Below are 56800 nucleotides of genomic sequence, written 5' to 3'. Positions count from 1 at the left end.
CGAAAACCCACCTGACGTTCGGCACCGGCCGGCACTACTGCTCGGCCACCTTTCTCGCGCGCACCCACGCCTCCATCGCACTGTCCGCCGTCCTGGAGCGCATGCCGGAGCTGCGCCTGGCCATTCCCGCGGAAGAAATCAGCTGGCGGTCGGGCTGGATCAAACGCACCCCGGAACGCCTGCCGATCCTGTGGTGACACCGCGCGGCCACGCGCCGGTGACGGGCGTCCACGATCGCGGCTGACGCCCGAGCCGTACGGGGCCGGGCGCGCCCGCGACCTCAGGAGCGGCGCACCGCTGAACCACCAGCCGGGCCCACCACTGGCCACCCGGCCTCCACCGCACCGACATACCGGCGTACGCGCTGGTCAACACCGACGACGACACCCTGTGGGGCGTCTGCGCCGACGTCACCGGCCTGTACGCCGCCCCGCCCCGCCGCAACGGCACGCATCCGCGAGGCGCTTGCGGCCGGAGCACCCAGCTTCGACGCGATCCAGGAGGCCATCGCCGGCTACCTGGAAGCGGAACAGGGGCTCGGCCGGGTGGCGGCGACCGTCGATCCGCCCGCCGTCGCCCTCGCCGTCGTCGGCGCCGCCCATCACCTGCTGATGACCACCTGGCCGGGCGCGCCCGACCCACGGCCTTCCATGACACGCCTGGTGGGAGCGCTGGCGGAGGGGTGAGAGCGCGAAGTCGCGGCACGGCCGCCGGGCCGTGCCGGTCCGCGCGGAACACCCCGCACCTGCCCGGTTAGGCTGGTGATCACCGTCCGAGGAGATGCACCGTGCCCGCCCGCCCCCGCGTTCTGTTCGTGACCGACCTCGCCTACCAGGCCCGGGGACGGCGCTACTGCGACGAGGACATCTTCCTGTCCTCCCGGCTGGGCGACGCCTTCGCCATCGCCTTGTGCCACCCGCTGGACGCCGCCGGGCTGATGGACGCCTTCGACGCGGTCATCGTCCGCAACAGCGGCCCCGTGCTGCACTACCAGAAGGAGTATGACGCCTTCCGGGAGCAGGCTCTGGCACGCGGCACCCGGGTCTACAACCCGTTGTCCGGGCGCGGCGACATGGCCGGCAAGCAGTACCTGCTGGACCTGACCGCCGCCGGGTACCCGGTCATCCCCACCATCGACCGGCCCCAGGACGTGCACCTGCTGCCCCGGGCCGGACAGTACGCGATCAAACCGAAGGCGGGCGCCGACTCCATCGGCCTGACGTTCGCACCGGCAGACCAGTTGGACGGCCTGGCCTACGGCGACGTCCTGGTCCAGCCGCGCGTCGACTTCCGCTACGAGGTGTCCTTCTACTACGTCGACGACGCCTTCCAGTACGCCCTCTACGCCCCCGACCCCGCCCGGCGCTGGGAACTGGAACCGTACGAGCCCACCGAAGCGGACCTCGCCTTCGCCCGGAAGTTCATCAGCTGGAACACCCTCGACCACGGCATCCAGCGCGTGGACGCCTGCCGCACACGAGAGGGCGACCTGCTCCTGGTCGAGCTGGAGGACCTCAACCCCTACCTCTCCCTCGACCTGGTCCCCGAACGGACCCGGGACGCCTTCGCGACCAGCCTCACGGCCTCCCTGAACCGGTTCCTGGACGTCTGAGCCGCCGCCCGCTCAGCCGGGGAAGGCACCGCCCTTGACGCCCGCGATGAATTCCGCGAAGGAGCGGGAGGGGAAGGTGAGGACGGGGCCTTCCGGGGCCTTGCTGTCCCGGACCGGGACGGCCCCGCTCGTTATGACTGAAGCGGGGCACCATTCCAGGCAGTTGCCGCCGTCTTGGCTGCTGTAGCTGGACTTGGCCCAGGGGAGGGCCAGGGGCGGGGTCACGATGCCTCCATAAGCTGTCTGATCATCTCGGCGGATGCGTCACGCGACAGGGCCGAAGCGGTAAGGACATCGTAGGACCGTGACAGGTTCCGTACCTCCGTCGGTTCGTCGATGATCGTTCCTGAACGAACGCCTTCCGTGTAGACCACGGTCTCTCCGTCGGCCGTTGTCAAGATCGAGATGGGCCCGTCCATGAGCCCGTGGGTACCCGCAGACAACGGGAGTACTTGCAGGACGGTCGTCGGCCGGGCGACGTGTTTCAAGAGGGCCGCCAGCTGTCCGCGCATCACCTCTGTGTCGCCGACCTTCCGGCGGATGACCGACTCGCAGATGATGACCGAGAAGTCCGGCGGCGAACTGCCCTTCAGCACATGCTGTCGTGCTATCCGCTTGTTCACCTTGCTGATCAGTTCCGCCTCGCTCGCGCGGCGGTCGCCCTCGCGGAAGAGGGAGCGTGCGTACCCGTGGGTCTGGAGCAGGCCAGGCACGACGGTCGGGGACCACTCCGCGATGGCGATCGCGGAGGGTTCCAGTTCGATTCGTCGGCGCGAGTGCACCGGGAAGTCCAAAGCGGCGAGGTCCGCGTACAACCGCTTGAACAGGCCGTCCGTTGCGAAGACCTCGTCCAGCAGGGGCGGAATGTCCGGTGGGATCGGCCCCTGGCACGTCTCCACACGCGAGATGGTGCTCCGAGAGGTGCGCACCAGTTTCGCCAGGTGCTCCTGTGTCAACGGTGCCGGGTCGTGTAGTTCCCTGGCGCTTCGGCATTCTTCGGCGAACTCCCGGCGTGGATCCTCCGGGTTGTCGGTTTCTTCGTCCACGATTCCCCCGACTCAGGGTCTGGTCATGGTCCTCGGCCGGGCCGTTTCCTGCGGTCAGCGGCACGCGCATATGCAGCGTTGCTCAACGTTCAGGTTGGGCACCCGACCGCTCCCCAGGCTACTGAGTCTTGCGCCACTCTGTAACCAGTTGGCCGCACTGAGTGAATGTGCGGCCCGGGAACAGGTGAGGGATTGCCCATGGGTGTCAGGGGAAGGGGCGGTGCGGCCGTTGAAAGCCCGCCCGTGCCCGCAGAGTTGGAGCCGGTGCCCGTGCCCGGCTGTGACGTATGCGCATCCGCGCACGGGGACCGGGAGCCCGCTCGGGCCGATGGGCGTCCGCTCACCGTACGGAGTTGCAACGGCGTCATTTCCGGTCACCCTCACGGGCGAGGGAGTCGGGCATGACGGTGTCGCCCACGCCCCGGGAGAACGCCGGGGAGTGCGCGGGGTGTGCGGAGTTGGCGCGCGCCCTGCTCGTCGCGCTGAAGGCCGGGGACCGGTCCAGGGCGACAGACTGCCAAGTCCTGATCCGCCGGCACCCCGAGCACGGCGGTCCGCCCGCCGGCGCGGAACTCCGCCCGCAGTAGGGCGCTTCCGTGGACCCACGGTCGCGTATCGCACGACAGCCAGGAGGTATCCGTACGATGACGACAATCCCTCGCAGCCACGCGGGCGACAAGCTCCCCGGCGAGCCGTACCCCGGCCCGCACCAGCCGCCCACGCCTGACGGCGGCCCCGGTGTGCCCAACCCGCCCAAGGGCGCGTAGATGTCCGCCGACTGGGCGGACGCGTTCGCGGCCGTGCCCCGTTCGGCCTTCCTGCCGGAGCTCATGTGGCCGTGGGACATGGCAGCCGGACGGAGCGTGTCCGTGTCCCGTGCGGACGAGCCGGAGCGGTGGCGAATGTATGCCGATGCCGACTGTCCGGTGGTCACGCAGTGGGACGACGGCGATCACGCCGGTACGGAGCCCGGGGAGGTTTCCACCAGTTCCGCTTCCATGCCGTCGGTGGTGTTCGGGATGCTCCGCGATCTGGACGTACGCCCCGGCGACCGGGTGCTGGAGATCGGTACGGCCACGGGATGGAACGCCGCCCTCCTGGCATACCGGGCCGGGGGCGGCCGGGTGGTCACGATGGAGGTGGACGAGGCGGTGGCCGGCCGGGCTCGTACGGCACTGGAGGCGTTCGGGAGCCGCGTTCGCGTCATTCACGGTGACGGATTCCGGGGATTTCCGGAAGAAGCCCCGTACGACCGGATCATCGGTACCTGCGGTCTGCGTCGCTTTCCGTGGGCGTGGGTCGAGCAGTGCCGGCCCGGGGGAATTCTCGTCGCGCCTTGGGGGACGCATTTCAGTAATGCGGATGGCGTGGCCCGCCTGGTGGTGGCGGCGGACGGGCGAAGCGCTTCGGGGCGGTTCACCGGGCCGGTGGAATTCATGAAAATGCGGGCGCAGCGGGTTCCGCCGGTGGTGCACGGCGAGTACGTACGCGGGAGCGTGGCCGAGGGGTGGGAGACGTCGACGGACGTCGCGGAGGCGGAGTTCCTGGGAGGGAGGTTCGGGGCTCAGCGGTTCGCCGTGGGGCTGCGGGTGCCGGACTGCTTGCAGGTCGTGGCGGAGAAGCGGGAGGGTGCCCGGCCGGTGTGGTTCTACGGACTGCGTGACCGGTCGTGGGCGTGTGTGCAGTTCCGGGACGGTGAGGCGGGCCGGGTCTGGCAGTACGGCGCCCGTCGGCTCTGGGACGAGGTGGAGGCCGCGTACCGGTGGTGGGCCGGAAATGACCGGCCCGGTCATGAGCGGTTCGGGCTGACTGTCACGCCGGATGGTGAGCGGGTTTGGCTGGATGAGGATGCGCCGGGGAGGGGAATGGGGAGATCGGAAGATCGGGCGGGCTTTTGGGGATGAGCGGGGAATCGGGTGGCGCCCGGGAACGCCGGGCTCTTCCTATACAGTGATCGACTGCAATCAGTAGTAAGGGGTGGGCCGTTACGGGCCTGCCGCTTGAACGGGGAGGTTTCATGCGTCGTTTCACCACCTTTGCCGTGTCCGCCGCCATCGCGGGCGGTGTCCTGTTCTCGGCCGTTCCGGCGCAGGCCGCCGTGTCGGCCAAGGGGAAGGTCACCTGCCACATCGACCAGATGGATGCGCAGGTCAAGGAGCACAAGTACAAGGCGGCCAAGCTGGACCGCGCCGGCAAGCACCAGGCGGCCAAGAAGGAGCGTGCGAAGGCGCGGGCGATCCAGAAGCGGATCAAGCAGTGCATCGACGCCGAGAAGAACAACCCCGGTCCGATCGGCAAGTGAGGCCGGACACCGGATCACTCCGGGGCGGGCTCGCGGCCTGTCTGTAGGTGAGTGAGCCCCCGCCGGGCGGTTGCCTGCCCGGCGGGGGCTCACTCGTGTGCGTCGCCGGACTCCCCGCCCCGTTCCCGGTGCCAGGTCTCCAGTTCCGCGCGGACCCGGCGGTCCATCGCCATGGAGAGTTCCGCGTCGACGATGCCCTTGGAGATGGGGCGGAGTTTTTCGATGGTCCGGGTGATGCGGGCGGCCTCGGTGGGGTCGAGGGGTTCGCCGGCCGCGGCGCGGTCGAGGACGTCGGTCAGGACGTGGGTGCGGATGACCGAGATGAACAGGTCGGCGAGGGCGTCGGCGTGGGTGCGGACCTCGCGGCCCGCCTGGAGGACGGCGGAGAGCGGGACGCCGTTGGCGACGAGTTCGGTGGAGGCGTCGAGCAGGCGGCGGCTGATGTGGACGAACTCGTCGCCGTCGACCGCCAGGTAGCCGATGTCGAGGGAGGCGGCGAGGTTCTCCGGGGTGACGTCGTCCTTGAAGTGGTCGGCGAGTTCTTCGGGGGTCAGGCGTACGGGGGTCTCCTCGGACCAGGGGGCCACGAGGGTGTCCTCAAGGCCGAGGAGTTCGCCGACGTCGCGGCCGTTGTCGAAGGCGGAGAGCAGTTCGGCGATGCCGCCCAGGGTGTGGCCGCGGTCGAGCAGGCCGGCAATGGTGCGCAGGCGGGCGAGGTGGTGCTCGCTGTACCAGGCGATACGGCCTTCGCGGCGCGGTGGCGGGATGAGTTTGCGCTCGCGGTAGAAGCGGAGGGTGCGGACGGTGATGCCGGCTTCCTCGGCGAGGTCGGCCATGCGGTATTCGCGGGGGGTGGGGGTGCCGGGGTCGGCGGGAGGTCCGGGATCGCCGTGCGTCTTCTCTGCCACGGGTTCACCCTATGTCGCCGTACCGGGGCCCGGCCGAGGTGCAACCAGCGGTAACTTCCCGCCGCGTACCCCCTACCGCTCGGTACGTACGTGTCCTACCCTCCAATCGTGCCAGTGTTTGCTGGCGCGGTTGCACCGAAGGTTCTGACGGTCGAACTCGGGAGGCGGCGGCATGGCCGAGCGCGAACACGAGCACGTACGGGTGGCGGTGATCGGATCGGGGTTCGGTGGTCTGGGGGCGGCCGTACGGCTGCGACGCCAGGGCATCACCGACTTCGTGGTCCTGGAACGGGCCGGCTCGGTGGGCGGCACCTGGCGCGACAACAGCTATCCGGGGTGCGCGTGCGACGTGCCCTCCCACCTGTATTCGTTCTCCTTCGCGCCCAACCCCGAGTGGCCGCGCAACTTCTCCGGGCAGCCGCACATCCGCGCGTACCTGGAGCGGGTCACCGACACCTTCGGGCTGCGGCCGCACATCCGGTTCGACTCGGAGGTGCGCAGCCTGCGGTGGAACGGGGAGGAGCTGCACTGGGAGGTGGAGACGGCGAGCGGGTCGCTGACGGCGGATGTGGTCGTGTCGGCGACCGGACCGTTGTCGGACCCGAAGGTGCCGGACGTTCCGGGACTGAGCTCGTTTCCGGGGAAGGTGTTCCACAGCGCTCGCTGGGACCACGAATTCGACCTGCGCGGCAAGCGCGTCGCGATGATCGGTACGGGGGCCTCGGCGATCCAGATCGTGCCGTCCATCCAGCCGACGGTCGACCGCCTCACCCTCTTCCAGCGCACCCCGGCCTGGGTGCTGCCGCGTGCCGACCGCAGGATCAGTGGCCTGGAGCGCTGGCTGCACGCCAAGGTCCCGGCGACCCGGGCCGCGCGCCGCGGACTCCTGTGGGGCATCCGTGAGTTGCAGGTCAGCGCCTTCACCAAGCGCCCGAACGAGCTGGGCCTGATCGAGGGCCTGGCCAAGGGACACATGAAGCGCGCCGTGAAGGACCCGGCGCTGCGCGCCAAGCTGACACCGGACTACCGCATCGGGTGCAAGCGGATCCTGCTGTCCAACACGTACTACCCGGCGCTCACACAGCCGAACGTGGACGTGGTCGCGAGCGGGCTGAAGGAAGTCCGGGGCAACGTGCTGGTCGCCTCGGACGGTACGCAGACGGAGGCGGACGCCATCGTCTTCGGTACGGGCTTCCACGTCACCGACATGCCGATCGCCCACCGCGTCACCGGCGCCAACGGCACCACCCTGGCGGAGGAGTGGAAGGACGGGATGGAGGCGCTGCGCGGCACCACCGCGGCCGGCTTCCCCAACTTCCTCACCGTCATCGGGCCCAACACGGGCCTCGGGAACAGCTCGATGATCCTGATGATCGAATCGCAGCTGAACTACCTGGTCGATTTCCTGCGGCAGCTGGACGTGCTGGGCGGCAAGATCGCGCTGAATGCCCGGCCCTCCGCGGTGCACGCCTGGACGCGCGGCGTCCAGAAGCGGATGGAGCGGACCGTGTGGAACACCGGCGGCTGCGACAGCTGGTACCTGGACGCCAACGGCCGCAACACCACCGTCTGGCCCGGCACCACGGCCGAGTTCCGGAAGGTGACGCGGGAGGTGGACCTCGCCGAGTACGAGGTGCTGCGCGTCCCGGCGTCCCGTACGGGCGAGCGGGCCGGCCGGACCGCGAAGGCGGTGGCGTGATGACACCGACGCCGATGACCCACGGGCGGTACGCCCCGCCCGCGCCGCGCCGCGAACTGACCGCCACCTCGGTCGACGGCTCCCGGCTGCACGTGGAGATCCACGGGCCGGACACCCCGGGCCTGCCCGCCGTCGTCCTGTCGCACGGCTGGACCTGCTCGACCGCCTTCTGGGCCCCCGTCGTACGGGACCTGGCCGCCGACCACAAAGTGGTGCTCTACGACCAGCGGGGACACGGCCGCACCCCGGCGGTGGGCCCGCGCGGCTACAGCACCACCGCACTCGCCGACGACCTGACGGCCGTCCTCGAAACCGCGCTGGAGCCGGGGGAGCGGGCCGTACTGGCCGGGCACTCCATGGGCGGCATGACGATGATGGCCTCCGCCGAACGCCCGGAGTTCCGCGAGCGGGCCGCCGCCGTCCTGCTGTGCAGCACCGGCAGCGCGAACCTGACGGCGGAGTCCCTGGTGATCCCGCTGCGCTCGCCGGGCGGACGGCGTATCGCGCACCAGGTCGTCCTCGGGTCGCGGGCGCCGCTCGGCCCGGTCACCGCGCTCGCCAAGCGGATCCTGAAGTACGCCACGATGGGCCCGGCCGCCACACCCGAGCAGGTGGAGGCGTGCGCGCGCATCGTGCACGCCTGCCAGGTGGGGGTGCGGTCGAAGTGGGGCAGGGTCCTCGCGGGACTCGAACTGACCGGCGGCGCGGCGCGGCTGGAGGTGCCGACCGCCGTCATCGCGGGCACCGCCGACCGGCTCACCCCGATCGTGCTCTCGCGGCGGCTGGCCTCCGTACTGCCCCAGTTCCTGGGCCTGACCGAACTGCCCGGAGCCGGGCACATGACGCCCATCGAGGAGCCGGACGCGGTCATCGGCCGCATCCGGGAGCTGGTCCGCGATCACCTGCCGGCCCGCGACGTCCGTGCCGAGACGGCCACCGAAGCGAAGGAGAAGACCGCATGAGCGCACGCAGGAGCCTGGACGGGCAGGTCGCCGTCGTCACCGGCGCGGCCCGCGGGGTCGGGGAACTCCTCGCCCGCAAGCTGTCCGCGCGCGGCGCCACGCTCGCGCTGGTCGGCCTCGAACCGGAGGAACTGGCGCGCGTCGCCGCCTCGTTGCACGGCGAGGCGGCGCACTGGCACGCCGACGTCACCGACCACGAGGCGATGGCCGAGGTGGCGCGCGAGGTCAAGGCGCGCTTCGGCAAGGTGGACATCGTGGTCGCCAACGCCGGGGTGGCCACCGGCGGCCCGTTCGTGGAGTCCGACCCGGTGGCCTGGCGGCGGGTCATCGAGGTCAACCTCATCGGCGGTGCCGTCACGGGGCGGGCGTTCCTGCCGGTCCTGATGGAGTCGCGCGGCTACTTCCTCCAGATAGCCTCGCTCGCCGCGATCACCCCGGCGCCGATGATGACCGCGTACTGCGCCTCCAAGTCCGGCGTCGAGGCGTTCGCGCACAGCCTGCGGGCCGAGGTCGGCCACAAGGGCGTACGGGTCGGCGTCGGTTACCTGAGCTGGACCGACACGGACATGGTGCGCGGCGCGGACTCGGACGAGGTGATGCGCGAGCTGCGCCGGCGGCTGCCGTGGCCGTCGAACAAGACGTATCCGCTGAGCCCGGCCGTGGACCGGATCGTGGCGGGCATCGAGCGCCGCTCGGCGCATGTGTACGCGCAGTGGTGGCTGCGCGGGATGCAGTCGGTGCGCGGCTGTCTGCCGTCCGTCATCGGGTCGGTGGGGCAGCGCGAGATGCGACGCTTCGGGGACCGGCTGGAAGGGCTGCGGGTGGGGCTGGTCGGAGCGGGCGGGGAGGCGGACGAGAAGGTGCGCGCGAACCGCTGAGAAGGGCTCCTGGCGACGCCAATTGATCGAAATGCGAGGTATGTCGGTGCGTGCGAGGCCGGTCGGGGCCCCGGAACACCTTCAAGGGCTGACCGCGCGTACCGCGCACCCCACGCGCGAGGGGTGCACCCGTACCAGCGGGTGCACCCCTCGACGCATGCCCGCACCGCGCTACTTGACGACCTTCAGCGACGCCGGCCACCCGTACCGCCGCGCCTCCGCGAACAGGTGCTTGATGTCCGCCGGGGCCAGCTTCACGCAGCCCAGCGAGCGGTAATCGACCTCGCCGTCCCAGCGGTACGGGTTGTCGCGGCCCGGCAGCGCGGCGGCCTGGGTGCCGTCCGGCCGCATCTCGCTGTGCAGGAACAGGGCGGTGCGCTGGGTGCGGCCGTCGCGGCACACCTTGTCCGCGATCCGGATCGCGTAGCCGTTGATGCCGTCGCGCCCGCCCCTCTTGCGCGTGGTGTGCGAGAGCACCTGGTACGTGCCGTCCGGCAGCCAGCCCTTGTTCTTCGCGCATTCGTCGAGGCCCGCCGTGCCGCCCTGACCGGACCCGGCGCGGTAGTCGGCCAGTACCCGGCCCGTGCCGGACTGCACGAGGCGCAGGCGCGACGCGGCCGGGTCGCGCTGGTTCTTGTCGAACCGCAGATACGTCCCGCCGGCTCGCGCCGAGGAGTCCGAGGAGTCGGTGGGGGCGGACGGGTCGGAGGGGGCGGCGGAGCCGGCGGGGACGGGTGGTTCGCCGGCGTGGGCGGGTGGCGTCGCCGTGGCGAGCCCGGCCGTCAACGCCGCGGTGACGGCCAGTGACGCTGTGCATATGCGTGTTCCCATGCGGGTGCTCCTGTCGGTGCGGTCCGGCTCCTGTCTCCGGCCGGTCCCCGGGCCGGCCGTCAGCCGCTGCGCGGCGGCAGTTCGGGGCGCCGCCGGTCCGGTACGTCGGACAGGTCGGGCGGCGTCGCGGCGGGGTGGCGTTCCAGCAGGTCCAGCGCGGTACGGACGGCGACACCGAGCTGCGGGTGGCGGCCCTCCGCCCAGTCCAGCGGCGAGCGCGGTGCCTCGATGTCCGGCTCCACGCCGTGGTTCTCCACGCCCCAGCCGTACGCCTCGAACCAGGCGGCGTTCATCGGCACCGTGATGTACGTCCCGTCACCCAGCCGGTGCCGCCCGGTCATGCCGACCACGCCGCCCCAGGTACGCAGGCCCACGACCGGGCCGATGCCCTGGAGTTTGAACGCCGCGGTGATCATGTCGCCGTCGGAGGAGGTCATCTCGTCGGCGACGGCGACGACCGGCCCGCGCGGCGCGTTGCTGGCGTAACTGACCGGCTGGGCGTCGCGGGTCAGGTCCCAGCCGACGATGGTGCGGGTCAGCTTCTCGACGACCAGCTCGGAGATGTTGCCGCCCGCGTTGCCCCGTACGTCCACGATCAGCGCGGGCCGCGAGACCTCCATGCGCAGGTCACGGTTGAACTGCGCCCAGCCGGAACCGCCCATGTCGGGGATGTGCAGATAGCCGCACCTGCCGTCGCTCAGCTCGCGCACCACCTCGCGGCGTTTGGCCACCCAGTCCTGGTAGCGCAGCGGCCGCTCGTCGATCAGCGGGACCACTGCGACTCGCCTCGACGGGCCGCCGCCCTCCGGGGCGAAGGTCAGCTCGACGGTGGTGCCGCCGGCCGCGGCAAGCAGCGGGGAGGGGCCCGCGACGGGGTCGACCCGGCGGCCGTCCACGTGGGTCAGCGCGGCGCCCTCGCGGATGCCCGTACCGGCCAGCGGCGAGCGGGCCCGGGAGTCGGAGGAGTCGCCGGGCAGGATGCGCCCCACCACCCAGTACCCGTCACGGAAGACGAAGTTGGCGCCGAGCAGGCCGATGGCGCGCTGGTAGTGCGGCGGGCCCTCGTTGCGCTTGCCGGCCGTCACGTACGCGTGCGAGGTGCCCAGCTCGCCCAGCACCTCGCGCATCAGGTCGGCGAACTCGTCGGGCGAGGCGACCCGTTCGACCAGCGGCCGGTACTGCTCCAGCACCCCGTCCCAGTCGACGCCGCTCAGACCCGGGTCCCAGAAGTACGCGCGGATGATCCGGCCCGCCTCGTCGTACGCCTGGCGCCACTCGGCGGGCGGGTCCACGTCGTGCAGGATGCGCCGCGGGTCCAGGTGGACGGTCGAGTCGGCGTCCGGCGGCTCGGTCGCGGGCACCGCCCGCAGGTCGCCCTCGTCGTTGACGACCAGCCGGGTGCCGTCGCCGCTGAGCGCGTACGAGTCGATGGCGCCGGTCAGTTCGGTGCGCTTGGCCTTGACCAGGTCGAAGTGTTCCAGCGTGGGCTGGCCGGAGGTGTTGTCGGGGTTGGCGAACGTCTCGCCGAGCGCGCCGGAGATCGGCCAGCGCAGCCAGACCAGCCCGCCGCCCGCGACCGGCCGCAGCGCCGAGTACTTCGACGCCGAGACCGGGAACGGCGTCACCCGGCTCGCCAGGCCCTCCACCTCCACCAGCGCGGTGCCCTCGGCCGTCACCGGGGCCTCCGCCGGGTCCAGGCCGCCCGCCGCGGGCCGCCCGTCGGCGGAGAGCTGGAAGGGGGAGGGCGTCGCGGAGGACAGCGGTACGAGGTAGGGGCGGCAGCCGAGCGGGAAGGACAGGTCGCCGGTGTGCACGTCGTAGACCGGGTCGAAGCCGCGCCAGGACAGGAACGCGAGGTAGCGGCCGTCGCGGGTGAAGACCGGCTGTTCGTCCTCGAAGCGGCCGTTGGTGACGTCCACGACGGTGCTGGCGGCGGGGGCCTCACCCTCCCCGCCGCCGTCGCCGCCGGTGAGCCGGGCCATCTTGATGCTGCGCAGCGCCCGGCCGATGCCGGGGTGGGACCAGGTCAGCCAGCCCGAGTCGGGGGAGAACGCCAGGTCGCGGACCGGGCCGTTCTCCGACCTGATCAGCTCGGTGACCCGGCCCTCGCCGTCGCCGTCGGCCGAGACGCCGACGAGCAGCAGCCGCCCGTCGTGCGTGGCCACCGCCAGCCGTTCGCCGTCCGGCGCGGCGACCAGTTCGTGGACGCGGCCGAGCCGGCCGGCCGCCAGGCGGCGCGGCTCGCGCGGGATGCCGGCCTTGGGCAGGTCGGCGATCTCGATGGCGTCGTCGCCCTCGGCGGAGGTGACGTAGGCGATGCGGCCGGTGGAGCCGAGCATCTCGGGCAGCCGGACGCGGACCCCCGGCTCGTCGTGGATGGTGCGGGCCGGGCCGTCGCGGTGGGTGAGCCAGTACAGGCTGCCGCGGACGCCGACGGCGCTGGCCCGCCCGGTGGTGTCCACGGCGAGGGAGGTGATGTGCGACCCGGCCGGGATCTGGTACGTACGGCGTCCGGCGCGCGGGCCGCCGAGCCGCACCTGGAGGCGGCGCGGTTCGCCGCGCGGGCCGAGGTCGTCCACCAGCCACAGGTCGCCGCCGCACTGGTAGACGATGCGCTGTCCGTCGGTGGCGGCGTGCCGGGCGTAGAAGTCGGCGTGGTCGGTGTGGCGCCGCAGGTCCGTGCTGTCCGGCTTGCAGGAATAGACGTTGGCGATCCCCTCGTGGTCGGAGAGGAACGCGATCCGGTCGCCGACGAACATCACCGCGTCCAGATGGCCGCGCAGGTCCGGCACGAGCCGGGTGCCGTGCAGCCACATCCGGCCCATCGCGCCGCCGCGGTAGCGCTTCCAGGAGGCGGGCTCGTGCGGCGGCTTGCCGGTCAGCAGCAGCGTCTTGCGGTCCACCGTGTCGTCGTGGCCGCCCCCGCCGCCCTGGGCCCCGTCGTCGCCGACGTGCCCGTACGGATGGCCGTCGCCCGCCAGCCGGTGCCCGTCCGCGTCGAAGTCGGCGACCGCGATGTCGGAGACCGGCCCCCAGGGCAGCCGTCCGCCGGGGCTGCCGTCGGTGGGGACGCTGTAGGCCCAGGAGTAGTACGAGAAGGGCTGGCCGTGCGAGGAGACGGCCAGGATGTGACCGTCCGGGGTCCAGCCGCAGACCCGGGCGTCGGTGCTCCCCCAATAGGTGAGACGGCGGGCCGGGCCGCCCTCGACCGGGGCCAGGTGGATCTCCGGGTCGAGGCTGCGCCAGGTGGTGAAGGCGATGTGTCTGCCGTCCGGGGAGAATCGCGGGTGGCTGATGCGGGTGCGGTCGACCGTCAGCCGCCAGGCCCGCGGCGTACTGCCGCCGTCGGTGGTCAGCGGGGCCACCCAGAGGTCGTCCTCGGCGGCGAAACACAGCATCTCGCCGTGGAGATGCGGGAACCGGAGATACGCGCCGTCACTCACGCCCCCATGCTTTCGGCGCGGGCGGAGCGTGGCAACTCGGCCGTGGCGCGTGTTCCCGTGACACACGCCACCATCGAAACGTTTCCGTTTCGCTGTGGCCGGGGGTACGGTCGAGCCGTACCGAAGCTGTACGAAACCGTTTCGTTCTCATGAGGATTCCCCGAGGAGGTGCGCCGCGATGGGCCGCAGCCGGCTGACCCCCGAGCGCGAGGCCGAGCTGTACGCGGCCGTGCTCGACCTGCTCCGCGAGGTCGGCTACGACGCCCTGACCATGGACGCCGTCGCCACCCGCACCCGCGCCAGCAAGGCCACCCTCTACCGCCAGTGGCAGGGCAAGCCCGAACTGGTCGCCAAGGCGCTCCACCACCACAAGCCCGTCCAGCTCGCCGACATCGACACCGGCAGCCTCCGCGGCGACCTGCACGCCATGGTCTCCCGCGCGGACGACTGCGAGATGGAACGCGACTCCGCACTGCTGCGGGGCCTCGTACGGGCCGCACACGACAACCCCGACCTCCACCAGGCGCTGCGCGACCTGTTCGTCGACCCGGACATCTCGGGGATGGACGCGATGCTCGCCCGCGCCGTCGAGCGCGGCGAGATCCCCGCCGGCCGCCCCGCGCTCGCCTACGTACCGCACATGCTGATCGGCGCCTTCGTCGCCCAGCAGCTCATCGAGGACCGGCCCCCGGACCGCGCCTTCCTCGTCGATTACGTCGACGCCGTGGTCCTCCCCGCCCTAGGCGTCTGACCGGGACCGGCCGCCCCCCCCCAGGCCGGACCTCGTCGTCCCCACCCTCCCCCCCCCATAACTCCCCCCAACGGCAGCACTCGACGCGCCGCTCTCGTCGTCGGGCCGGCTCCGTACGCCCTTGTACGTCCCACATTCCGACGGGAGCGCCCCTTCTCGTGGCAACATTCCTCTACAAACTCGGACGGTTCGCCTTCCGGCGACGCCGCTTCGTCGCCCTCATATGGGTGGCGCTGCTGGCCGTCGCCGGAGTCGGCGCCGCCACCGCGTCCTCGCCCGCCTCCGACTCCTTCTCCGTACCGGGCACGGAGTCGCAGAAGACCTTCGACCTGCTGGGTGAGCGCTTCCCCGGCACCAAGGCGGACGGCGCCACCGCGCGCGTGGTCTTCAAGGCGCCCGACGGGCAGCAGATGACCGCGCCCGCACAGAAGCAGGCCGTCGAGAAGGTCGTCGGCGAGCTGAAGACCTCGTCGCCGCAGGTCGCCTCGGTCTCCGACCCGTACCTGGCCAAGGGCGTGGCCAAGGACGGCACCACGGCCTACGCGCAGGTCACCTACAAGGTCTCCGGCTTCGAGCTGAAGGACGACGCGCGCGACGCGCTCAAGGAAGCGGCCCAGCACGGCCGGGACGCCGGGCTGACCGTCGAGATCGGCGGCAACGCGCTCCAGGCGATGCCGGAGACCGGCGCCACCGAGATCATCGGCATCGTCATCTCCGCCGTCGTCCTCGTCATCACCTTCGGCGCCCTCATAGCCGCCGGCCTGCCGCTGCTGACCGCGCTGATCGGCGTGGGCATCGGCGTCTCGTCCATCACCGCGCTCGGCAGCGTCCTGGACCTGTCCAGTACGACGTCCACCCTCGCCATGATGATCGGCCTCGCCGTCGGCATCGACTACGCGCTGTTCATCGTCTCCCGCTACCGCTCCGAACTGGCCGGGGGCCGCGAGCGGGAAGAGGCCGCCGGGCGCGCGGCCGGCACCGCCGGGTCCGCGGTGGTCTTCGCCGGACTGACCGTCGTCATCGCCCTGGTGGGTCTGTCGGTGGTCAACATCCCGATGCTCACCAAGATGGGCATCGCGGCGGCCGGTACGGTCGTCATCGCCGTCCTCGTCGCCCTGACCCTGATCCCCGCGCTGCTGGGCTTCGCGGGCAAGCGGGTGCTGAGCCGCAAGGCCCGCAAGGGCGCCGTCGCCGCGAGCGAGGCCGAGGGCGGCAAGCCGAACATGGGCACCCGCTGGGCGCGGTTCGTGCTACGGCGGCCGGTCACCGTGCTGCTGGCGGGTGTCATCGGCCTGGGTGTCATCGCCGTACCCGCCGCCTCGCTGGAGATGGGCCTGCCGGACGACGGCGCGCAGCCCACCAGCACCACCCAGCGCAAGGCGTACGACCTGCTCTCCGACGGCTTCGGGCCGGGCTTCAACGGGCCGCTGATGCTCGTCGTGGACGGGCAGGGCAGCAAGGACCCGAAGGCGGCGGCAGCACAGGTCGCCGGTACGGTCGCCGAGCTCGACGGCGTCGCGGCCGTCACCCCGCCCACCTTCAACCAGGCCGGGGACACCGCGATGCTCAGCGTCGTGCCGAAGTCCAAGCCGAGCAGCACCGAGACCGAGGACCTGGTCCACGAGATCCGCGGCAAGGCGGGCGACGCGGCGCGGGACGCCGGCGCGCGGGCGCTGGTCACCGGCACCACCGCGATGAACATCGACGTCTCAGAGAAGCTCAACGACGCCCTGCTGCCCTACCTGGCGCTCGTGGTCGGCCTGGCCTTCCTGCTGCTGATGGTCGTCTTCCGCTCGGTCCTGGTACCCCTGAAGGCCGCCCTGGGCTTCCTGCTCTCGGTCGTCGCGGCGCTCGGCGCGGTGGTCGCGGTCTTCCAGTGGGGCTGGCTGGCGGACCTGTTCGGCGTCGAGCAGACCGGCCCGGTCATGAGCATGATGCCGATCTTCATGGTGGGCGTGGTCTTCGGACTCGCCATGGACTACGAGGTCTTCCTCGTCACGCGGATGCGCGAGGCGTTCGTCCACGGGGAGCGCCCGGGCCAGGCGGTCGTCACCGGCTTCCGGCACGGCGCGCGGGTGGTCACGGCCGCCGCGGTCATCATGATCTCGGTCTTCGCCGGGTTCATCGGCTCCTCCGAATCCATGATCAAGATGATCGGCTTCGGCCTCGCCGTCGCCGTCTTCTTCGACGCGTTCGTGGTCCGCATGGCCCTGGTCCCCGCCGTCCTCGCCCTCCTCGGCCGCGCCGCGTGGTGGCTGCCCACGTGGCTCCAGCGGGCCCTGCCCAACGTGGACGTCGAAGGCGAACAGCTCCAGAAGCACCTCGCGCCCGAACCGGCCGCACAGCCGGAACTCACCAAGGTGTGACCAGCCCCGGGGCGGCCGCGTGAGCGGTGCGTCCGCCCCGGCCCGCGCCGCCCCGTGGGGACGGGGCGCGGCGCGGACAGAGGCCCGGCGGCAGGCTCCCGTACGAGAACGGGGCCTGCCGCCGGGCCTCTGCCGTGGGGCCGGGACCGGACCGGGGCGGGACCGGGGCGGGGTCAGCCGGCGCGCCCGGCGAGCGGCGGCGCGGCGTACACCGCTTCGACCAGCGCGAGGTTGCGGTGGTCGCCGCCCGACGTGCCACCCCCGAACTTGTTCATCGTGTACGCGTACGACAGCCGGTTCTCCGGGTCGGCGAAGGCCAGGGAGCCGCCCGCGCCACCGTGGCCGAAGGCGGCCGGGTTGGTGCCGAAGTACCCGGACGAGTTGAGCATGTACCCGGTGGCCCAGGTGAACGGCAGGTCGTTCGCCAGAATGCCGCCGAGCACCAGGTCGGTCTCGCCGGGGCGGCTCTGCGGCTCCCGCATCGCGGCGAGGGTGCCGGGGCCGACCAGTTCGCCGCCGGCCAGGGCGCGGTAGACCGCCGCCAGGCCGCGGGCGGTGGCGTTGCCGTTGCCGGCGGGGATCTCGGCGGAACGGCAGGCGGCGCTGTTCACGTCGCCCAGCGGCAGATGGTTCATGGCGAGGGCGAACGCGGCCATCGGGTAGGCGTCCAGGGACCGCACCGGCCCTTCGGGCAGTTCCGGGAAGGCGTCGCCGAGAAAACCGCCGCCGCCCGGACCGATCAACTGGGCACAGCGGGCGTGCTCTTCGGCGGGCGTGCCGATGTACAGGTCGGCGCCGAGCGGCCCGGTGATCTCCGTACGCAGGAAGGTGCCGAGCGAGACGCCGGAGACGCGGCGTACGACCTCGCCGACCAGGAAGCCGAAGCTGACGGCGTGGTAGCCCTGCGCGCTGCCCGGCTCCCACCACGGTTCGGTGGCCGCCAGCACCGCGCAGGTCTTCTCCCAGTCGTACACGTCCTCGGGTGTCAGGCGCTCGCGCGGCCCGACCAGGCCCGCGCGGTGGGACAGCAGCCAGCGCACCGGCACGTCCGCCTTGCCGGCCTGCGCGAACTCGGGCCAGTACCGGGCGACGGGTGCGTCGAGGCCCAACTCGCCGCGGTCGGCGAGCAGGTGGGCGCACAGGGCGGTCATGCCCTTGCTGGTGGAGTACACGTTGACCAGGGTGTCGCGCTCCCACGGGCGGGTGGTGGCGGCGTCGGCGTGCCCGCCCCACAGATCGACGACGAACTCGCCGTCGAGGGTCACCGCGAACGCCGCGCCGACCTCACCGCGCTCGGTGAAGTTGCGCTCGAACTCGGCCCGTACGTTCTCGAACCCGGGGGCGCAGGTGCCCTGAACGGTTGCTGTCACGGTCGCCGGAACCTCCCGAGAGGGCAGGTGGTTGCCCCAGTAACCTAACTCCGGTCCGTGGCAGCGGTCCAGAGGGCCTGACGCCCGTGCACGCCGCCTCACACCGCCGTGCGCTCCCGGTGTGAGGAGTCCTCGTCCAGCAGCCGCGCCGCCATGTTGTCCAGCGCCCGCGCCAGCTTGGCGCGGTCCTCCGGGTCCTCGGCGGTCCAGCCCTCCAGCCGCTCGTCCAGCCAGTCGCGCCAGGCGACGATCAGCCGGTCGATCTCGGCGCGGCCCGCCTCGGTCAGGACCAGCCGCCCGCCGTCGTGCCGCGCGTACCCGGCCGACACCGCCCGGGTGAAGACCGGCTCCAGCACCTCGTCCGGCATCCGGTGCGCCTGCGCGACGGCGGGCAGCGACGTCTCGCCGTGGATGCGCGTACGCCAGTGGATCTGGCCCAGCGCCCACGCCTGGCCGGGCGTGAGCGGACTGCCGGACGCGGCCAGCACCTCCAGGCTCACCGGGCCCTCCGCCTTGCGCATCGCGCGCGCCACCGCACGCTCCAACTGCTGGTCGGAATCGGTGGAGTCGGGCGCGGCGAAGCCCTCGCCCAGGTCCCCCGCGGCCGCCCGCGCGCTGTCGCGCAGCGGCACCTCCTTGAGGAACCACGCCACCACGAACCCGGCCAGCGCGACCGGCACCACCCACTGGAAGACGTGGTTGACGGTGTCCGCGTACGCGTCGATCACCGGCCTGGCCTGCGCCACGGGCAGTTGGTGCAGGGCCTGCGGGCTCGCGGCGGCCTGCGGCGGCACGCCCGGCGCCTCGGCCAGCGCCGACTTGAGGTTGGGGTCCAGCCGGTTGCTGTAGAGCGTGCCGAAGACGGCCGTGCCGAAGGACGAGCCGAGGGTACGGAAGAAGGTCACGCCGGAGGTCGCCGAGCCCAGCTCGTGGTAATTCACCGTGTTCTGCACGGCGATGGTCAGCACCTGCATGGCCAGCCCGATGCCGAGGCCGAGCACGAACATGTACAGCGACTCCAGCCACACGCCGGTGTCCGCGCCCATGGTCGACATCAGGTACAGGCCGAGCGCCATCACGCCCGTACCGATGATGGGGAAGACCCGGTAGCGGCCGGTGCGGCTGACGACGACACCGGAGAGCATCGAGGTGCCCAGCAGCCCCACGACCATCGGCAGCGTCCGTACGCCCGACATGGTCGCCGAGACCCCGTCCACGAACTGGAGGTAGGTCGGCAGGTACGTCATCGCGCCGAGCATCGCGAAGCCGACGATGAAGCTGAGCACCGAGCAGACGGTGAAGACCGGATTGCGGAACAGGTGCATGGGGAGCATGGGCTCCTTGGCCCGCAGCTCCACGAAGACGAAGGCCGCCAGCAGCACCGCCGAGCCGACGAACAGGCCGATGGTGACGGGTGAGCTCCAGGCGTACTCGTTGCCGCCCCACTCCAGGCCCAGGACCAGGCCGGAGGCGCCCAGCGCGACCAGCACGATGCCGATGTAGTCGATCACCGGGCGCACCGCGGCCCGCACCACCGGGACCGTACGCGCCGCCATGACGACCATGACGATCGCGATGGGGATGTTGACGTAGAAGCACCAGCGCCAGGACGCGTGGTCGGTGAACAGGCCCCCCAGGGTGGGCCCGACGACCGTGGTCACGCCGAACACCGCGCCCAGCGCGCCCTGGTACTTGCCGCGCTCGCGCAGCGGGATGACGTCCGCGATCAGCGCCATCGCCGTCACCATCAGCCCGCCGCCGCCGATGCCCTGCACGGCGCGGGCCGCGACCAGCATCAGCATCGAGGCCGAGGCGCCGGCCAGGACCGAGCCGGCGACGAAGACCACCGCGCTGACCTGAAAGATGATCTTCCGGCCGAAGAGGTCGCCGAACTTGCCGACCAGCACCGTCGAGACGGTCTCCGCCAGCAGGTACGCCGTCACCACCCACGCCATGTGCCCGCCGCCGCCCAGGTCCGCCACGATCGTGGGCAGCGCGGTGGACACGATCGTCTGGTCCAGGGCGGCCAGCAGCATGCCGAGCACGATCGTGGTGAAGACGAGATTGGTACGGCGGCGGCTGAGCGCGGGCGGAGCGCTCCGCGCCTCGGGGGAGGGGGCTTGCGCGGCGGCCGTGGTCATGCCCCCAAGCCTTCGCGCCCATGCCCGGGTTCGCCACCTTTTGCTGCTGTGGGGGTGACGCGCCGTTGCGGTTTCGCGTCCCTGGCGCTCTTGCGACCCGTTTGCAGTACCGCCACGATGAAGACATTGCGCGGCTGAGCGGAGACCCTCATGCACGTACCCGACGGATTCATCGACGCCCCCGTCTCGGCCGCCACCGGCGTCCTCGCCGCAGCCGCCGTGGCCGTCAGCCTGCGCGGCGCCCGCCGCGAACTGGGCGGCGCCGGGCCCGACACGTTCGGCGCCGAACGCACCGCACCCCTCGCCGGCCTGGTCGCCGCGTTCATCTTCGCCGTCCAGATGCTCAACTTCCCCGTCGCCGCCGGGACCAGCGGCCACCTGCTGGGCGGCGCGCTGGCCGCCATCCTCGTCGGCCCGTACACCGGCGTGCTCTGCGTCTCCGTCGTGCTGCTCATGCAGGCCGTGCTCTTCGCGGACGGCGGGCTGACCGCACTCGGCGTCAACATCACCGACATGGCGGTGGTGACCACCGTCGTCGCGTACGGGATCTTCCGCGGGCTGGTCACGGTCCTGCCCCGCGGCCGCCGCACGGTCATGGCCGCCTCCTTCACCGCCGCCGTGGTCTCCGTACCGGCCGCCGCCGTCGCCTTCACCGGCCTGTACGCGCTGGGCGGCACCACCGACGTACCGATCGGCACCGTCCTCGCGGCGATGACCGGCGTCCACGTCCTCATCGGCATCGGCGAGGCCGCCATCACCGCACTGACCGTCGGTGCGGTCCTCGCCGTGCGCCCCGACCTCGTCCACGGGGCGCGCGGGCTGGCCAAGCCGCTCCAGCTGCGGACTTCCCCCTTGGCCGGACCCGCGGCGGACGCGGAGGAGCGGGCGCCCGCCGGGGAGCCGGAACCGGCGGGAGCGCCGGAGCCGGGCGGAGCGCAGCGGCCCGCCGTCCGGCGCTCCACCCGGCGCGTCTGGCCGGCCGGCGTCGCCGTCGCGCTCGTCTGCGCGGGCGGCGTCAGCTACTACGCCTCCACCAGCCCGGACGGCCTGGAGAAGGTCGCCCGGGACCATGGCATCGACGCCAAGGCCGAGGAACACGCCGCGAAGGACTCACCGCTGGCCGACTACAGCGTCAAGGACATCGCCGACCCCCGGATCAGCGGCGGGCTCGCCGGGGTGATCGGAGTGGGCGCGACGCTCGCCGTCGGCACCGGCGTCTTCGTCGTCGTACGGCGCCGCCGCGGCGCGGCCCGGGACGCGGCGGCAGCCGGCACCGCCGGGACCGCCGGGACCGGCCGGACTGCCGGGGACGCCCCGGCGCCGCCGCGGCACACGCCGGAATCGACCTGACATGGGCGCCGGGCACGCCCACAAGCTCTACCGGCACGGGCACTCGCCGGTGCACGCCCTGCCCCCGCACTGCAAGATCGCGGCCGTGCTCTGCTTCGTCCTGGCCGTCGTCGCCACCCCGCGCACCGCCGTCTGGACCTTCGCCCTGTACGCGCTGCTGCTCGCCGCGGTGGCCGCGGCGGCCCGGGTGCCCGCCGGGTTCCTGCTCAAGCGGCTGCTCATCGAGGTGCCGTTCGTGGCCTTCGCCGTCCTGATGCCGTTCGTCGCCACCGGACCGCGTGTCCACATCCTGGGGACGGCGCTGAGCGAGCCCGGCCTCTGGGGCGCCTGGAACATCCTCGCCAAGGGCACGCTGGGCGTCGCCGCCTCCGTCCTGCTCGCCGCCACCACCGACCTGCGCGGCCTGCTGCTCGGCCTGCAACGGCTGCGGATGCCGCCGCTGCTCGTCCAGATCGCCTCCTTCATGATCCGCTACGGCGACGTCATCGCCGACGAGCTGCGGCGGATGCGCGTCGCCCGCCTCTCCCGCGGCTTCGAGGCACGCGGCGTACGCCACTGGGGCGTCCTCGCCAAGACCGCCGGCGCCCTGTTCATCCGCTCCTACGAGCGCGGCGAACGGGTCCACCTCGCCATGGTCAGCCGCGGCTACACCGGCACCCTGCCGGCACCGGACGCCGCCGCGGCCACCGGCGCCCAGTGGACCCGCGCCGCCGCCCTGCCCGCCGCCGCCCTCGCCGTATGCCTCCTGGGATGGACGCTGTGAACGACCCCGTGACCACCCGTACCGCCGCACCCGCACCGGGACCGGTGATCCCCGCGCCGTCCCTGGAGGTCGCCGGGCTCGCCTACGCCTACCCCGACGGCCACCAGGCCCTCTACGGCGTCGACCTGACCGTGGCCCGCGGCGAGCGGGTCGCGCTGCTCGGCCCCAACGGCGCCGGCAAGACCACCCTCGTCCTGCACCTGAACGGCATCCTCGCGCCCGGCGCCGGCACCGTCACGGTCGCCGGGCTGCCCGTCACCCGGCGCCACCTCGCCGAGATCCGCCGCCGCGTCGGCATCGTCTTCCAGGACCCCGACGACCAGCTGTTCATGCCCACCGTCCGCGAGGACGTCGCCTTCGGGCCCGCCGCGGCCGGGCTGCGCGGCACCGAACTGGCGGCGCGGGTCGCCGAGGCGCTGGGCCGCGTCGGCATGGCGGAGTACGCCGACCGCCCGCCGCACCACCTCTCCTTCGGACAGCGCCGCCGGGTCGCGGTCGCCACCGTCCTCGCCATGCGCCCCGAGATCCTCGTCCTGGACGAGCCGTCCTCCAACCTCGACCCCGCCTCCCGCCGCGAACTCGCCGACATCCTGCGCGCGTTGGACGTGACGGTGCTGATGGTCACGCACGACCTGCCGTACGCGCTCGAACTGTGCCCGCGCGCCGTCGTGCTGTCCGAAGGCGTCATCGCCGCCGACGGGCCCACCCAGGACCTGCTGGGCGACACGGAGCTGATGACCGCGCACCGGCTCGAACTGCCCTTCGGATTCGATCCGCGCTCTGTGACGATCCCCACGCCCTGACCGGGCCCCCGCACACGGCGTCCGCCGCCGCCCCTGGTCACCAGCACTGATCCGCGCGTTGCACCATTGATAGGTCACAAACGCGACGGATGAGTGGGAAGCGGGAAACAGTGGTGGACGTCCAGGGCACGGTCGCGGACGGCTTCGAGCCGGTCCGGGACGCCTTTGCGGCCAACTTCGCGCGGCGCGGCGAGCGCGGCGCGGCTGTCGCCGTCTACCGGCACGGGCGCAAGATCGTCGACCTGTGGGGCGGCAGCCGGGACGCCGACCGCCCCGAGGCGGGCACACCGGACGGCGCCGCCCCCTGGGAGGCGGACACCGCCCAGGTCATCCGCTCCGCCACCAAGGGCGTCGCCGCCATCGTCCCGCTCCTGCTGCACCAGCGCGGCCTGCTCGACCTGGACGCGCCCGTCGGCACGTACTGGCCCGAGTTCAAGGCCGCCGGCAAGGAACGCGTCCTGGTCCGCCACCTCCTCTCGCACCGCGCCGGACTGCCCGTCCTGGACACCCCGCTCACCCCCGAGCAGGCCGTCGACGGCGTCAGCGGCCCCGCCGCCCTCGCCGCCCAGGCCCCCGCCTGGACCCCCGGCGCCGAGCACGGCTACCACGCCCAGACCTACAGCTGGCTGCTGGCCGAACTGGTCCGGCGGGTCACCGGCCGCACCATCGGCACCTGGATCGCCGACGAGATATCCGGGCCCCTCGGCCTGGAACTGTGGGTCGGCGCCCCCGCCGACGCGCGCGCCCGCACCGGCCGCCTGGCCGACATCGAGGCACCGGTCCCGCCCGCCGCGGCCGGCCTGCGCGTCCGCCCCAAACGCAACGTCGCCGACGCCTACCGCGACCCCGCCTCCCTCACCCGGCGCGCCTTCGGCGCCATCACCCCGGCCCCCGACGAGAACGCCGACACCTACCGTGCCGCCGAACTCCCCGCCTCCAACGGCATCGCCACCGCCCGCGCCCTGGCCCGCTGCTACGCGGCGCTGATCGGCCCGGTCGACGGCCACCCCCGCCTCTTCGCGCCCGCCACGCTCACCCTGGCCCGCACGGAGGAGTCCGCGGGCCCCGACCGCACCCTCGTCATCACCACCCGCTTCGGCCTCGGCTACATGCTGCACGGGCCCGCCTCGCCCCTCCTGGCCCCCGGCTCCTTCGGCCACCCCGGCCGCGGCGGCTGCCTGGCCTTCGCCGACCCCGAGTCCGAAACGGCCTTCGGCTACGTCACCAACGGCATGCAGCAGAACGTGACGGCCGACCCCCGGGCCCAGGCCCTCGTACGGGCCCTGCGCGCCGCCCTCGACTCCTGAGGCGCGGGGCGGCCCCCCGTCGTGCGGGCGGAAGTGTCGCCCGTGGCTCCCGGGGCACTCGTACGCCCTGACCGTGCGCCGACCGGCACGAAGGAGTCGACATGGGTGACGAGCGCAAGATGAAGGACCCCCGGGAGGCCGGGCCCGCCGAGGACCGGCCGAAGCCGCTGGACAGCGAGCGGGACCGCAGCGCCGAGGAGGTCAACGCGGACCAGCCGTCCGTACGCGGCGAGAAGCCGAAGCCGGCGCCGAAACGGTACTGATCCCGGGCCCGCCCGAGCCCGCCCAGGCCCGCCCGGCCCGTACCGCGGCCTGTTGCCCGTGGGGCCCGTGCGCCAAGGTGGACGCATGAGGCGATTCGACGGCTACAGCGTTCTGATCACCGGTGCCGGCCGGGGCATCGGCGAGGCCACCGCCCGGCGGCTCGCCGCCGAAGGAGCCCGGGTCCTGGTCACCGACCTGGACGGCGGCCGGGCCGGGAAAGCGGCCGCGCGCATCCGCGAGGACACCGCCGTACGCGGCAGCGGCGGCACCGCCGAGGCCCTCGCCTGCGACGTCGCGGACCGTACCGCCGTCGAGACGGCCGTCACGCACGCCGTACGGCGCTTCGGCGGGCTCGACGTGCTCGTCAACAACGCTTACCGGTGCCTGCCCGACCCGCCGCGCTTCGAGGACCACCGGGACGAGGACTGGGCCGGCGACCTGGACGTCACCCTCAACGGCGCGTTCCGCTGCGCCCGGGCCGCACTGCCCCACCTGGCCGCCGCCGGCGGCCGCGGCGCGATCGTCAGCGTCGGCTCGGTCAACGGCGAGCAGGACTTCGGCAACCACGCCTACAGTGCCGCCAAGGCCGGTCTGGCCTCCCTCACCCGCACCCTCGCGGGCGAGGCGGCCGGGCGGGGCGTACGGGTCAACCTGGTCGCGCCGGGCACGGTCGACACCCCCAACTGGGAAGACCGCCCCGCGGCACTGGAGCGCGCCGCGGCCGAATACCCTCTGGGCCGCGTCGGCCGCCCCGACGACATCGCCGCGGCGGTGGCCTTCCTGGCCTCCTCCGACGCCGCCTGGATCACCGGCGTCACGCTCCCGGTGGACGGCGGCATCCTCATCGCCAACACGTCCCTGAGCCGGGCGCTGCGCGGCGATCCGCAGGAGACCCCTTAGCGCAGCATCAGCGCGATGCCCGCGACCATCAGCCCCGCCGCCACCAGGCGTGGGGCGCCGAAACGTTCCTTGAAGAAGAGGGTGCCGATGGCCGCGCCGACGATGATCGAGGACTCGCGCAGCGCGGCGACCGGCGCCAGGTGGGCGCGCGTCTGGGCCCACAGGACCAGGCCGTAGGCGAAGACGGACAGCAGACCGCCGGCCGCGCCGCGCAGCGCCACCGGGCGGAGCTGGGCGAGGAGCGCGCGCCGCCGGGTGGCCAGCGCGTACGCGGGGATCGCCAGGCCTTCGAGAATCATCAGCCAGGCGATGTAGCCCAGCGGCGTGCCGGAGGCGCGGACGCCCACGCCGTCCACCGTCGTGTACGAGGCGATGGCCAGCCCGGTGGCGAGCGCGGCGACGATGGCCGGCCAGTGCGGCTTCGTACCGGAGCCCCGGATGCCCCACAGCGCCACACCGACCAGGCCCGCCGAGGCGAGCGCGACACCGGCCAGGCCCCAGGCGTCGGGCAGCTCCCCGACGAAGACGGCGGCCAGCACCGTGACGACGAGCGGGGCGGTGCCCCGCGCGATGGGATACATCTGCCCGAACTCGCCCAGCCGGAACGACTGCATCAGCAGCACCTGGTAGACGACGTGCAGCACGGCGGAGCCGACGAGCGGCAGCCACGCCCCGGCCGCGGGCAGCGGCGTGAAGCAGGCCAGCACCGCGCCGCAGACCGCGCCACCGCCGCCGACCAGCGTGAAGGCGATCAGCTGGTCCTTGATGTGGTGGGCGATCGCGTTCCAGCCGGCGTGCGTGACGGCGGCGACCAGGACCGCCGCGACGACCAGGGGGCTCATGCGGTCCGCCCGCGCGGGCCGTACGCCCGGCTCCGGGCGTACGGGGCCGGGGCCCGGCCGGCGGCGCCGGGGGCCGGTGGGCGGAGGGCTTGGTGACCGTACGGGAAATGGCGCATGGCCCGCACGCTAGCTGTAGCTGTACGGGCCATGCGATGGTGTGCGGAAGGGGTGTGCGAGATCACCCCGGGGCCGCGCCCGCGTGCGGGCCTCAGCCCGCCGACAGGATCGAGCGGACGACCGGGCCCGCGTTCGAGCCGCCGTGGCCGCTGGCCGGGACGACGGCCGCCGCCGCGATGTCGCCGCGGTAGGCGGTGAACCAGGCGTTCGGCTTCTCCTGCCCGTCGACCTCCGCCGAACCGGTCTTCGCGCCGATGTCACCGCTGAGCCCGGACATCGCCTCCGCCGCCGTACCGGACGTGGCGGTCAGCTTCATCAGCGACTTCAGCGCGGACGCGGTGCCCGGCTTCATCGCCCGCGGGGCCTTGGCCAGCGCCCGGCCGTCCAGCGAGGGCGCGACGACGTACGGCTGGTGGAAGCCGCCGTTCTGCACGGTGGCCGCGACCGAGGCGACGGTCAGCGGGTTCATCCGCACCCCGCCCTGCCCGATCAGCGAGGCGGCCATCTGCGCGTCGCTCTGCACCGGCACCGCGCCGTCGAAGGTCGGGATGCCCGTCTGCCAGTTCAGGCCGATGCCGAAGACGTCGCGCGCCTGCTTCGTCAGGTCGTCGTTCTGGAGCTTGGGCGCCATCGAGATGAACGCGTTGTTGCAGGAGGCGGCGAAGCTCTGCGCGAAGGTGCCGTTCTTGATCTCGGTCTTGTTCAGGTTCTGGAACTTCCAGCCGCCGACCGTCACGAACTTCTCGCACGGGTGCGGCTTGCCCGGCGCGGTGAGCCCCTTGTCGATGAGCATCGAGGCCGTGACGACCTTCATCGTCGAGCCGGGCGCCAGCGAGCCCTGGGTGGCGGTGTTGAAGCCCTTCTCCGGAGAGTTGGCGATGGCCAGGATCTCGCCGGTGCTCGGCTTGAGGGCGACCGCGGACGCCTTCGGCTTGCCCTTGACCGCCTTCTCCGCCGCCGCCTGCACCTTGGCGTCCAGCGTGGTCTTCAAGGTGCCCGGCTTGCCCTTGGAGAGCACCTTCAGCGTCTCGTCGGGCTGCTGGGTCGCCTTGTCGCCGGCCGCCCGGTGGATGAACAGCTCCACGCCGGGCTTGCCGTCGGTCTTCTTGCCGTACTTGTCGCGCAGGCTGTCCAGCACCCCGGCCAGCGCCGGGTGCGCCTCCTTGGTCAGCTCGGCGCCGTTGCGGTCCACGGCCCTGATGGGCGGCGCCTCGGACTCACCGGTCCGCAGCACGTCGCCCTTGCCCAGCTTCGGGTGCAGGATGCTCGGCGCCCAGGCGATACGCGGCTCTCCGGTCTCCTTGTCGCGCTTGACGGTCAGTGAAGTGGCGTACGAAACCGGTGCCTTCAGGTTCTTGTACGAGATCTGGGCGGTGACCGTGTAGGCGACCTTGTCGCCGGTGGCCTTGCCCGGGGTGAGCTTCAGGTCCGTGAAGTGGGTCTGCTTCGGGTACGCGGCCAGACCGGCGCCGGCCGCCTTCGCGTCGTCCGTGAGGGCGGCGGCCCGGTCCGCGGCGCCCGCCTTCCAGGCGTCGAGGAACTTGCCCGCGGTGCCGGTCACTTCCCCGGCGGACAGCGGACCGGACTTGACCTCGGGCGCGCCGTCGCCGGGCTTGCCGTCCCGGGCCGCGCGGACTTCCTGGGCCTGATCACCGTCGCCGGACCCGCCGAGCAGCGTGTAGCCGCCGACGCCGCCCAGGACCAGGGCCACCGCCCCGCCGATCAGCCCGTACCTCACCTCACGGCGCATGTCACCGATCCCCTCCCGAATCCTCGTTCTTCAGCACGCACACAAGAACGTGCAGCGCACTCTATGGGACACGGGGTGCGGCAGTACGGTTCGGCCCTGTGACGCGCGAGACGTGCGTGACGCGCGTGACGCCGGCGGCGTCCGCGGCGCCTCCGACGAACGGGGCTCCCGGGGCGGCCGGTGCTGCGGGCGCTGCGGGGCGACCACTTCCATGCGCGGTCGGCGCGCTCTTCGGCGTACGGCTCCCGGTCGTGTCGTGCCCTGGGCCCAGGTGCCGAACCACATCCGGTTGTGCCAGGCGCTCTTGGGGACCGGCTGGCCCGTGGGCCTCAGTGCGTGCATACCGTGCTCGACTCTGCATATGTCCGTGCCGGAAAGGGGGCGAACGTGCAGGTCCGTCATTCGTGGGCCGGGGTAAGCCCGATTCCACGCGGCACGTCATGTCCGATGCGGCAGACTGCCCCTACGTGTCGGGCTCCCCGCGGCCGGTACCGACGACAGCCTCGCGCTTAAGCCGATGCTGGGCTTGGTGTCGTGCGGTGGTGTGGCCGGTGGCGGCGGCGGTCCGGCCGGGCAGGCCGTTTCGGCAGCTACACCCAGGTGTCGAACCACATCCGGTTGTGCCAGGCGCTCTTGGGGATCGGCTGGCCCGTGTAGAGCGGGTAGAAGTAGATGAAGTTCCAGATGATGAGCAGGACGAGGACCCCGGCGCCGACCGCGCCGACCGCGCGCCGCCGTTCGCTCGACCCCGGCGGGCCGAGGATCGCGCCGGTCATCATGGCCAGCGCCAGGCACAGGAACGGCACGAACACCACCGCGTAGAACAGGAAGATCGTCCGGTCCTGGTACAGGAACCAGGGCAGGTAGCCCGCGGCGATGCCGCAGGCGACGGCGCCCGCCCGCCAGTCCCGCTTGAACAGCCAGCGGTAGAGCACGTACAGCAGCGCGAAGCAGCCCGCCCACCACAGCAGGGGCGTGCCCAGCGCGAGGACTTCCCGCGCGCAGCCCTCGGCCGCCGTGCAGCCGTCGTGGCCCATCTTGGGGTCCTCGTAGAAGTACGAGACGGGGCGGCCCTGCACCAGCCAGCTCCAGGGGTTGGACTGGTAGGTGTGCGGCGTGGACAGGCCCTTGTGGAAGTCGTAGACCTCCGTCTCGTAGTGCCACAGGCTGCGCAGCCAGTCCGGCAGCCACTGCCAGCCGCCCGCGCGCCCTTCCGGCGTGGCGGTGGCCCAGTCGCGGTAGTAACCGCCCTTGGTGACCAGCCAGCCGGTCCACGTCGCCAGGTACGCGGCCATGCCGACCACGACGGTCGCCACGAAGGCGGGCACCAGGTCGCGGCGCAGCACCGCGCGTACGGGGTGCCGGGCGCCCGCGGTGCGCCGCGAGGCCACGTCCCACAGCACCGACAGCACGGCGAACGCCGCCAGGTAGTACAGGCCGTTCCACTTGCTCGCGGCGGACAGGCCCAGGCACACCCCGGCCGCCAGCCGCCACGGCCGCCAGCCCAGCCGCAGCCGGTCGCCCACCGTCTCGTCCGGCCGCGCCAGCCCGTCCGTACCGGCCGGCAGCGCCGCAGCCAGCCGGGCCCGGGTGCGGTCCCGGTCCACCAGCAGACAGCCGAACGCCGCCACCACCCAGAACATGACGATGAGGTCCAGCAGCGCGGTACGGCTCATCACGAAGTGCAGGCCGTCCACCGCCAGCAGGACGCCCGCCAGGCAGCCCAGCGCCGTCGAGCGCAGCAGCCGGCGGCCGATGCGGCAGATCATCAGCACCGACAGCGTGCCGAGCAGCGCGACCGTGAACCGCCAGCCGAAGGGGTTCATCCCGAACGCCCATTCACCCAGTGCGATCATCCACTTGCCCAGCGGCGGGTGGACGACGTACGAGTGCTCGGGCGAGAGCAGGATCTCCGGCGGGTGGGCCACCAGCGCGTCGTTGGCGTTCTTCGCCCAGGTCCCCTCGTACCCGTACTGCAGCAGCGACCAGGCGTCCTTGGGGTAGTACGTCTCGTCGAATATCACCTTCGCCGGGCTGCCCAGGTTCCAGAACCGCAGCAGGCCGGCGAAGAGCGCGACCAGCAGCGGCCCGCCCCAGCCCGACCAGCGCGCCAGCCGGCCGGCGGCGGCCGGGCCCAGGCCCAGCACGGTCCACACCCGCGTCTTCGGCTCGGGGAACGCCGGCACCAGCCGCTCACGGGCGTCGGCCTGCGGCCGGCCGGCGTATCCGAACCGGCGCAGCCTGCGCTGCCACCGGCGGGGCTGCCCGGCGGTCTCCTCGGCGCGGTCGGCGTCTGTCGCGGTGTCACTCGTCACCGGCCCATCGTAGGGAAGCGGTCTGTGCGGGACGCGGGGGCCGCGCGGCCGGGCCGCCGGGACCGGTGCCGGCGGGGCGTACGGGCACCGTGGGCCGTGTGCGGCGCCGCCGCCGGAACGGCCGTACCGCGCGCACGGCGCCGCCGCCGGAACGCGCCCCGCCGTACGGCTGGGAGGATGGGGGCGTGACTGGAACGCTGGTACTTGCAGGGACGCCCATTGGCGACGTCGCGGACGCGCCGCCGCGGCTCGCCGCCGAACTGGCGGCGGCCGAGGTGATCGCCGCCGAGGACACCCGGCGGCTGCGCCGCCTGACCCAGGCGCTCGGCGTGCACACGACCGGCCGCGTCGTGTCGTACTTCGAGGGCAACGAGGCGGCCCGCACCCCCGAGCTGGCCGACGCCCTCGAAGCCGGTGCCCGCGTCCTGCTCGTCACCGACGCCGGCATGCCCTCCGTCTCCGACCCCGGCTACCGGCTGGTCGCCGCCGCCGTGGAGCGCGGCATCAAGGTCACCGCGGTGCCGGGCCCCAGCGCGGTGCTCACCGCGCTCGCCGTCTCCGGCCTGCCCGTGGACCGGTTCTGCTTCGAGGGCTTCCTGCCCCGCAAGTCCGGCGAACGCCGCTCCCGGCTGCGCGAGGTGGCCGCCGAACGCCGCACCCTCGTCTACTTCGAGGCCCCGCACCGCCTCGACGACACCCTCGCCGCCATGAGCGAGATCCTCGGCGCCGACCGCCGCGCCGCGGTCTGCCGCGAGCTGACCAAGACCTACGAGGAGGTCCGGCGCGGGCCGCTGGCGGAGCTGGCCACGTGGGCGGCGGACGGCGTACGCGGTGAGATCACCATCGTCGTCGAGGGCGCCCCCGAGACCGGCCCGCAGGACCTGGGCCCCGACGAACTCGTGCGCCGCGTACACGTCAGGGAGGAGGCGGGGGAGCGCCGCAAGGAGGCCATCGCCGCCGTCGCCGCCGAGACCGGCCTGCCCAAGAGGGAGGTCTTCGATGCCGTCGTGGCGGCAAAGAATGCGGCGCGGACGGGACCACCTGAAGGTAAATGACTAGCCTGGAAGGTAAAACGTGGGCCGCGCAGCGGGGCCGAGTCTCTGCGTCCTGCCAAATCTGCGCCAACAGCTGGGAGGCTCTGCTGCGCCACCGCCGGGAAAGGCGTCCACTGGGAGGTGGGACGTTCGTCCCCGGAGACCTTGTCCAGCGGGCAAGAGGAGCGGCTATGAGTGACATCGCGCGTACGCCGGGTATCACCACCGGCGCCCACCCCACCCCCAGGACCGACCCCCCTGCACACGAGGCGTACGCCTTCGCGTGCATGAGCTGCGGCCACGGCTGGGAGCAGTCGTACGAAATACGGCACCACGTCGACGCGGACGGGCGCACGCACTGTGTGTACTACACGGACGGCGAGCGCGTACCTTCCCCCCTGACCCGGCCCGCCTGCCTGAACTGCGGCGGCCACGTCGTGCGCATCATGCGGGCCGGACAGGTCTCGATGATCTCCAAGGCGATGGCCGGCCTGTACGCGCAGCCCTCCGCGGGCGCCGCCGAAGGCCACGCGGGCGCGGCCGCGGGAACGGTGCCGCAGCAGAGCGGCAGCGCGGGTGACGGCGCCGGCGCGGACGGCCACCGCGAACGGCACCACTGGCACCTCGCCGACCTGCTGCACCCCTTCCAGCACCGCAGGTGACCGGGATCCGGCCCCGCAGGTGATCCGGCGGCCGCGGTCCCGCCCGGTGGCTGTCACCGGCCCCTCGTAGGATCGCGGCCATGAGCAGTACGACCAAGGACGCGCCGCCGCCACTGCCCGAACCGCTTCGGGTGGCGGTGGCGGACTCGCACACCCATCTGGACATGCTCCCCCAGCCACCGCTGGGAGGTTCCCCCAAGACTCCGGTCGAGGACGCCCTCGCCAAGGCAGCCTCGGTCGGCGTGACCACCGTCATCCAGGTGGGCTGCGACGTGAACGGCTCGCGCTGGGCCGCGGAGACCGCCGCCGCGTACGAGGCCGTGCACGCGACGGTCGCGCTGCATCCGAACGAAGCCCCGCGCATCGTCCTCGGCGATCCGGACGGATGGTCGCGCCAGGGTGCCCGGGAGGCGGGCGGGGACGCCGCCCTCGACGCGGCGCTCGCCGAGATCGACGCCCTGGCCGCCCTGCCGCACGTCCGTGGCGTCGGGGAGACCGGCCTGGACCGCTTCCGCACCGGCCCCGACGGCATGGCCGCCCAGCAGCGCTCCTTCCGCGCCCACATCGAGATCGCCAAGCGGCACGGCAAGGCCCTGGTGATCCACGACCGCGAGGCGCACGACGACGTGTTGCGGATCCTGCGCGAAGAGGGCGCGCCGGACACCGTCGTCTTCCACTGCTACTCGGGCGACGCCGAGATGGCCAAGGTCTGCGCCGAGGCCGGCTACTTCATGTCCTTTGCGGGCAACGTCACCTTCAAGAACGCCCAGCCGCTGCGCGACGCGCTCGCCGTCGCCCCGCCCGAACTGGTGCTCGTCGAGACCGACGCGCCCTTCCTCACCCCCGCCCCATACCGCGGACGGCCTAACGCCCCGTATCTCATTCCGGTCACGCTGCGGGCCATGGCCGAGGTCAAGGGGATGACGGAGGACGCGCTGGCCACCGCCGTGGCCGTCAATACGGCGCGCGCCTTCGGCTATTGAGCGGCCCCCGGACTCGGGCGCGGCACAATAGCGCGACGACACTGTGTAGCGGGTCCGCTTTGGAGAGTCACCGGCGCTCCGCTACATTCCGGCCCGACAACCCGGACCCGTGGCACGTGGAGCGTCGTGACTCATTCGCAGGGCAGCCACCGCGTCGCGCACGGCGGACACGGACCGAGCGCCGAGCCGCCGCGTGACACAGCCGTCGAGAATCCCGACCCGTACGGGAGGTACGCGTCGTACGGGGCGTACGGGGCGTACGCCCCGTACGCGGAGCACGCGGGGTATGGGGCGTACGCGGAGCGCGGAGCGTACAGCGCGTATGGCGAGTACGGACCGTACGACGTGTACGAGACGTACGGATACGGGGCCGCCCCGGCGTATCCGTACCCGGCGCGCGACACCGAGGATGCCCGGCAGCCACCGTTGCCGGCGCAGCAGCAGCCCCCGCCGCAGCCGCGGTCGCAGGACGCGTCGGCCGGGCCCGCCGGGCCCGGCGCGGACGAGGAGGGGGAAGCGCCCGCCACCGCCGCCTCCCAGACGTCCGCCGCGCCGCCCGGACGCGTACCGCACCAGGGGCCGCTGGTGCCGCTGCGCGACGACCTCGCCGGCGTACCTTCCCCCGGCCTCCGGCCAGGAGGACCCCCGCCCCAGCCGGGCCGGGCCGCCGCCCGCCGGGCCGCCCGCGGCACCGCCCACCGGCGCGGCATGACCGGCCGGTTCAACGGCGTCGACCGCCGCGGCGCCGACAGCACCGAAACCCGCCGCCGTCTGCTCCCGCAAGCCCTCGTCGTGGCGTTCCTCGCCGGCGGCACCTCCGCGTTCATCGCCCACGACAAGGCCGTCCGCATCGACGTGGACGGCGAACCCCGTACCCTGCACACCTTCGCCGCCGACGTCGGCGACCTGCTCGCCGACGAGGACGTGCAGGTCGGCGAGCACGACCTCGTCGAACCCGCCGCCGACGCCGCGCTGACCAGCGGCGACGAGATCACCGTCCGCTACGGACGGCCGGTCCGCCTCACCCTCGACGGCGAACGCCGCCAGGTCTGGACGACCGCCGAGACCGTCGGCGGCGCGCTGCGCCAGCTCGGCGTCCGCCCCGAAGGCGCCTACCTGTCCGCCGACCCCGGCCGGCCCATCGGCCGCAACGGCCTCGACCTCGACGTCCGCACCGAACGCAGCGTCACCTTCGTCGCCGACGGCCGCGAACACACCGTCCGCACCAACGCCGCCACCGTCAGCGAAGCCCTCGACCAGGCAGGCATCGTGCTGCGCGGCGAGGACACGACCTCCGTGGCGCCCGAGTCCTTCCCGCGCGACGGGCAGACCGTCTCCGTGCTGCGCATCACCGGCGCCGAGAAGGTCCGCGAGGTGACCATCCCGTTCGAAACGGTCAAGCGGGCCGACCCGACGCTCTTCAAGGGCACCGAGACCGTGGTCCGCCAGGGACAGCCCGGCGTACGCCGCCTGACCTACGAGGTCCGTACGGTCAACGGCGTCCAGCAGAAGCCCAAGAAGGTCGGCTCGGAGGTCGTCCGCGAGCCGCGCGACCGGATCGTGCACGTCGGCACCAAGCCGATGCCGATGAGCGTCGACGGCGCCGACCACCTGAACTGGGGCGCGCTCGCCGAGTGCGAGGCGGGCGGCCGGGCGGACGCGGTGGACGCGTCCGGCACGTACGGCGGGCTGTACCAGTTCGACAGCGGCACCTGGCGCGGCCTGGGCGGGAACGGACGGCCGCAGGACGCGCCGGCCCGGGAGCAGACCTACCGGGCGAAGAAGCTGTACATCAGCCGGGGGGCGAGCCCTTGGCCGGTGTGCGGGCGCAGGCTGCACGAGTGAGGGGCGGCGCGGGGCGCGGGCCGGTGGCGGGCGGCCGGTGGCGGCGACCCCGGGCCGGCGCGCCGTAAGCTGCACGGGTGAGCAACAGCAGCCCCACCGACGAGCCCGGCCCCCTCCTGGGCGCCGCCGACATCCGCGAACTGGCCACCGCGCTGGGCGTACGCCCCACCAAGCAGCGCGGCCAGAACTTCGTCATCGACGCCAACACCGTCCGGCGCATCGTGCGCACCGCCGGGGTCCGGCCGGACGACGTGGTCGTCGAGGTCGGACCCGGGCTCGGCTCGCTGACCCTGGCACTGCTGGAGGCCGCCGACCGGGTCACCGCCGTCGAGATCGACGACGTCCTGGCCGCCGCGCTGCCCTCCACCGTCGAGGCCCGGCTGCCCGCCCGCGCCGACCGCTTCGCGCTGGTGCACAGCGACGCGATGCTGGTGCGGGAGCTGCCCGGACCCGCGCCCACCGCGCTGGTCGCCAACCTTCCGTACAACGTCGCGGTGCCGGTGCTGCTCCACATGCTCGCCACGTTCCCGACCATCGACCGCACCCTGGTCATGGTCCAGTCCGAGGTCGCCGACCGGCTCGCGGCCCGGCCCGGCAACAAGGTGTACGGCGTGCCGTCGGTCAAGGCCAACTGGTACGCGGAGGTCAAGCGGGCCGGGGCGATCGGGCGCAACGTGTTCTGGCCGGCGCCGAACGTCGACTCCGGGCTGGTCTCGCTCGTCCGGCGCGAGAAGCCGGTCGAGACCACCGCGAGCCGTGACGAGGTCTTCGCCGCCGTGGACGCGGCGTTCGCGCAGCGGCGCAAGACGTTGCGGGCGGCGTTGGCGGGGTGGGCCGGGTCCGCGGCTGCCGCCGAGGCGGCGCTGGTCGCCGCGGGTGTGTCGCCGCAGGCACGCGGTGAGGCGCTGACGGTGGAGGAGTTCGCCCGTATCGCCGAGCACCGGCCCGCTCGCGAGGAGGGTGCCGCGTGACCGCGCCCGTCACCGTCCGCGTACCCGCCAAGGTCAACGTCCAGCTCGCCGTCGGGGGCGCGCGACCGGACGGCTTCCACGACCTGGCCAACGTCTTCCTGGCCGTGGGGCTGTACGACGAGGTCACGGCGACGCGTGCGTCGTCCCTCCGCGTCACCGCCGCCGGGCCGGACACCGACCGTGTGCCGCTCGACCGTACGAACCTGGCCGCGCGCGCCGCGGAGCTCCTGGCGGCGCGGTACGGCATCACGCCTGATGTGCACCTGCACATCGACAAGGACATTCCCGTCGCGGGCGGCATGGCCGGCGGCAGTGCGGACGCGGCGGGGGCGCTGGTGGCGTGCGACGCGCTGTGGGGCACGGGGGCCTCGCGCGACGAGCTGCTCGACATCTGCGCCGAGCTGGGCAGCGACGTGCCGTTCTCCCTGGTGGGCGGGGCGGCGCTGGGGCGTGGGCGGGGAGAGCTGCTGACGCCGCTGGAGGTGGACGGGACGTTCCACTGGGTGTTCGCGGTGGCCGACGGGGGGCTGTCCACGCCGGCCGTCTACGCCGAGTTCGACCGGCTCGGCGAGGGTGTGGCCGTTCCGGAGCCGGAGGCGTCGCCGGGGCTTCTGGACGCCTTGCGGGACGGTGACGCGACGGCCTTGGCGCCCGCGCTGGCCAACGATCTCCAGCCTGCGGCGCTGTCGCTGCGGCCGTCCCTGGCCGCGACCCTCACGGCGGGCACCACCGCCGGGGCCCTGGCGGCACTGGTTTCCGGTTCCGGCCCCACCACCGCCTTCCTGACCAAGGACGCTGACACGGCGGCCTCCGTGGCCGATGCGCTGCTGACGTCCGGGACCTGCCGCGCCGCCCGGGTGGCGGCCGGGCCGGTGCCGGGGGCCACAGTCGTTTAGGAGGGCGCGCGTTCCGTGCCTTCTGCCCGGTGGGTGGGGGCCGGGCCACTCCTCGGCACCATCGAGCCCACGGGGCCGAGCACTGTCACCCGACTAGGCTGTCGGGAGGACCCCGACCGATGGAGTGAAGAGTGGCCGTCAACCTCGTCAATCTGGAAGCCGTGGGCAAGGTGTACGGGACCCGTGCACTGCTCGACGGTGTTTCCCTGGGCGTCAATGAGGGGGACCGGATCGGCGTCGTGGGGCGTAACGGCGACGGTAAGACCACGTTGATCCGGATTCTCGCGAAGCTGGAGGGCGCCGACGACGGGCGGGTCACGCACAACAGCGGGCTGCGGCTGGGGGTGCTGACGCAGCACGATTCGCTGGACCCGGCCGCGACCGTGCGCCATGAGGTGATCGGTGATCTCGCGGATCACGAGTGGCGGGGCAATGCGAAGATCCGCGATGTGCTGACCGGGCTGTTCGGCGGGCTGGACCTGCCGGGGCTGGGGCAGGGGCTGGACACCGTGATCGGGCCGCTGTCGGGTGGTGAGCGGCGGCGGATCGCGCTGGCGAAACTGCTGATCGCCGAGCAGGACCTGATCGTGCTGGACGAGCCGACCAACCATTTGGACGTAGAAGGCATCTCGTGGCTCGCCGGGCACCTGCGGGGGCGGCGGTCGGCGCTGGTGTGCGTCACGCACGACCGGTGGTTCCTGGACCAGGTGTGCACGCGGATGTGGGACGTGCAGCGCGGGGACGTCCACGAGTACGAGGGCGGGTACAGCGACTACGTGTTCGCCCGTGCCGAGCGGGAACGGATCGCCGCCAGCGAGGAAGCCAAGCGGCAGAACCTGATGCGCAAGGAGCTGGCCTGGCTGCGGCGGGGGGCTCCGGCGCGTACGAGCAAGCCGCGGTTCCGTATCGAGGCGGCCAACGAGCTGATCGCGGACGTGCCGCCGCCGCGGGACACCGCCGAGCTGATGAAGTTCGCCAATTCGCGGCTGGGCAAGACGGTATTCGAGCTGGCGGACGTGACCGTCCAGGCCGGGCCGAAGGTACTGCTCAAGCATCTGACCTGGCAGCTGGGGCCGGGGGACCGGATCGGGCTGGTCGGGGTCAACGGGGCGGGCAAGACGTCGTTGCTGCGTGCGTTGGCCGAGGCGGCGCGTACGGAGGGGGAGGCGCAGCCGGCGGCGGGGAAGATCGTGGTCGGCAAGACCGTGAAGCTGGCGTACCTGTCGCAGGAGGTCGCGGAGCTGGACCCGGCGCTGCGGGTGCTGGAGGCCGTACAGCGGGTGCGGGAGCGGGTGGATCTCGGCAAGGGCCGGGAGATGACCGCGGGGCAGCTGTGCGAGAAGTTCGGGTTCACCAAGGAGAAGCAGTGGACGCCGGTCGGTGACCTGTCGGGTGGTGAGCGGCGGCGGCTGCAGATTCTGCGGCTGCTGATGGACGAGCCGAACGTGCTGTTCCTGGACGAGCCGACGAACGATCTCGACATCGAGACGCTGACACAGCTGGAGGACCTGCTGGACGGCTGGGCCGGGTCGCTGGTGGTCATCAGCCACGACCGGTACTTCGTCGAGCGGACCACGGACCGGGTGTTCGCGTTGCTGGGGGACGCGACCTTGCGGATGCTGCCGCGGGGGCTGGACGAGTACCTGGAGCGGCGGCAGAAGGTGATCGACGCGGCGGCGCCCGCGCCGGCTCCGGCGGAGGCCGCGCCGAAGCAGAAGCCGGCGGCCGTCACGCGGGCGGCGCAGAAGGAACTCCAGAAGATCGAGCGGCAGTTGGACCGCATCGGTGAGAAGGAGTCGAAGCTGCACGCGCAGATCGCGGAGCACGCGACGGATTTCGAGAAGGTCGCGGGGCTGGACGCGCAGTTGCGTGAGCTGGTGGGGGAGCGCGAGGAGCTGGAGATGCGCTGGCTGGAGCTGGCAGAGGACGCGTAGCGATCGGCTGCGGTGCCTCTCCTGTCACATTCGGCCAAGAAAGTGCGTCTGACTCAACCTGATTGGCCGGGATTTCAGCGTTGCGGCAGGCTTCTTCCCCTGAGGGGGCGCGCAATGTCGAACAAGCGTGTAGCTTCCGGGGGCAAGGGGCCTGGCGAGGGCCGGGGGGCTGGGCTCGCCGGGGAATTTGGGGGGTTGCTGCAATGGGCGTGCGGCTGATGGTGGTCGACGATCACCGACTGCTCGCCGAGGCACTCGCCTCGGCCTTGAAACTGCGCGGGCACCGCGTGCTCGCGGCGGCCGCCCCGAGCGCCGGGGCGGCGGACCTGGTGGTGAGCCGCGCGCCCGAAGTGTGCCTGCTGGGCACGGCGGCACCGGCCGAACCGGGCGCCTTCGACCCGGTCGTCCGCATCAAGAAGGAGCGGCCGCAGGTCGCGGTGGTGGTGCTCGGTCCGGTGCCCAATCCGCGGGGTATCGCCGCCGCGTTCGCCGCGGGTGCCTCGGGCTACGTACGGCACGACGAGCGCATCGAGGGCGTGGAACGCGCCATGATGAAGGCGCGGGCGGGCGAGGCGGCGATCGCGCCGCAGTTGCTCCAGCAAGCCTTCGAGGAACTGCTGCATCCGGCCGCGCAGCCTGACGACGAGGGGGCCCGGCTGCTCCAGATGCTCACTCCGCGCGAGGTGGAGGTGCTGGTGCGGGTCGCCGAGGGCGAGGACACCCGGCTGATCGCCGCGGGCATGGGGATCGCGCCGAGCACCGCCCGTACGCATGTGCAGCGGGTCCTGATGAAGCTGGGCGTGGGCTCGCGGCTGGAGGCGGCGGCGCTGGCGGCCCGTACGGGACTGCTGGACCGGGCGGCGACGCGGGGCGCGGGCGCGCGTGAGGCGGCGGGAGCGGAGGCGGTCCCGCCGCCGTGACGGGCGCCGGTCAGTCGGTGTCCTCCTGGAGGGCCGCCAGTTCTTCGGCGGTCGGGGGGACGGTGGGGCGGATCTTGAGCCAGGCCAGGAAGAACAGGCCGAGCAGGAGCATGCCCAGGCCCGTCCAGAGATTGATGTTGATGTCCTCGGCCTTCTTCAGGTCCGCGTCGGTGACGGCGAACCCGGCGATCATGACGATGACGCCGTAGAGCGTGAACAGGCCGCCGATGATGAGGCGGATGTCGAAGAGCCGGGCGGCCGTGGCCGACCTGCGTTCGAGTTCGACCTCGTGCTGGTAGTCACTCATGGTGCTGGTTCCTTCGGCAGAGGTGGGGCGTCAGAAGGAGTACGGGACGTAGCAGAGCGCGGCGAGGACGACCGCGCCCCAGCCGAGCAGGGCGGGCTTGCGGTACCAGGCGTCGTCGCCCTTGGCGGGGGGCTCGTCCAGGCCGGGCGACCTGGTGCCGTAGACCAGGCCGGCCAGTTCCGCCTCGGGCTTGGGCTCGGTGAACAGGGTGACACCGACCATCACCACCGCGCCGACGACGAAGGCGACGATCGCGGAGACGAAGTTGGCGCCCTGGTCGGTGGGGATGGCGATGATGCCCTGCTTGTAGATCCAGAAGTAGTTGATCATCGCGGCGGTGGTGCCCGCGACCAGGCCCCACACGCCCGACTTCATGGAGGCCCGCTTCCAGAACATGCCGATGATGAACACCACGAACATCGGCACGTTGAAGAACGAGAACAGCGTCTGGAGGTAGCCCATGATGTTGTTGAAGCTGGCGGCCAGGAAGGCCGTACCGATGCTGCACAGCACGCCGACGGCGGTCACCAGACGGCCGAACCGCAGGTAGTAGCGGTCCTCGCGGCCGGGCCGCACGTACTTCGCCCAGATGTCGGAGGTGAAGACGGTGTTGAACGACGAGACGTTGGCGGCCATGCCCGCCATGAAGGCGGCCAGCAGGCCGGTGACCGCGATGCCGAGGACGCCGTTGGGCAGCAGGTCCCGCATCAGCAGCGGAATGGCGTCGTTGTAGGTCAGGCCGGAGCCCTCCTGGCCGATGCGCGGTACGACGACCGCGGCGACCAGGCCGGGGATCATCACCAGGAAGGCGATGAACATCTTCGGGTACGCGGCGATCAGCGGGGTGCGCTGCGCGGCGGAGAGGTTCTTGGCGGACAGGGCGCGCTGCACCTCGGCGAAGTTGGTGGTCCAGTAGCCGAAGGAGAGCACGAAGCCCAGGCCGAGGATGATCGTCAGCCAGTTGGCGCCGAGCGCGTTGGGCTCGCCGATGCCGGTGCCGTCCCAGGCGGTCAGGAAGCTGTGCCCGTGGCTCTTCTCCAGCGACGAGGTCAGCCCGTCCCAGCCGCCGACCCGCTTGAGGCCGATGACGCAGATGGGGATGAGCGCGGCCAGGATCACGAAGAACTGCAGCACCTCGTTGTAGATCGCCGAGGACAGGCCGCCGACGGTGATGTACGCCAGGACGAACAGCCCGGCGACGACGATGGCCACCCACTGCGGCCAGCCGAGCAGCGCCTCGACGACGATCGACAGGGCGTAGAGGTTGACGCCCGCGATGAGGATGGCGGCGAAGGCGAACAGTACGGAGCTGAGCAGGTGCGCCGACTTGTCGAAGCGCTGGAGCAGGAACTCCGGTACGGAGCGGACCCGCGAGCCGTAGTAGAACGGCATCATCACCAGGCCGAGGAACACCATGGCGGGGATGGCGCCGATCCAGTACCAGTGCACGACGGCGACGCCGTACTGCGCGCCGGTGGCGGCCATGCCGAGGATCTCGGTGGCGCCGAGGTTGGCGGCGACGAAGGCCAGGCCGGTGACCCAGGCGGGCAGCGACCGCCCGGACAGGAAGAAGTCCAGGCTGGTCTTCACGCTGCGCCGGGCGGCGAAGCCGATGCCGAGGACGACGGCGAAGTAGATGGCCAGAATCGCGTAGTCGAGTCCGTTGGTGGGCAGCCGTAGCCCTGCGGCCAAGGTGATCATGGGAGCACTCACTTCTCTGTGCGTGATGAACGCACAGGAACCTACGCGCGGTCCTTCAGGAACTGAAGACTTTTGTTCGTTCCCGTGGTGCGATCGTGATCGGGGTGGGCCTTTTGCGGGGGAATCTCCGGGTGCTTGTCCGGGCAGAGCCCGGCGTTGACGGGGTTGTTTACTTGTGCTTCATTGTGTGTGTTTGTGTTTGGTGGGTGTGACGGCGTGCCCGAGGAGTGCTCCAGTGAAGAAGACGATGACCCGGCTCGCCGACGGCCGGGAGCTCATCTACTACGACCTGCGCGACGACGTGGTGCGCGACGACACCGACCGCCGCCCGCTCGACCCGGTCTCCACCGCCTCCGAGATCCGCCACGACCGCCTGCTCGGCGACGCGGTCGCCGTCGCCTCGCACCGCCAGGGCCGTACGTACCACCCGCCGGCCGACGCCTGCCCCCTGTGCCCCTCCCGCGACGGCCGCGGCACCGAGATCCCCGCCGCCGACTACGACGTCGCCGTCTTCGAGAACCGCTTCCCCTCCCTGGCCGGCGACACCGGCCGCTGCGAGGTCGTCTGCTTCACCTCCGACCACGACGCCTCCTTCGCCGACCTCACCGGGGAACAGGCCGCGCTCGTCCTGGAGGCGTGGACCGACCGCACCGCCGAACTCTCCCAGCTCCCCGGCGTCCGGCAAGTCTTCTGCTTCGAGAACCGCGGCGCGGAGATCGGCGTCACCCTCGGCCACCCGCACGGCCAGATCTACGCGTACCCCTTCACCACCCCACGCACCGAACGGATGCTCGCCCAGCTCGCCGTCCACCGCGAGCGCACCGGCGGCCGCAACCTCTTCGACGACGTCCTCGCCGACGAACGCGCCGACGGTCGCCGCATCGTGCTGGACGCCGAGCACTGGACCGCCTTCGTCCCGTACGCCGCCCACTGGCCGTACGAGGTCCACCTGTACCCCAAGCACCGCGTCCCCGACCTGCTCGCCCTCGGCGAGGACGCGCGCACAGAGTTCCCACAGGTCTATCTGGAAGTCTTGCGGCGCTTCGACCGGATCTTCGGCCCCGGTGAGCCGCCGACCCCGTACATCTCCGCCTGGCACCAGGCGCCGCTGTACGCCGCCGACCGCGCCGGGTTCGCGCTCCATCTGGAGGTTTTCACCATCCGCCGCACTTCCGGCAAGCTGAAGTTCCTCGCGGGTTCCGAATCCGGCATGAACGTGTTCATCAACGACGTGCCGCCGGAGGCTGCGGCCGAGCGACTGCGGGAGGTAGCGAGCGAGTGAGCAAGAAATACCTGGTCACCGGCGGTGCGGGATACGTGGGCAGCGTCGTGGCGGCCCACCTGGTCGAGGCCGGGCACACCGTCACGGTCCTCGACGACCTGTCCACCGGCCACCGCGAGGGCGTCCCGGCCGGCACCCGCTTCATCGAGGGCCGCGTCCAGGACGCCGCCCGCCACCTGGACCCCTCCTACGACGCGGTACTGCACTTCGCCGCCTTCTCGCAGGTCGGCGAGTCCGTCACCGACCCCGAGAAGTACTGGCGCAACAACGTCGGCGGGACCATGGACCTGCTCGCCGCGATGCGCGGCGCCGGCGTGCGCACCCTGGTCTTCTCCTCCACCGCCGCGACCTACGGCGAGCCCGAGACCACCCCGATCACCGAGTCCGCGCCCACCGCGCCCACCAGCCCGTACGGCGCCTCCAAGCTCGCCGTCGACCACATGATCGCGGGCGAGTGCGCCGCGCACGGCCTGGCCGCCGTCTCGCTGCGCTACTTCAACGTCGCGGGCGCCCACGGGAACTGCGGCGAGCGCCACGACCCCGAGTCGCACCTGATCCCGCTCGTCCTCCAGGTCGCCCAGGGCAAGCGGGAGGCCATCTCCGTCTACGGCGACGACTACCCGACGCCCGACGGCACCTGCGTACGCGACTACATCCACGTCGCCGACCTGGCGGAGGCCCACCTGCTCGCCCTGGAGGCTCCCGCCCCCGGCGAACACCTCATCTGCAACCTCGGCAACGGCAACGGCTTCTCCGTACGCGAGGTCGTCGAAACCGTCCGCAAGGTCACCGGCCACCCCGTACCCGAGATCACCGCGGGCCGCCGCGCAGGCGACCCCGCCGTCCTGGTCGCCTCCGCGCAGACCGCGATCGACCGGCTCGGCTGGCGCCCCAGCCGTACCGACCTGGCCGAGATCGTCGCCGACGCCTGGGAGTTCGCCCGGCGCAGGGAGGCCCGCACCCCGTGACGGACACCAGCAGCCCGGCCGCGGACCAGGAGCAGCGCGCCCGGCACACCGCCGAGCGCTTCCGCGAGGTGTACGGCGCCGCCCCCGCCGGAGTGTGGGCGGCGCCCGGCCGCGTCAACCTGATCGGCGAACACACCGACTACAACGACGGCTTCGTCATGCCGCTGGCCCTGCCGCACACCACCCTCGCCGCCGCCGCACCCCGCACCGACAGTGTCCTGCGGGTGCACTCCGGCGACAGCGGCGGCAACGGCCAGACCGTCGAACTGCGCCTGGACGCCCTGCGCCCGGCCCCCGACGGCGGCTGGGCGGGCTACCCGGCGGGCATCGCCTGGGCCCTGCGCGAGGCCGGGCTGCCCGTCGGCGGCGCCGACCTCCACTACGACAGCACCGTCCCGGTCGGCGCCGGACTGTCCTCGTCGGCCGCCCTGGAGGTCGTCACCGCACTCGCCCTCGACGACCTGTACGGCCTCGGCCTCACCCGGCAGCGCATCGCCCGGCTCGCGCAGCGCGCCGAGAACGCCTTCGTGGGCGTGCCCTGCGGCATCATGGACCAGACCGCCGCCGCCTGCTGCACCGAAGGCCACGCGCTGTTCCTGGACACCCGCGACCTCACGCAGCGCCAGATCCCGTTCGATTTGGCGGGGGAGGGACTGCGGCTCCTGGTCGTCGACACCCGGGTCAAACACGAGCTGGGGGACGGCGCGTACGCACAACGCCGCGCCCTGTGCGAGCGCGGCGCGCGGGCGCTAGGCGTACACACGCTGCGCGACGTGCCGTACGCGCAACTGCCCGCCGCCCTGGAAAAGCTCGCGGCCGGACAGGGCCGACCGGACGACGGCGGACCCGGCGTCCGGGCCGTCGTACGGCACGTCGTCACCGAGAACCGGCGGGTCGAGGACGTCATCGCCCGCCTGGACGCCGGCGAGACCCGCGCCATCGGCCCGCTGCTGACCGCCGGACACGCCTCGCTGCGCGACGACTTCCGGGTCTCCTGCGCCGAACTGGACCTCGCCGTCGAGGCGGCGGGCGCGGCGGGCGCGCTCGGGGCCCGGATGACCGGCGGCGGATTCGGCGGCTCGGCCGTCGTCCTCGTCGAGGAGACCGGCGCGGACGCCGTCGCCGCCCGCGTCACCGAGGCGTTCGCGGCGGCCGGCCACGCGGCGCCACGGATCTTTCCGGCCGTTCCGGGCGCGGGAGCACGCCGGCTGGCGTGAGGTGCGGGAGGCGGGGGACGGGGCCGGCGTACGGGCCCGCCCCGGCCGATCGGATTCGGACGAACCTTGTCGACTTGCGCCCCTCGACGGCCGCTGGGCCCCACCCTGAACACTTGGGCCGGGCAGTTTTGCCAATAGCCTTCCGTTGCCGCACCCCGTCCGTACTCTGAGTCCCAGCACCGGTGGGGGCCGGTGCTGATCAGGGGGCGAGACAGTCGGGTACGACGCCCGGGGTGGGGTAACCATGCGGCACGGCGGCGGCCGTGCGGCTGCGTCGGCCTTGTCCCGGGCGCCGTGCCCACTTGGTCCGTTCCCCGAGACAGGGGGTCTCAGTGCAACGCATCCGGGTTCTGGTGGTCGACGACCACCGCATCTTCGCCGAATCCCTGGCGGCCGCACTCGCGGCCGAGCAGGACGTGGACGTGGCCGCGGCCGGCAGCGGACCTGCGGCTCTGCGCAGCCTGGAGCGGGCGGCCACGGACGGCCGGCGCTTCGACGTGATGCTCATCGACGCCGACCTCGGCACCGTCGCGGCACCTCTGGCATCCGTACCGGACCGGCCCGCGCCGGCCCGCGACGGCGCCTCGGACGGCGGGCCGCTGGACGGCATCTCGCTGGTCGCGGGCGTCCGCACGGCGTATCCGTACGTGCGCACCGTCGTGCTCGCCGAGAAGGACGACCCGCGCCGGGCCGCCTTCGCCCTGCAGGCGGGCGCCGGCGGCTGGGTCGCCAAGGACTGCTCGCTCTCCCGCCTGCTCGCCGTCATCCGCGGCGTACTGCGCGACGAGACGCACCTGCCGCCCGCGCTGCTGACCGGCGTCCTGCGGGAGCTGACGGCGGCCCGCAAGCACCGTACGGAGAGCGAACGGCTGGTGGAGTCGCTGACGCCGCGCGAGCGCGAGGTGCTGCGCTGCATGGTGGCCGGGCTGGGCCGCAAGGCGGTCGCCGAGCGCCTGTTCCTGTCCCCGCACACGGTCCGTACGCACATGCAGAACGTGCTCGGCAAGCTGGGCGTCCACTCGACGCTCGCCGCCGTGGCGCTGGCACGGCGGGCCGGAGTGGGGCCGGTGGAGCTCGAACCGGCCACGGCCGCGGCGCCCGCGCTGACCTGAGGCGCGGCGCGGGACCCGCCCGCGCCGCGCCCGGCACCGGCCGGCCCCGGTCAGCCGCCCTCGGGCACCGCCCCGTGCAGGTCCTTCAGCACGGCCACACCGCGGGCCGGCAGCCCTATCCGGTACGTGTGCCCGGCCCGCTCCCCGCGCGTCCCGGCGAGCGCGTCGGCCATCGGGCAGGGCAGGGCGATGTCGGCTGCCAGCGCACCGTGGTTGAGCAGGAACAGGAAGCGCCCGCCGGCGCCCTCCCGGACGGTGGCCTGCACACCCTCGGGCAGCCCGGCCAGCACCGGCCGCACACCCGCCGCCGCCCGTACGCCGTCCATCAGGGCGCGCATCAGCGCCGGTTCGAGGCGGGTGCCGACGTACGTCACCGTGCCCGCGCCGTAACCGTGCCGGGTGACGGCCGGACGGCCCGCCAGGTCACCGTCCGCGAACTCCGCGACCGGCTCGGCGCCTTCGAGGTGGACGGCCTCCGCCCACAGGTCCGCCGTACCGGCGGGCAGTTCCAGGGCGCCCGCCTCCGCGCCCTTCCGCCGTACGCCCGCCAGGCCCCGTACGGCCACCACCGCCCCCTCGTCCAGCGGCCAGAACTCCTCCACCCGCAGGCCCAGCAGTGACCGCAGCGGCCCCGGACAGCCGCCGGGATGCACCCGGTCGCAGTCGTCCACGACCCCCGAGAAGAACGACACCAGCAGGTGGCCGCCGCCCCGCACGTACGCCGCCAGGCGCTGCGCGACCGGTTCCGTCAGCAGGTACAGGTTGGGCACGACGACCAGCCGGTAGCCCGACAGGTCACGCTCCGGCGGCACGACGTCGCACGCGACCCCCGCCTCGAACAGCGGCCGGTAGTGCCCCAGCGCCAGGTCCGGCAGGCGCAGCGCCGTGGACGGGCGCGAGTCCAGCTCCAGGGCCCGCCAGCTGTCCCAGTCCGTCACCAGCGCCGCCGTCGGTCGCGCCACCCGCGTCCCCGCGAGCTCCGGTACGGACGCCAGCTCCCGCCCCAGGTCGCACACCTCGCGGAAGATCCGGGTGTCCGTACCGGCGTGCGGCACCATCGCCGAGTGGAACTTCTCCGCGCCGCCACGCGACTGCCGCCACTGGAAGTACAGGACGGCATCCGCGCCCTGCGCGACCGCCTGCCAGCTCCACAGGCGCATCGCGCCCGGCGGTTTGGGACCGTTGCGGGCCCGCCAGTTGACCGCGCCGGGCGCCTGCTCCAGCAGCAGCCAGGGCTGCCCGCCGCGCGCCGAACGCATCAGGTCGAAGGTGTACGCGGCCTTCAGGTGCGTCTCCGGGTCGAACGGGTCCTGGTAGAAGTCCAGCGCCATCGCGTCCATCTCACGCGACCACGCGAAGGCGTCCACCGGCTTGTGGAACGGCATCAGATTCGTGGTCACCGGCGTCCCGGGGCTCAGGCGCGCCAGCACCTCCCGCTCCGCCAGGTAGCAGCCGCGCAGCGCGTCGTCGCTGAAGCGCAGGTAGTCCAGCTGGTGGGCGGGGTTGGGGAAGGTGGGCGCGGTACGCGGCGGCAGCACCTCCTCGAAGTCCGTGTACGCCTGCGACCAGAAGGCCGTCGACCAGGCGTCGTTGAGCCGCGCCACGCTCCCGTACCGCTCGCGCAGCCAGCGCCGGAAGTCCGCGGCGGACACGTCGCAGAAGCACTGGCGGGTGTGGCAGCCGTACTCGTTGCCGACGTGCCACAGGGCCAGCGCCGGATGCCCGGCGTAACGGGCGGCGAGCCGCTCCACGAGGCGGACCGCGTGCTCGCGGTAGACCGGACTGGACGGGCAGTAGTGCTGCCGCCCGCCGGGCCAGCGGCGCTGCCCGTCCGGGCCCTGCGGCAGCACCTCCGGGTGCGCGCGGGTGAGCCACGGCGGCGGGGAGGCGGTCATGGTGGCCAGGCACACGCGGATGCCCGCGCCGCCGAGGCCGTCCATGACGCGGTCGAACCAGTCGAAGTCGTACGCACCGGGCCGGGGCTCGGCCTTCGCCCACGAGAAGATCCCGGCGGTGACCATGGTGACGTGGGCCTGCTTCATGAGGCTCAGGTCCGCTTCCCACACCTCCTCGGGCCACTGCTCGGGGTTGTAGTCCGCACCGAAATGGATGCCCATCGGGTTCCCTTGGTCGCGACGTGTACCGGCACGAGCTGCGGGCGGCGCGGCCGACGGGTGCGGGGCGGCCGCCCGTACCACCATGATTCCCGCGGAGGGGCGCGGCAGCGCGCACATCCGGCCGCGTCGGCGGGCGGCGTGCCCGGCAGGACGGGTTCCTACGGGTACACAGGACGCGCTTCACGGTCGCCCAGGACGTGCTTCACGGACGCTCAGGACACGCTTCACGGACGCTCAGGACGACGCCTTCCGCACGCTCCACCCGCCGTCCACCACCAGGTCCGTCCCCGTCACGTACGACGCGTCGTCGGACAGCAGGAACGCGACGGCGGCCGCCACCTCCTCCGGGCGCCCCAGCCGCCCCGCCGCGGTCGCCTCGGCGCTGGCCCGCCGGTCCGCCTCGCCGACGGCCTCCCAGGCGGCCGTCAGCACCGGGCCCGGCAGCACGCAGTTCACCCGGACCTCCGGCCCGTACTCGACCGCCAGCTGGCGCGCCAGCCCGGTCAGCCCCGCCTTGGACGCGGCGTACGCGGGACGGCCCGGCAGCCCGAAGCGCGCCTGCACCGAGGAGGTGAGCACCACCGCGCCGCGCCGCGCCCGCAGGTCCGCCAGTACGGCCCGTACGCCCAGGAAGGCCCCGGTCAGGTTCACCGCCAGCTGCCGGTCCCAGTCCGCCGGCGCGGCCATGTCGGCGGGCGCGTGCGGCCCCTGCACGGCGGCGTTGCCGACCAGCGCGTCCACCGGCCCGTACCGCTGCCGGGCAGCGTGCGCGGCACGCTGCCAGTGGTCCTCGCGCGCCACGTCGCAGTGCTCGTACGAGGCCCGGCCGCCGAGGGCGCGGATACGGCGGGCGGTGCGCTCGCCGTGTTCGTCGTCGATGTCCAGGAGCAGCACCTGGGCGCCCTCGGCCGCCAGCCGGTCCGCGGTCGCCGCGCCGATCCCGGCGGCGGCGCCGGTCACCAGGACCGTACGGCCCGTGAACCGTGAACCGTCCGGCGCTCCCGAAGGCCGCCGCTGCCCTTGCCGCCCGTACGCCCCCTGCCGCCCCTGTTGCCCTGGCTGCCCTTGGTGCCCTTGCCGTGCTTCGTGCCCCTGCTGACCCCGCGGGCCGTGCTGGCTCATGGTCGCGATCCAAGCCCAACGGGCGGGGGCGCGGCAAGTGGACGTGGCGGGCGGGGCGAGGGGGCGTCGCGGGCGGGGCGCGCGGGTGTCGTGGCGCGGGGGCCGCGGCGGCCCCGTACAGCCGTCAGCCCGGCGTGTTGTCGAACGGTGCCGTCAACTGGCGCAGCAGGGCGGCCAGTTCGCCGCGCTGCTGGTGGGACAGCTCGGCCAGGATGGCGCGCTCCTGCGTGAGCAGCCCGGCCAGCGACTCGTCGGCCGCCTCGCGTCCCTCCGGGGTCAGTCGCACCAGCACCCCGCGCCGGTCGCTGGGGTCGGGCAGCCGCTCGACCAGGCCCTTCTTCGTCAGCCGGTCGATGCGGTTGGTCATCGTGCCGGAAGTGACCAGGGTCTGTGTGAGCAGTGCGCCGGGGGACAGCTGATACGGAGCCCCCGCGCGGCGCAGCGCGGTGAGCACGTCGAACTCCCAGGGCTCCAGACCGACCTCGGAGAAGGCGAGGCGGCGTGCGCGGTCGAGGTGTCTGGCCAGCCTGCTGATGCGGCTGAGGACCTCAAGCGGTTCCACGTCGAGGTCCGGGCGCTCCCGGCGCCATGCTGCGACCAGTCGGTCGACCTCGTCCTCCATGTCGATCAGTGTAGTTGGTCTGTCGATGTGAAGTCTCTTGACGTCAAGATATATTTGTGTGGACTATTGGGCATCGTCGGCGGTGGGCTCACGCCGCGCTCGCGTGGCCTGTACCAACCCTGTATCAGCCGAAGGGGTTCGAACATGCACGTCGCACCAACCTGGGATCCGCAGCAGTACCTGCGCCACGCCGGACACCGTACGCGCCCGTTCCACGATCTGCTCGCCCGCATACCCGAGCTGCCCAACCGCAACCGCCCCGCCCGCATCGCCGACCTCGGCTGCGGCCCCGGCAACGTCACCGTCCAGCTCACCGACCGCTGGCCCGACGCGCACATCACCGGCCTGGACAGCTCCGCGGACATGCTCAAGGAGGCCGAGGCGTACGCGGGTCCCACCCCCGGCGGCGGCCACCTCGACTTCGGCCCCGCCGACGCCGTGGACTGGCGCCCTGCGGAACCGTTCGACCTGATCGTCTCCAACGCGGCGCTCCAGTGGGTCCCGAACCACCCCGAATCCCTCCCGGCCTGGATCGACGGCCTCACCCCCGGCGGCACCCTCGCCTTCCAGGTCCCCGGAAACTTCACCTCACCCAGCCACGCACTGCTCGGCGAACTCTGCGACGAACCCCAGTGGCGCGACCGCCTCGCCGGCCACGGCCGCCGCTTCGTCCACATCCTCGACCCCACCGCCTACCTGGAACGCCTCACCGCACTCGGCTGCGCGGTGGACGCCTGGGAGACCACCTACGTCCAGCTCCTCCAGGGTGAGGACCCGGTCCTCGACTGGGTCAAGGGCACCGCTCTGCGCCCCGTACTGACCGCCCTGGAAGACGACCCCGCGGCCTGCGAGGAATTCCTCTCCCAGTACCGCGACCTGCTCCGCAAGTCCTACCCACCCGGCCCGCACGGCACCGTCTTCCCGTTCCGCCGCATCTTCGTGGTGGCCCACAAGGAACGCTGACCCACCCGAGGTGAAGCCATGATCACCGGCCTCGACCACGTCCAGCTCGCCGCACCACCCGGCAGCGAAACCGCCCTGCGCGCGTTCTACGGGGGCGTCCTCGGCCTCCGCGAGATCCCCAAGCCGCCGGCGTTGGCCGAGCGAGGCGGCTGCTGGTTCGAGGCCGGCCAGGCCCAGCTCCACCTGGGCACAGACCCCGATTTCCACCCGGCCCGAAAGGCCCACCCGGGCCTGCGCGTCACGGGCATCCGCACCTACGCGGCCCGCCTCACCGATCACGGCACCCCCGTGACCTGGGACGACAGCCTTCCGGACCATCACCGCTGCTACGCGTACGACCCGGTCGGCAACCGGCTGGAATTCCTGGAACGGCGGGACGGGCGGTGAGCCGACCCTGACAGCGGCGCGGTCCGGCTGCGCCCCTCAGGACCGCCGGTTCAGGACCGCCGGTGGCCTATCAGACGCGGTTTCGGTTCGAGGCCGTCCAGGCCGTGCCAGGCGAGGTTGACCAGGTGGGCGGCGACCTCGGGCTTTTTCGGTTTGCGGACGTCGAGCCACCACTGGCCGGTGAGGGCGACCATGCCGACCAGGGCCTGGGCGTACAGGGGGGCCAGCTTCGGGTCGAAGCCGCGGGCCTTGAATTCCAGGCCGAGGATGTCTTCCACCTGGGTGGCGATGTCGCTGATCAGCGACGCGAAGGTGCCGGTGGACTGGGCGACGGGGGAGTCGCGGACCAGGATGCGGAAGCCGTCGGTGTACGTCTCGATGTAGTCCAGGAGGGCGAACGCGGCCTGTTCGAGGAGTTCGCGGGGGTGGCCGGCGGTCAGGGCGCCGGTGACCATGTCCAGCAGCTGGCGCATCTCGCGGTCCACCACGACCGCGTACAGCCCTTCCTTGCCGCCGAAATGCTCGTAGACGACCGGCTTGGAGACGCCGGCCTTGGCGGCGATCTCCTCGACCGAGGTGCCCTCGAAGCCGCGTTCCGCGAACAGGGCGCGACCGATGTCGAGCAGCTGCTCACGGCGCTGGGCGCCCGTCATCCGCACCCTGCGGGTGCGCCGGGTGTCCGCGCCGGAGGGGGCCTTGCCCTGATTGTCGTTCACGCTGCTGCCATCGATCGCCACCCGTCCATCATGCCTTCCCCGGCTACCGCCGCCCGGCAGCCCCGCTCGCGGCCTCGTCCAGGCGCTTGGCGTCCAGGCGCGAGGCGTTCGGCCAGCGCACGTCGTACGCCCAGCCGGCCTTCTCGAACCAGCGGATCAGACGGGCACTGGAGTCGAGCTGCCCCTTCATGACGCCGTGCCGCGCGCACGTCGGGTCGGCGTGGTGCAGGTTGTGCCAGGACTCGCCGCAGGAGAGCACCGCCAGCCACCAGACGTTGCCGGAGCGGTCGCGGGACTTGAACGGGCGCTTGCCGACCGCGTGGCAGATGGAGTTGATCGACCACGTGACGTGGTGGAGCAGGGCGACACGGACCAGGGAGCCCCAGAAGAACGCGGTCACCGCGCCCTGCCAGGACAGCGTGGCCAGGCCCCCGATCAGCGGCGGGACGAGCAGCGAGACGACCGTCCACAGGACGAACTGGCGGGAGACGCGGCGGATCGCGTCGTCCTTGATCAGGTCGGGCGCGTACTTGTGCTGTGAGGTCTGCTCCTCGTCGAACATCCAGCCGATGTGCGCCCACCACAGGCCTTTCATGAGCGCCGGCACCGTCTCGCCGTACTTCCAGGGGGAGTGCGGATCGCCCTCGGCGTCGGAGAACTTGTGGTGCTTGCGGTGGTCGGCCACCCAGCGCACCAGCGGTCCCTCGACCGCCATCGATCCCATGATCGCCAGCGCGATCCGCAGCGGACGCCTGGCCTTGAAGGCGCCGTGGGTGAAGTAGCGGTGGAAGCCGATGGTGATGCCGTGGCAGCCGATGAAGTACATCGCCGCCAGCAGCGCCAGGTCGAGCCAGCTGACGCCCCAGCCCCAGGCCAGCGGCACCGCGGCCACCAGCGCGACGAAGGGCAGGGTGATGAACAGCAGCAGGGTGACCTGTTCGACCGAGCGTTTGCTGTCGCTGCCGAGCGTCGCGGACGGCAGCGAGGATTCGACGGGTTTGGGGGTTTCTTCGATGACTTCGGGGCTAGCGGTCATGTGGTGTCCCTCGTAGGGGCTCGGGGCACGGTTACGGCTACGGGACCGTAACCTACGGTCTCGTAAGTATGGCAGCGCCGGAAGCTCGGGCAAGGGTCCGACAGGTCGGTAACGGGTGACCGAATTGCGGCAAAACAAGCCGGGGAAGCAGTGCAAGTTCCGTCACATATGGACAACGGCCAGGTGTGAGAGCCCGCCGGATCAGGTAGGTCCCACAGAACGGACAGGGTGATCCGCCGATGCCGCGGAGACCTATCCTGGGGAACGTCGGACAGCGCGGTCCGCGAACCGCCCCCAGCACCGCCGGGGGCACCCCCGGCACCAGCCGGGGAGCACCCCTGCCAGCGCCCGGACGTGCTCAGATCACGAAGATCACTGCAAGGAGCCGCACCTGTGAGCAGTGCCGACATCACCCCCGCCGCGAACGACGAGCCCACCGGCACCCCGGCCGCCGCCGACGCCGCACGCGACAACGGCCCCCTGCGCGCCGACATCCGCCGCCTCGGCGACCTCCTCGGCGAGACCCTCGTCCGCCAGGAAGGCCAGGAGCTGCTGGACCTCGTCGAACAGGTCCGCGCCCTGACCCGCTCCGACGGCGAGGCCGCCGCCCGGCTCCTCGGCGAGACCGACCTGGCCACCGCCGCCAAGCTCGTCCGCGCCTTCTCCACCTACTTCCACCTCGCCAACGTCACCGAGCAGGTCCACCGCGGCCGCGAACTGCGCGCCCGGCGCGCCGCCGAAGGCGGCATCCTCGCCCGCACCGCCGACATGCTCAAGGACGCCGACCCCGAGCACCTGCGCGCCACCGCCGCCAACCTCGGCGTACGGCCCGTCTTCACCGCACACCCCACCGAAGCCGCCCGCCGCTCCGTCCTCACCAAGCTCCGCAAGGTCGCCGAGCTGCTGGACCGCACCGACACCGGCGAACGCCGCCGCGCCGACCTGCGCCTCGCCGAGAACATCGACCTCATCTGGCAGACCGACGAACTGCGCGTCGCCCGCCCCGAGCCGACCGACGAGGCCCGCAACGCCATCTACTACCTCGACGAACTCGGCCGCGGCGCCGTCGGCGACGTCCTCGAAGACCTCGCCGCCGAACTCGAACGCGCCGGCGCCCAGCTCCCGCCCGGCACCCGCCCCCTGACCTTCGGCACCTGGATCGGCGGCGACCGCGACGGCAACCCCAACGTCACCCCCCAGGTCACCTGGGACGTCCTGATCCTCCAGCACGAACACGGCATCACCGACGCCCTCGAACACATCGACGAGCTGCGCGGCGCCCTGTCCAACTCCATCCGCAACTGCGGCGCCACCGACGAACTCCTGGCCTCCCTCCAGCAGGACCTCGACGCGCTCCCCGAGATCAGCCCCCGCTACAAGCGGCTGAACGCCGAAGAGCCGTACCGCCTCAAGGCCACCTGCATCCGCCAGAAGCTCGTCAACACCCGCGAACGCCTCGCCAACGACACCCCCCACGTCCCCGGCCGCGACTACCTCGGCACCGCCGGCCTCCTCGACGACCTCACTCTCATCCAGACCTCCCTGCGCGAACACCGCGGCGGCCTCGTCGCCGACGGCCGCCTGGAACGCACGATCCGCACCATCGCGGCCTTCGGCCTCCAGCTCGCCACCATGGACGTCCGCGAACACGCCGACGCCCACCACCACGCCCTCGGCCAGCTCTTCGACCGCCTAGGCGAGGAATCCTGGCGCTACACCGACATGCCGCGCGACTACCGCCGCAAGCTCCTCGCCAAGGAACTCCGCTCGCGCCGCCCGCTCGCCCCCAGCCCCGCCCCCCTCGACGAAGCCGGCGCCAAGACCCTCGGCGTCTTCCGCACCGTCCTCAAGGCCAAGGAGACCTTCGGCCCCGAGGTCGTCGAGTCCTACATCATCTCCATGTGCCAGGGCTCCGACGACGTCTTCGCCGCCACCGTCCTGGCCCGCGAGGCCGGCCTGATCGACCTGCACGCCGGCTGGGCCAAGATCGGCATCGTGCCGCTCCTGGAGACCACCGACGAACTCAAGATCGCCGACCAGCTCCTCGACGAAATGCTCGCCGACCCCTCCTACCGCCGCCTGGTCGCCCTGCGCGGCGACGTCCAGGAGGTCATGCTCGGCTACTCCGACTCCTCCAAGTTCGGCGGCATCACGACCTCCCAGTGGGAGATCCACCGCGCCCAGCGCCTGCTGCGCGACGTCGCCCACCGGCACGGCGTACGCCTGCGCCTCTTCCACGGCCGCGGCGGCACCGTCGGCCGCGGCGGCGGCCCCTCCCACGACGCGATCCTCGCCCAGCCCTACGGCACCCTCGAAGGCGAGATCAAGGTCACCGAACAGGGCGAGGTCATCTCCGACAAGTACCTGGTCCCCTCCCTCGCCCGGGAGAACCTGGAACTGACCGTCGCAGCCACCCTCCAGGCGTCCGCGCTGCACACCGCGCCCCGCCAGTCCGACGAGGCGCTCGCCCGCTGGGACGCCGCCATGGAGACCGTCTCCGACGCCGCCCACGGCGCGTACCGGCGCCTGGTCGAGGACCCCGACCTGCCCGCCTACTTCTTCGCGTCCACCCCCGTCGACCAGCTCGCCGAACTCCACCTCGGCTCCCGCCCCTCCCGCCGCCCCGACTCCGGCGCCGGACTCGACGGCCTGCGCGCCATCCCGTGGGTCTTCGGCTGGACCCAGTCCCGCCAGATCGTCCCCGGCTGGTACGGCGTCGGCACGGGCCTGAAGGCCGCCCGCGAAGCCGGACTCGACGTCGTCCTCGACGAGATGCACGAGCACTGGCACTTCTTCCGCAACTTCCTGTCCAACGTCGAGATGACGCTGGCCAAGACCGACCTGCGGATCGCCCAGCACTACGTCGACACCCTCGTCCCCGACGAGCTCAAGCACGTCTTCGACACGATCAAGGCCGAGCACGAACTGACCGTGCAGGAAGTCCTGCGCGTCACGGGCGAGAGCGAACTGCTCGAATCCAACCCGGTGCTCAAGCAGACCTTTCACATCCGGGACGCCTACCTCGACCCGATCTCCTACCTCCAGGTCACGCTCCTGCACCGCCAGCGGGCCGCCGCGGAACGCGGCGAGGAAGCCGATCCGGTACTGGCGCGGGCGCTCCTGCTCACCGTCAACGGGGTGGCGGCGGGACTTCGCAACACCGGGTGAGCCGGACGGCCGACCGGTAGGACACACGGCGTCGGGGGGGGGGGGGGGGGGGGGGGGGGGGGGGGTGTTGGTGCATGGAGAAATCGAGCAACACCCACGCACCCAACCCAGCAAAGA

49 protein-coding genes and 1 pseudogene (1 of these 50 only partly in view) are annotated in these 56800 nt (G+C 72.5%); 33 read left to right on the top strand and 17 right to left on the bottom strand.

The features are described 5' to 3' along the window. The 3 genes and pseudogenes from ACZ4Z1_RS04165 to ACZ4Z1_RS04155 form a co-directional block, all read left to right on the top strand. Positions 1–197, top strand: the final stretch of a protein-coding gene (locus tag ACZ4Z1_RS04165; protein ID WP_468485028.1) for a cytochrome P450. Its footprint begins 982 nt before the window's first position; the window shows 197 of its 1179 coding nt (coding positions 983–1179); its start codon lies beyond the left edge, outside the window; its stop codon occupies positions 195–197. Positions 198–431: 234 nt separating this feature from the next. Next, positions 432–686, top strand: a pseudogene (locus tag ACZ4Z1_RS04160) (TetR/AcrR family transcriptional regulator); the annotation flags it as partial. A 101-nt stretch (positions 687–787) separates the two neighbouring features. Next, on the top strand, positions 788–1612 hold the full coding sequence (locus ACZ4Z1_RS04155) for an ATP-grasp domain-containing protein (RefSeq protein ID WP_468485027.1): 825 nt from the start codon (positions 788–790) through the stop codon (positions 1610–1612). Between the two features lie 12 nt (positions 1613–1624). On the opposite strand, the gene ACZ4Z1_RS04150 is transcribed toward ACZ4Z1_RS04155, so the two are convergent. Continuing rightward, positions 1625–1837: a DUF397 domain-containing protein gene (locus ACZ4Z1_RS04150; protein WP_468485026.1), complete on the bottom strand. Its 213-nt coding sequence runs from the start codon at positions 1835–1837 to the stop codon at positions 1625–1627. After that, complete coding sequence (locus tag ACZ4Z1_RS04145) at positions 1834–2658, bottom strand: Scr1 family TA system antitoxin-like transcriptional regulator (RefSeq protein ID WP_468485025.1); 825 nt, start codon at positions 2656–2658, stop codon at positions 1834–1836. Before ACZ4Z1_RS04145 ends, ACZ4Z1_RS04150 begins: the two co-directional genes overlap by 4 nt. Before the next feature lie 401 nt (positions 2659–3059). On the opposite strand from ACZ4Z1_RS04145, the gene ACZ4Z1_RS04140 reads away from it, so the two are divergent. The 4 genes from ACZ4Z1_RS04140 to ACZ4Z1_RS04125 all read left to right on the top strand — a co-directional run bounded on the left by ACZ4Z1_RS04140 (position 3060) and on the right by ACZ4Z1_RS04125 (position 4960). Continuing rightward, positions 3060–3245, top strand: a complete 186-nt coding sequence (locus ACZ4Z1_RS04140) for a hypothetical protein (RefSeq protein ID WP_468485024.1) — start codon at positions 3060–3062, stop codon at positions 3243–3245. Between the two features lie 57 nt (positions 3246–3302). Continuing rightward, positions 3303–3425, top strand: a complete 123-nt coding sequence (locus ACZ4Z1_RS04135) for a hypothetical protein (RefSeq protein ID WP_468485023.1) — start codon at positions 3303–3305, stop codon at positions 3423–3425. Further along, on the top strand, positions 3426–4562 hold the full coding sequence (locus ACZ4Z1_RS04130; protein ID WP_468485022.1) for a methyltransferase domain-containing protein: 1137 nt from the start codon (positions 3426–3428) through the stop codon (positions 4560–4562). It abuts the gene before it with no gap. 113 nt (positions 4563–4675) lie between these two features. After that, positions 4676–4960, top strand: a complete 285-nt coding sequence (locus tag ACZ4Z1_RS04125) for a hypothetical protein (protein ID WP_468485021.1) — start codon at positions 4676–4678, stop codon at positions 4958–4960. 89 nt (positions 4961–5049) lie between these two features. Here ACZ4Z1_RS04125 and ACZ4Z1_RS04120 read toward each other — a convergent pair whose 3' ends face one another. Beyond that, positions 5050–5796 (bottom strand): MerR family transcriptional regulator, encoded by a 747-nt coding sequence (locus tag ACZ4Z1_RS04120; protein WP_468485401.1) that lies wholly within the window; start codon positions 5794–5796, stop codon positions 5050–5052. 244 nt (positions 5797–6040) lie between these two features. On the opposite strand from ACZ4Z1_RS04120, the gene ACZ4Z1_RS04115 reads away from it, so the two are divergent. From ACZ4Z1_RS04115 to ACZ4Z1_RS04105, 3 genes are read left to right on the top strand one after another with little or no spacing between them, the layout of a single operon-like run. Then, on the top strand, positions 6041–7567 hold the full coding sequence (locus tag ACZ4Z1_RS04115) for a flavin-containing monooxygenase (RefSeq protein ID WP_468485020.1): 1527 nt from the start codon (positions 6041–6043) through the stop codon (positions 7565–7567). Then, the gene (locus tag ACZ4Z1_RS04110; protein ID WP_468485019.1) at positions 7567–8529 is read left to right on the top strand and encodes an alpha/beta fold hydrolase; all 963 of its coding nucleotides are present in this window, start codon (positions 7567–7569) and stop codon (positions 8527–8529) included. Before ACZ4Z1_RS04115 ends, ACZ4Z1_RS04110 begins: the two co-directional genes overlap by 1 nt. Next, on the top strand, positions 8526–9407 hold the full coding sequence (locus tag ACZ4Z1_RS04105) for an SDR family oxidoreductase (protein WP_468485018.1): 882 nt from the start codon (positions 8526–8528) through the stop codon (positions 9405–9407). The genes ACZ4Z1_RS04110 and ACZ4Z1_RS04105 overlap by 4 nt, the downstream gene beginning before the upstream one ends. A 171-nt stretch (positions 9408–9578) precedes the next feature. On the opposite strand, the gene ACZ4Z1_RS04100 is transcribed toward ACZ4Z1_RS04105, so the two are convergent. Next, positions 9579–10238: a L,D-transpeptidase family protein gene (locus ACZ4Z1_RS04100; RefSeq protein WP_468485017.1), complete on the bottom strand. Its 660-nt coding sequence runs from the start codon at positions 10236–10238 to the stop codon at positions 9579–9581. Between the two features lie 59 nt (positions 10239–10297). Beyond that, positions 10298–13636, bottom strand: a complete 3339-nt coding sequence (locus ACZ4Z1_RS04095) for a S41 family peptidase (RefSeq protein ID WP_468485400.1) — start codon at positions 13634–13636, stop codon at positions 10298–10300. 223 nt (positions 13637–13859) lie between these two features. Between ACZ4Z1_RS04095 and ACZ4Z1_RS04090 the strand changes: the two genes are divergently transcribed. Then, a complete protein-coding gene (locus tag ACZ4Z1_RS04090) occupies positions 13860–14432 on the top strand; it encodes a TetR/AcrR family transcriptional regulator (RefSeq protein ID WP_468485016.1) in 573 nt (190 codons plus the stop codon). 158 nt (positions 14433–14590) lie between these two features. Then, the gene (locus ACZ4Z1_RS04085) at positions 14591–16798 is read left to right on the top strand and encodes an MMPL family transporter (RefSeq protein WP_468485015.1); all 2208 of its coding nucleotides are present in this window, start codon (positions 14591–14593) and stop codon (positions 16796–16798) included. A gap of 173 nt (positions 16799–16971) precedes the next feature. On the opposite strand, the gene ACZ4Z1_RS04080 is transcribed toward ACZ4Z1_RS04085, so the two are convergent. Both ACZ4Z1_RS04080 and ACZ4Z1_RS04075 read right to left on the bottom strand, forming a co-directional pair. Further along, a complete protein-coding gene (locus tag ACZ4Z1_RS04080; RefSeq protein WP_468485014.1) occupies positions 16972–18168 on the bottom strand; it encodes a serine hydrolase domain-containing protein in 1197 nt (398 codons plus the stop codon). A 98-nt stretch (positions 18169–18266) separates the two neighbouring features. Then, the gene (locus ACZ4Z1_RS04075; protein ID WP_468485013.1) at positions 18267–20309 is read right to left on the bottom strand and encodes an MDR family MFS transporter; all 2043 of its coding nucleotides are present in this window, start codon (positions 20307–20309) and stop codon (positions 18267–18269) included. 150 nt (positions 20310–20459) lie between these two features. Here ACZ4Z1_RS04075 and ACZ4Z1_RS04070 point away from each other — a divergent pair, with 150 nt between their 5' ends. The 6 genes from ACZ4Z1_RS04070 (at position 20460) to ACZ4Z1_RS04045 (ending at position 25696) form a co-directional block, all read left to right on the top strand. Then, positions 20460–21659 (top strand): energy-coupling factor ABC transporter permease, encoded by a 1200-nt coding sequence (locus tag ACZ4Z1_RS04070; RefSeq protein WP_468485012.1) that lies wholly within the window; start codon positions 20460–20462, stop codon positions 21657–21659. A 1-nt stretch (position 21660) separates the two neighbouring features. Further along, positions 21661–22422 carry a cobalt ECF transporter T component CbiQ gene (cbiQ, locus tag ACZ4Z1_RS04065; RefSeq protein ID WP_468485011.1) on the top strand — a complete coding sequence of 254 codons (762 nt, stop codon included), beginning with the start codon at positions 21661–21663 and terminating at the stop codon, positions 22420–22422. Further along, positions 22410–23225, top strand: coding sequence for an energy-coupling factor ABC transporter ATP-binding protein (locus ACZ4Z1_RS04060; protein ID WP_468485010.1), 816 nt, complete (start codon positions 22410–22412; stop codon positions 23223–23225). The genes cbiQ and ACZ4Z1_RS04060 overlap by 13 nt, the downstream gene beginning before the upstream one ends. Positions 23226–23314: 89 nt before the next feature. Continuing rightward, a complete protein-coding gene (locus ACZ4Z1_RS04055) occupies positions 23315–24532 on the top strand; it encodes a serine hydrolase domain-containing protein (protein ID WP_468485009.1) in 1218 nt (405 codons plus the stop codon). Positions 24533–24633: 101 nt separating this feature from the next. After that, positions 24634–24795 carry a hypothetical protein gene (locus tag ACZ4Z1_RS04050; protein WP_468485008.1) on the top strand — a complete coding sequence of 54 codons (162 nt, stop codon included), beginning with the start codon at positions 24634–24636 and terminating at the stop codon, positions 24793–24795. Between the two features lie 85 nt (positions 24796–24880). Beyond that, the gene (locus tag ACZ4Z1_RS04045; RefSeq protein WP_468485007.1) at positions 24881–25696 is read left to right on the top strand and encodes an SDR family NAD(P)-dependent oxidoreductase; all 816 of its coding nucleotides are present in this window, start codon (positions 24881–24883) and stop codon (positions 25694–25696) included. On the opposite strand, the gene ACZ4Z1_RS04040 is transcribed toward ACZ4Z1_RS04045, so the two are convergent. From ACZ4Z1_RS04040 to ACZ4Z1_RS04030, 3 genes are all read right to left on the bottom strand, one after another. After that, complete coding sequence (locus tag ACZ4Z1_RS04040) at positions 25693–26538, bottom strand: EamA family transporter (protein WP_468485006.1); 846 nt, start codon at positions 26536–26538, stop codon at positions 25693–25695. The two genes, ACZ4Z1_RS04045 and ACZ4Z1_RS04040, sit on opposite strands and share 4 nt — an antisense overlap. A gap of 208 nt (positions 26539–26746) precedes the next feature. Then, positions 26747–28405 carry a penicillin-binding transpeptidase domain-containing protein gene (locus tag ACZ4Z1_RS04035; protein ID WP_468485005.1) on the bottom strand — a complete coding sequence of 553 codons (1659 nt, stop codon included), beginning with the start codon at positions 28403–28405 and terminating at the stop codon, positions 26747–26749. 590 nt (positions 28406–28995) lie between these two features. Then, entirely contained in the window at positions 28996–30720 is a 1725-nt protein-coding gene (locus ACZ4Z1_RS04030) for a dolichyl-phosphate-mannose--protein mannosyltransferase (protein WP_468485004.1), read from the bottom strand. 185 nt (positions 30721–30905) lie between these two features. On the opposite strand from ACZ4Z1_RS04030, the gene rsmI reads away from it, so the two are divergent. From rsmI to ACZ4Z1_RS03990, 8 genes are all read left to right on the top strand, one after another. Then, entirely contained in the window at positions 30906–31775 is an 870-nt protein-coding gene (gene rsmI, locus ACZ4Z1_RS04025) for a 16S rRNA (cytidine(1402)-2'-O)-methyltransferase (RefSeq protein ID WP_468485003.1), read from the top strand. A 170-nt stretch (positions 31776–31945) separates the two neighbouring features. Beyond that, complete coding sequence (locus ACZ4Z1_RS04020; protein WP_468485002.1) at positions 31946–32416, top strand: hypothetical protein; 471 nt, start codon at positions 31946–31948, stop codon at positions 32414–32416. Between the two features lie 80 nt (positions 32417–32496). After that, on the top strand, positions 32497–33399 hold the full coding sequence (locus tag ACZ4Z1_RS04015; protein WP_468485001.1) for a TatD family hydrolase: 903 nt from the start codon (positions 32497–32499) through the stop codon (positions 33397–33399). 126 nt (positions 33400–33525) lie between these two features. Continuing rightward, positions 33526–35244, top strand: a complete 1719-nt coding sequence (locus tag ACZ4Z1_RS04010) for a ubiquitin-like domain-containing protein (protein WP_468485000.1) — start codon at positions 33526–33528, stop codon at positions 35242–35244. Positions 35245–35321: 77 nt separating this feature from the next. Then, positions 35322–36215 (top strand): 16S rRNA (adenine(1518)-N(6)/adenine(1519)-N(6))-dimethyltransferase RsmA, encoded by an 894-nt coding sequence (gene rsmA / locus ACZ4Z1_RS04005; protein ID WP_468484999.1) that lies wholly within the window; start codon positions 35322–35324, stop codon positions 36213–36215. After that, positions 36212–37111, top strand: a complete 900-nt coding sequence (locus ACZ4Z1_RS04000) for a 4-(cytidine 5'-diphospho)-2-C-methyl-D-erythritol kinase (RefSeq protein WP_468484998.1) — start codon at positions 36212–36214, stop codon at positions 37109–37111. Before rsmA ends, ACZ4Z1_RS04000 begins: the two co-directional genes overlap by 4 nt. Positions 37112–37242: 131 nt before the next feature. After that, on the top strand, positions 37243–39045 hold the full coding sequence (locus tag ACZ4Z1_RS03995) for an ABC-F family ATP-binding cassette domain-containing protein (protein WP_468484997.1): 1803 nt from the start codon (positions 37243–37245) through the stop codon (positions 39043–39045). A gap of 203 nt (positions 39046–39248) precedes the next feature. Beyond that, positions 39249–39965 carry a helix-turn-helix transcriptional regulator gene (locus tag ACZ4Z1_RS03990; protein WP_468484996.1) on the top strand — a complete coding sequence of 239 codons (717 nt, stop codon included), beginning with the start codon at positions 39249–39251 and terminating at the stop codon, positions 39963–39965. A 10-nt stretch (positions 39966–39975) separates the two neighbouring features. Here the strand turns inward: ACZ4Z1_RS03990 and ACZ4Z1_RS03985 are convergent, their stop codons facing one another. Further along, on the bottom strand, positions 39976–40272 hold the full coding sequence (locus tag ACZ4Z1_RS03985) for a hypothetical protein (RefSeq protein WP_468484995.1): 297 nt from the start codon (positions 40270–40272) through the stop codon (positions 39976–39978). Positions 40273–40302: 30 nt separating this feature from the next. Beyond that, positions 40303–41973 (bottom strand): sodium:solute symporter family protein, encoded by a 1671-nt coding sequence (locus ACZ4Z1_RS03980; RefSeq protein ID WP_468484994.1) that lies wholly within the window; start codon positions 41971–41973, stop codon positions 40303–40305. Between the two features lie 235 nt (positions 41974–42208). Between ACZ4Z1_RS03980 and galT the strand changes: the two genes are divergently transcribed. From galT to ACZ4Z1_RS03960, 4 genes are all read left to right on the top strand, one after another. Beyond that, complete coding sequence (gene galT, locus ACZ4Z1_RS03975) at positions 42209–43255, top strand: galactose-1-phosphate uridylyltransferase (RefSeq protein ID WP_468484993.1); 1047 nt, start codon at positions 42209–42211, stop codon at positions 43253–43255. Beyond that, positions 43252–44223: a UDP-glucose 4-epimerase GalE gene (gene galE, locus ACZ4Z1_RS03970; RefSeq protein WP_468484992.1), complete on the top strand. Its 972-nt coding sequence runs from the start codon at positions 43252–43254 to the stop codon at positions 44221–44223. The genes galT and galE overlap by 4 nt, the downstream gene beginning before the upstream one ends. Next, positions 44220–45440: a galactokinase gene (galK, locus tag ACZ4Z1_RS03965; RefSeq protein ID WP_468484991.1), complete on the top strand. Its 1221-nt coding sequence runs from the start codon at positions 44220–44222 to the stop codon at positions 45438–45440. The genes galE and galK overlap by 4 nt, the downstream gene beginning before the upstream one ends. Positions 45441–45772: 332 nt before the next feature. Continuing rightward, on the top strand, positions 45773–46552 hold the full coding sequence (locus ACZ4Z1_RS03960; protein ID WP_468484990.1) for a LuxR C-terminal-related transcriptional regulator: 780 nt from the start codon (positions 45773–45775) through the stop codon (positions 46550–46552). Positions 46553–46602: 50 nt separating this feature from the next. Here the strand turns inward: ACZ4Z1_RS03960 and ACZ4Z1_RS03955 are convergent, their stop codons facing one another. From ACZ4Z1_RS03955 to ACZ4Z1_RS03945, 3 genes are all read right to left on the bottom strand, one after another. Further along, complete coding sequence (locus ACZ4Z1_RS03955) at positions 46603–48669, bottom strand: beta-galactosidase (RefSeq protein ID WP_468484989.1); 2067 nt, start codon at positions 48667–48669, stop codon at positions 46603–46605. Positions 48670–48903: 234 nt separating this feature from the next. Beyond that, positions 48904–49791: an SDR family NAD(P)-dependent oxidoreductase gene (locus ACZ4Z1_RS03950; RefSeq protein WP_468484988.1), complete on the bottom strand. Its 888-nt coding sequence runs from the start codon at positions 49789–49791 to the stop codon at positions 48904–48906. A gap of 124 nt (positions 49792–49915) precedes the next feature. Beyond that, entirely contained in the window at positions 49916–50413 is a 498-nt protein-coding gene (locus tag ACZ4Z1_RS03945; RefSeq protein ID WP_468484987.1) for a MarR family winged helix-turn-helix transcriptional regulator, read from the bottom strand. Positions 50414–50557: 144 nt separating this feature from the next. Between ACZ4Z1_RS03945 and ACZ4Z1_RS03940 the strand changes: the two genes are divergently transcribed. Both ACZ4Z1_RS03940 and ACZ4Z1_RS03935 read left to right on the top strand, forming a co-directional pair. Beyond that, entirely contained in the window at positions 50558–51376 is an 819-nt protein-coding gene (locus tag ACZ4Z1_RS03940) for a trans-aconitate 2-methyltransferase (RefSeq protein ID WP_468484986.1), read from the top strand. 18 nt (positions 51377–51394) lie between these two features. Continuing rightward, the gene (locus ACZ4Z1_RS03935) at positions 51395–51763 is read left to right on the top strand and encodes a VOC family protein (protein WP_468484985.1); all 369 of its coding nucleotides are present in this window, start codon (positions 51395–51397) and stop codon (positions 51761–51763) included. 50 nt (positions 51764–51813) lie between these two features. Here ACZ4Z1_RS03935 and ACZ4Z1_RS03930 read toward each other — a convergent pair whose 3' ends face one another. Next, a complete protein-coding gene (locus ACZ4Z1_RS03930; protein WP_468484984.1) occupies positions 51814–52500 on the bottom strand; it encodes a TetR/AcrR family transcriptional regulator in 687 nt (228 codons plus the stop codon). A 22-nt stretch (positions 52501–52522) separates the two neighbouring features. Next, positions 52523–53515 (bottom strand): acyl-CoA desaturase, encoded by a 993-nt coding sequence (locus ACZ4Z1_RS03925; protein ID WP_468484983.1) that lies wholly within the window; start codon positions 53513–53515, stop codon positions 52523–52525. A gap of 393 nt (positions 53516–53908) precedes the next feature. Here ACZ4Z1_RS03925 and ppc point away from each other — a divergent pair, with 393 nt between their 5' ends. Next, positions 53909–56683 (top strand): phosphoenolpyruvate carboxylase, encoded by a 2775-nt coding sequence (gene ppc / locus ACZ4Z1_RS03920; protein ID WP_468484982.1) that lies wholly within the window; start codon positions 53909–53911, stop codon positions 56681–56683. Positions 56684–56800 lie beyond the last annotated feature (117 nt).

Source organism: Streptomyces sp. NPDC030165, assembly GCF_055573595.1.
This window is presented reverse-complemented; position numbering and strand designations above follow the sequence as displayed.

Excerpts from the sequence above, each read along its gene's own strand:
- ACZ4Z1_RS04115 (WP_468485020.1), top strand. The coding sequence starts at position 6,041 with ATGGCCGAGCGCGAACACGAGCACGTACGGGTGGCGGTGATCGGATCG.
- ACZ4Z1_RS03945 (WP_468484987.1), bottom strand. The coding sequence starts at position 50,413 with ATGGAGGACGAGGTCGACCGACTGGTCGCAGCATGGCGCCGGGAGCGC.
- ACZ4Z1_RS04050 (WP_468485008.1), top strand. The coding sequence starts at position 24,634 with ATGGGTGACGAGCGCAAGATGAAGGACCCCCGGGAGGCCGGGCCCGCC.
- ACZ4Z1_RS03955 (WP_468484989.1), bottom strand. The coding sequence starts at position 48,669 with ATGGGCATCCATTTCGGTGCGGACTACAACCCCGAGCAGTGGCCCGAG.
- ACZ4Z1_RS04120 (WP_468485401.1), bottom strand. The coding sequence starts at position 5,796 with ATGGCCGACCTCGCCGAGGAAGCCGGCATCACCGTCCGCACCCTCCGC.
- ACZ4Z1_RS04130 (WP_468485022.1), top strand. The coding sequence starts at position 3,426 with ATGTCCGCCGACTGGGCGGACGCGTTCGCGGCCGTGCCCCGTTCGGCC.
- ACZ4Z1_RS03935 (WP_468484985.1), top strand. The coding sequence starts at position 51,395 with ATGATCACCGGCCTCGACCACGTCCAGCTCGCCGCACCACCCGGCAGC.
- ACZ4Z1_RS04045 (WP_468485007.1), top strand. The coding sequence starts at position 24,881 with ATGAGGCGATTCGACGGCTACAGCGTTCTGATCACCGGTGCCGGCCGG.
- ACZ4Z1_RS04035 (WP_468485005.1), bottom strand. The coding sequence starts at position 28,405 with ATGCGCCGTGAGGTGAGGTACGGGCTGATCGGCGGGGCGGTGGCCCTG.
- ACZ4Z1_RS03980 (WP_468484994.1), bottom strand. The coding sequence starts at position 41,973 with ATGATCACCTTGGCCGCAGGGCTACGGCTGCCCACCAACGGACTCGAC.
- ACZ4Z1_RS04090 (WP_468485016.1), top strand. The coding sequence starts at position 13,860 with ATGGGCCGCAGCCGGCTGACCCCCGAGCGCGAGGCCGAGCTGTACGCG.
- ACZ4Z1_RS04070 (WP_468485012.1), top strand. The coding sequence starts at position 20,460 with ATGCACGTACCCGACGGATTCATCGACGCCCCCGTCTCGGCCGCCACC.
- ACZ4Z1_RS04060 (WP_468485010.1), top strand. The coding sequence starts at position 22,410 with ATGGACGCTGTGAACGACCCCGTGACCACCCGTACCGCCGCACCCGCA.
- ACZ4Z1_RS04100 (WP_468485017.1), bottom strand. The coding sequence starts at position 10,238 with ATGGGAACACGCATATGCACAGCGTCACTGGCCGTCACCGCGGCGTTG.
- ACZ4Z1_RS04105 (WP_468485018.1), top strand. The coding sequence starts at position 8,526 with ATGAGCGCACGCAGGAGCCTGGACGGGCAGGTCGCCGTCGTCACCGGC.
- ACZ4Z1_RS03985 (WP_468484995.1), bottom strand. The coding sequence starts at position 40,272 with ATGAGTGACTACCAGCACGAGGTCGAACTCGAACGCAGGTCGGCCACG.
- ACZ4Z1_RS04055 (WP_468485009.1), top strand. The coding sequence starts at position 23,315 with ATGAGTGGGAAGCGGGAAACAGTGGTGGACGTCCAGGGCACGGTCGCG.
- ACZ4Z1_RS04040 (WP_468485006.1), bottom strand. The coding sequence starts at position 26,538 with ATGAGCCCCCTGGTCGTCGCGGCGGTCCTGGTCGCCGCCGTCACGCAC.
- ACZ4Z1_RS04015 (WP_468485001.1), top strand. The coding sequence starts at position 32,497 with ATGAGCAGTACGACCAAGGACGCGCCGCCGCCACTGCCCGAACCGCTT.
- ACZ4Z1_RS03950 (WP_468484988.1), bottom strand. The coding sequence starts at position 49,791 with ATGAGCCAGCACGGCCCGCGGGGTCAGCAGGGGCACGAAGCACGGCAA.
- ACZ4Z1_RS04135 (WP_468485023.1), top strand. The coding sequence starts at position 3,303 with ATGACGACAATCCCTCGCAGCCACGCGGGCGACAAGCTCCCCGGCGAG.
- ACZ4Z1_RS04020 (WP_468485002.1), top strand. The coding sequence starts at position 31,946 with ATGAGTGACATCGCGCGTACGCCGGGTATCACCACCGGCGCCCACCCC.
- cbiQ (WP_468485011.1), top strand. The coding sequence starts at position 21,661 with ATGGGCGCCGGGCACGCCCACAAGCTCTACCGGCACGGGCACTCGCCG.
- ACZ4Z1_RS03940 (WP_468484986.1), top strand. The coding sequence starts at position 50,558 with ATGCACGTCGCACCAACCTGGGATCCGCAGCAGTACCTGCGCCACGCC.
- ACZ4Z1_RS03925 (WP_468484983.1), bottom strand. The coding sequence starts at position 53,515 with ATGACCGCTAGCCCCGAAGTCATCGAAGAAACCCCCAAACCCGTCGAA.
- ACZ4Z1_RS03990 (WP_468484996.1), top strand. The coding sequence starts at position 39,249 with ATGGGCGTGCGGCTGATGGTGGTCGACGATCACCGACTGCTCGCCGAG.
- ACZ4Z1_RS04110 (WP_468485019.1), top strand. The coding sequence starts at position 7,567 with ATGACACCGACGCCGATGACCCACGGGCGGTACGCCCCGCCCGCGCCG.
- ACZ4Z1_RS04095 (WP_468485400.1), bottom strand. The coding sequence starts at position 13,636 with ATGCTGTGTTTCGCCGCCGAGGACGACCTCTGGGTGGCCCCGCTGACC.
- ACZ4Z1_RS04125 (WP_468485021.1), top strand. The coding sequence starts at position 4,676 with ATGCGTCGTTTCACCACCTTTGCCGTGTCCGCCGCCATCGCGGGCGGT.
- ACZ4Z1_RS04075 (WP_468485013.1), bottom strand. The coding sequence starts at position 20,309 with ATGACCACGGCCGCCGCGCAAGCCCCCTCCCCCGAGGCGCGGAGCGCT.
- ACZ4Z1_RS04140 (WP_468485024.1), top strand. The coding sequence starts at position 3,060 with ATGACGGTGTCGCCCACGCCCCGGGAGAACGCCGGGGAGTGCGCGGGG.